We start from the raw sequence: 56,862 nt of genomic DNA, 5'->3' as shown, positions 1-56,862 counted from the left end.
ACCCGTCCGGTGGCTCCGGTGGCGCCGCCGGAGCCACCGGACGCCTTCCGCGCGGGGCCGACCCGGGCGAGCCCGGTGTCCAGCGGCCCGGAGGTGCGACGTGAGGGTCGCCGAGGCGTGGCGGGTGGCACTGGACGCCCTACGGGCCAACCGGCTGCGCAGCGCGCTGACCATGCTCGGGGTGATCATCGGGGTGGCCTCGGTGGTCCTGCTGGTGGCCATCGGCACCGGCACCAAGCAGAAGGTCGAGCAACAGGTCGAGGGCCTCGGCTCCAACCTGCTGCTGGTCGTCCCCGGCCGGATCGAGGTGGGCAACGCGCCGGTGGTCTCGCCGCTGACCCTCAAGGACGTGGACGCCGTCACCAGGGTGGTCGGCGACCCGGACCGGGTGGCGGTCACCGTCGCCTCCGGTGCGACCGCACGAGCCGGCGCCCGCTCGGACTTCACGACAGTGCAGGGGGTGCTGGAAACCACCCCGGCGGTGTTCACCCGGTCGCTGGCCCGGGGCCGCTACCTCACCGGCACCGACGTGGACACCAGTCGGCGGGTGGCGGTGCTCGGCGACTCGGTGGCCCGCGCGCTCTTCCCCGACCGGGACCCGCTCGGCCAGCAGGTGGCGCTGGCCGGGGTGCGGTTCCGGGTGATCGGCGTCTTCGCGCCACTGGGGCAGAGCCTCGGTGTCGACCGGGACGACGAGGTGCACGTACCGGTGACCGCCGCGCAGCGACTGTGGGGCACCCAGCGGGTGGACGGCATCGCGGTGAAGGCACCCGACCGGGAGCGCATCGACGAACTGGGCGAACGGATCGTCGCCGAACTCAACCGCCGCCACCCCGACACCGAGTTCAGCGCGGTCACCCAGCAGCAGATCCTCGGTGTGCTCGGCGACATCCTCGGCGTCCTCACTGGCGTCCTGGCCGCCATCGCCGGCATCTCGTTGCTCGTCGGCGGCGTCGGCGTCTCCAACATCATGCTGGTCAGCGTCCGGGAGCGGACCCGGGAGATCGGGCTCCGCAAGGCCGTCGGCGCGCGCCCGCGCGACATCGGTGTGCAGTTCCTGCTCGAAGCGGTGCTGCTCACCACGATCGGTGGGCTGACCGGGATGGCGCTGGGCGTGGGGACCGCCCTGCTGGTCAACGCGCTGTCGCCGATCCCCGCCGCGATCACCTGGTGGTCGTTGGCGCTCGCATTCGGCGTCTCGGCGGTGGTGGGCATCGTCTTCGGGGTCGTGCCCGCGCAGCGCGCCGGCCGGCTCGACCCGGTGGTCGCGCTGCGCGCCGAATGAGCAGGGTCGGAGCAACCGGACGGCGGTCGCAGGCGGGCAGATACCGGGAGCACGGATCGGGTGAACCAGCGATCGAAGCATGATCAGTTGTACGAAGGGATCGCGCCGGTCACAACCGCCCCGCTACCGTACTGGTAACACGCGCGTCGCCGGCCCGGCCCGGAGCATCCGTCGGGTTGGCACGCGCCGGGCATGGGATGGGTCGGTGAGCCATGGCCGGGTCGCAGTCCGACGGACGGCTGTCGGAGGTCAAGTTCCTGACCGTCGCTGAGGTGGCGACGGTCATGCGGGTGTCGAAGATGACGGTCTATCGACTGGTGCACAGCGGTGAGCTCACCGCCGTCCGGGTCGGCCGCTCATTCCGGGTGCCCGAGCATGCGGTGCACGAATATCTTCGGGGTGCATTTCAGGAAACCGCCTGAGCCACCGTTCCGCCCTCCAGATGCCACGTGACCGGCATCGGTGAGCGCGAGGAGTGAGCTTGCGAGCCCCGCAGTCGCGAGCGAAAGGTGGCCCCGACGGGGGCGCGTTGGTCCGGCTGACGCTCTGCGGCTACCCTGGAGCCCGACCGAGACCCCACCGGTGCGTCCCGCCGCCCAGACTGGTCCGGTCCGTTGTCCGCAAGCGGTCGCCGTCGCCACCTGCGTGGTGTCATCCGGTCCGCCCCGAACGTTGTATCGAAAGGCTGTCGTATGGGCTCGGTGGTCAAGAAGCGCCGTAAGCGCATGGCTAAGAAGAAGCACCGCAAGCTGCTGCGCAAGACCCGCGTCCAGCGTCGCCGTCTCGGCAAGTGATCGCCGCCGGGCTCAGAGCCCGGCGTTCGGCGTCACTTGCCAAACTGTCGACCCCCGGAGGCTCAGGTGATCAGGCCGTGGTCGTCCCGGCTCGGTCCATCCTGCCGGGGTAGGTGCGTCAGATGACCCCCGGTGGCACCTCAGGTGCTCCGGGGGTCGTCGTCGTCACCGGGGTCGGCCGCTATTTGGGTGCCCACGTGGCGGCCCGACTCGCCGCCGACCCGCGGATCGAGCGGGTCATCGGGGTGGACGCACCGGACTCGGGCACCGAGTTCACCGACCTGCTCGACCGGGTCGAACGGATCCGCGTCGACAACGATGCGCTCGGTGGGCTCCTCGCCGACCTGGACGTCGACGCGGTGGTGCACCTCGCGCTGGTCAGCTCTCCCGACCCGCAGCACGGCGGCCGGTCGGCCATGAAGGACCAGAACGTCATCGGCACCATGCACCTGCTGGCCGCGTGCCAACGGGCACCCCGGCTGCGCAAGATCGTGGTCCGCTCGTCCACCGCCGCGTACGGGGTGTCGTTCCGGGACCCGGCGGTCTTCACCGAGGAGACCGAGCCACGCGAGGTCCCGCGCGGCGGTTTCGGCCGCGACATCCTCGACCTTGAAGGCTACGTCCGCGGTTTCCGGCGCCGTCGGTCCGACGTCACCGCGACAGTGCTGCGCTTCGCGCCGTTCATCGGCTCGACCGCCGACACCACGTTGACCCGCTACTTCGCGCAGCCCTTCGTGCCGACCGTCTTCGGCCGTGACCCCCGTCTGCAGTTCCTGCACTTCGACGACGCGTTGGAGGTGCTGCACCGGTCGATCGTGGAAGATCACCCGGGCACGTACAACGTCGCCGGCCCAGGGGTGTTGTCGCTGTCCCAGGCGATCCGGCGAGCCGGACGGGTGGCCGTGCCGGTGTTGGAACCGGGCCTCTCGGGTGCCGCCGCGCTGGCCCGCTCCATGGGCTTCGGCCGTTACGGTCTGGACCAGGTCGACCTCTTCGTGCACGGCCGGGTGGTCGACACCAGCCGGCTTGAGCAGGAGTACGGCTTCACGCCCCGCTCCACCGCCAAGGCGTTCGAGGACTTCATCCGCGCCCACCAGGGTGGGGTGGTGGTCACCCGGGGCCAGTTGGCCGTTGCCGAGCAGCTCGTCCTGGACGGCATCCGGCAGGTCCGCTCCGCGGTTCAGGAGCGGCCATGAGCGCGAGGAGTCAGCCGGTTGTACGAGCCGCGCAGTCGCGAACCGAGGTGGCGTCATGACCGGGTCGGCAGAGGGGCGTGACCCGCAGGGGGTCGGACGCTTCGACGTACCCCAGCAGTCGCCCGCAGCGGACGCGGACCCGGCGCGGCGCAACGGTCATCGGCCGGCGGCGCAGGTCGCCCCGACACCGACGCCCACGCCGGCCGACGAGGTCGACACCGCGGCCACCGACGAGCCCGTCGGCGCGGACGCGGGCGCCCCTGTCGACGCATCGACGCCGGGTGGCACCCCGCCGGCAGTGGCGGACCGGCCGGGGGACCACTGGGACCGCAAGGTCGCCAACGGCCTGGCGTTCCTGCGCCGACGGCTCGCCGGCGACTACGAGGTCGACGAGTTCGGCTTCGACCCGGAGTTGACCGACGCGGTCTTCCACCCGCTGCTGAGGCTGCTCTACCGGGACTGGTTCCGCACCGAGGTCAGTGGGGTGGAGCACGTGCCGGTCGACGGGCCCGCACTGGTGGTCGGCAACCACTCGGGCACGGTGGCGCTGGACGCGTTGATCCTCTCGGCTGCGCTGCACGACAAGCACCCTGCCCACCGCTACCTACGGCTGCTCGGCGCCGACCTGGTCTTCCGGATGCCGGTGGTGTCCGAGCTCGCCCGCAAGACCGGCGGCACGGTGGCCTGCAACCCGGACGCCGAGCGGCTGCTCGGTGGGGGAGACCTGGTCGGTGTGTTCCCCGAGGGCTTCAAGGGGATCGGCAAGCTCTACGCCGACCGGTACAAGCTGCAACGGTTCGGGCGGGGCGGTTTCGTCTCGGCGGCGCTGCGCACGGGCACCCCGATCGTGCCGGTCGCCATCGTCGGTGGCGAGGAGATCTACCCGATGCTCGCCGACATCAAGCCCCTGGCCCGACTGCTCAAGCTGCCCTACTTCCCGGTCACGCCGACCTTCCCGTGGCTCGGCCCGCTGGGCATGGTGCCGCTGCCCAGCAAGTGGCTGATCGAGTTCTGCCCGCCCATCCCGACGGCCCACCTGACCGACTCGGCGGACGACCCGCTGGTGGTGTTCAACCTCGCCGACCAGGTGCGGGAGACCATCCAGCAGACCCTGCACACGTTGCTGGAGCGACGGCCCGACCCGTTCGGCCCCTGAGTCAGTCGGCGCGGCGGCGGCGCTGCAACGCCAGGCCGGCGGTGACCGCGCCGGCGACCAGACCGGCCGCCGCGGTCGACGGCACGGCGATCTTGACCGCGCGCCGGCCGGTGCGGAAGTCCCGTACCTCCCAGCCGTGCTGGCGGGCCTGCCGCAGCAGGCTGCCGTCCGGGTTGACGGCCACCGCCCTGCCCACCGCACGGAGCAGCGGCAGGTCGTTGGCCGAGTCGCTGTAGGCCGCGCAGCGGGTCAGGTCGAGCCCTTCCACAGCGGCGAGCTGGGTGACCGCTTCGGCCTTCGCCGGCCCGTGCATCAGGTCACCCACCAACCTCCCGGTGTACGCCCCGTCGACGATCTCGGCGACCGTGCCGATGGCACCGGTCAGGCCGAGCCGTGCGGCGATCACCCGGCCGATCTCTACCGGGGCCGCGCTGACCAGCCACACCCGCTGGCCGGCGCCCAGGTGACCTCGGGCGAGCTGGTGGGTGCCGGCCCAGATCCGGGGAGCCATCATCTCGTCGAAGATCTCCTCGGCGAGGTGCTCCACCTCGTCGACCCGCCAGCCCTGGACGAAGGCCAGCGCGGCCTCCTTGGCCAGCGACATGTCACCGGCGTGCTCCCGGGCCAGCAGCCGGAACCGGAGCTGCTGCCAGGCGAACCGGGCCAGGTCGGAGGTGGTGACGTAGTTGCGGGAGGCGAGCCCACGGGCGAACCAGTAGATCGAGGCGCCCTGCATCATGGTGTTGTCCACGTCGAAGAACGCCGCGGCCGTCGAATCCGGTGCGGTGGCCGGGGCCAGGTCGGTCTCCGCCCAGCCCGCAGTGTGCCCCTCGGCGTCGGTGCTGACCGTCACCTTACGGCTGCGCGCCACGCGACTCCCTTCCTCACCGGTACGACGGATGCCTTCCAGCGAAGGGTAGCCGCCGGATACGGTCGACCGGCCGAGCACAGAACGAACTGTGGCGCGGCCGGTCGGACCTGCGGTATAGGGGGTGCGGGTCAGCGCGCCCCGGGGCAGGCGCTCGGGTTGGGGCCGAGGGTGTCGCTGGCGGTCGGGGCCGGGAGGCCGCAGGCGATTGCCGCGCGCAGCGCATCCGAACGTTCCCGGATGGTGTCCAGGAGGACCAGCGACCGCTGGGTCCGGGCCCGGTCGGCGCGGGTGCCCCCGTCGAGCAGGCCACTCACCGCCCGGCGTTGCCCCGAGACGAAGGTGTTGAGTGTGTCCAGGCTGCCCGGCTCGGCCCGCTGCACGGCGGCGGCGGTCAGCAGGCGTACGCCCTGCCGGGTGTCGGCGTCCATGTCGTCGAGGACCGCGCTGTAGCCGATCCGGTCGCCGCGCAGCTTGGCTGCCTCACCGACCCGGGTCCGGGCGAAGTCCAGGAAGAGCTGGCCGCGGCTGATGTCCGAGCTGGCCAGGGCGAGTTGGGCGCGTTCGGTCGAGCGCTTCATGCCGTAGAGCGCGTCGCCGGGCACGGCGTTCTCGCTGGCGGCGGAGATGCCGGAGACCGCGATGGCGCCGGCCGCGATGCCGATCAGGATCGCGCCCCGGGCTCGGGCCCGCCGAGCGGTGACCGCCGGCAGCAGCCGCCCGCGGGTCGTCGTGGTGGTTGGTTCGCTGGCCGCCGGTGCGGTGCCCAGTCCTTCGCGTTCGGCGGTCGCGAGCAGCATTGCCCGCAGGCCGGTACGGAAGTCCGGGTTCACCTCGACAGCCGGAGGGTCGACGGTGAGCTGCTGACCCACCGCGACGAGCGGCGCGAGTTGACCGTCCACCCGGGATCGCACGTGGTGTCGTCGAGCGCCGTTGGCCTCATCGAGAAGCTGCGCGAAGCGCTCGGCGCGCCGGCGGGAGAAGAGGATGTTGTCCACCGCAGGCACCTCCCTCTCGCTGGTCACGGCCGGTCGGCCGCGGTCGTTGCCAGCGACCGGGCGGCAGTGTGACACCACGGAGGTGAGGTGCCGCCGGCGTGCCGGTCGGACCTCGGTGTCCCGGGCCTGCCAGGACATCCACCGGTCGCACCCGGAGAAACGCGGCGGACCGGGCACGGGTTACGGGCCTGGCGGGCCGGAAATTACAGAAAGTGATCGTCGTCACCGGGCGGGACCGACTCTGACCTGCAAGGACGTTGATCGGCGTCCATCGGCCCCGCCGAAACAATCTACGGCTGGAAGCCGTCGGGAAGGAGGCGGGCCAGGGCGCGAACCGCCCGGTACTGGAGGGCCTTGATGGCGCCCTCGTTCTTGCCCATCGCACGGGCCGTCTCGGCGACCGAGAAGCCCTGGAGGAAGCGGAGCACGATGCACTCCTGCTGCTCCGGGTTGAGCTGTTTCACGGCGGTGAGCAGCGCGACGTTGGTGATGTGCTCCACCACCGCGGCTTCCGGGCTGCCCTCCGGGCCCCGGTCCTCCCGGTCGGCGTCGAGCACGTCGCCGGTGGTGACCTCCAGTCGGTAACGGCCCGACTTGAAGTGGTCCGCGACCAGGTTGCGGGCGATCGTCACCAGCCAGGCGCCGAGGTCGCGGCCCTGCCAGGTGAAGCTGCCGATCCGCTTGAGCGCGCGCAGGAAGGTGTCCGAGGTGAGGTCCTCGGCGAGTTGCCGGTTGCCGACCCGGAAGTAGACGAACCGGAACACGGTGTCCACGTACCGGTCGTAGATCAGACCGAACGCCTCGGACTCGCCGGCCTGGGCCCGCTCGATCAGCGTCCAGACCTCGGTGGCCGGGTCGGACGGGTCCGGGCGGCTCGGGAAGCCGGTCGGGGTGGTGGCGGTGGTGGCCGGCACTGCCGGGATCACCGCTGTCTCACCCGCCGCCGGGTCGGTGGTCACCGCTGGTGTGTCGCTGACCCGGCGACCCTGCGCTGGCAACGGCCGGGGCGGTACGGCGACGCGACCCCCGGGCGGTCCACCGTTTCCGCCCGGCACCGCGGGCCGTGGCGTCGGTTCGTTGTGGTGTGGCCGGCTGCGTGTCCGATGCGCCGCGCCGTCGCCCCGCACGGCGGTGCCGTGTGATTCGTCCAGCGGGGAACGGGCCATGGGCCGCTCGTTGACGTGGGAGCGGGCCGGCTGACCGGTCAGGCCGAGCGGGCGTTCCGCGTAACCGAAGGTGGTCACCGGGCTGCCCCCGTCCCGTTGGCCACCGGACGGGCCGGTCTGTAGGTCATCGGGACGGGCCGACCGGGATCCCGGTCGGGCAGGACGGTCATGGGAGTTGCCGGCGGGCGGCAATTCCCCTGGAGGTGCTGGTCCAATGCGCTCACAGGCACGGGGGCCTCCTCGGGCTGAGGGGTGTCGACTCACGGCAAATGGGGTGAGCCGACCCGAGTGATGATAGGGCCAACGTCACCCGCGCGTGGCAAGTCCGTTACACAAGGCGGAAGTATTTCCCGCTCCGCCGCACCGGTGGCGGACCGGTTGTCCGTCGTGTGCGTTTGACTTTGCATCGGCGCGGTGTTCCAGGATGGATCACCTGGTCGGGGGCTGATTGCCCGTTCGGCTGGGCCGCCGCGTCGAGTGGCGCGCCTGCTTGGCCGAGGCGTCTGTGGACGGTGCTGCCCGTCCCATCGACAGGACCTGGACGGCCCGCCGGTGGCACACAGGTGAGTCCCGTTCATGGGACTTTCGCAGTGCGGCGCCGGTGGAGCCCGCCGCCGCGGCGGGCCTTGCCGTAGGTCAACGGTCAGCAGGTGCTCACCGGGCACCCCGGGGTGGCCGAGTCGGCGGTACGGGGTGTGCCGCACCCGAGGACCGGCGAGACTGTGCGGGCGTACGTGGTGCCGGCGCCCTGCCGCCGTGCTCGGCAAGGTAAAAAGGTCCAGCTCCGGCCGGCGACGCCAGCCGACCCACCCGCACCCGCCGACACCCGCACGGAGGTAACCGATGGCCACTGACGCCCGGCTCGCCCTGATCACCCGACCCGGCTGCCACCTGTGCGACGACGCCAAGGCCGCACTCGACCGGGTGGTGGCGGTCACCGGCGACAAGTGGGTCGAGTGGGACGTCACCGGCGACGAGGGGCTGGAGCGGGAGTACGGGGACCGGCTGCCCGTGGTGATGCTCGACGGCAAGGAGCACGGCTACTGGCGGGTCGAGGAGGACCGGCTGCTGCGGGACCTGACCACCCCGCAGCTCTGAGCGGTGCCGCCTAAGGTGCTCTGATGACCCCTGCGCACCCCCACCTCGTGTGGGACTGGAACGGGACCCTGCTCAACGACCTCAGCCTGGTGGTGTCCGCCACCAACGTCGTGTTCGCGAGCCTGGGCGGGCCGACGGTCACCCTGGACGAGCACCGGGTGCGGTTCCGCCGACCGATCGCCGAGTACTACGCCGAGGTGCTCGGCCAGGCCGTCGACGACGACGAGTTCGGCCGACTGGACCGGATCTTCCACGACGCGTACCGCATCGGGTTGACCACCTGTGAGCTGGCCGCCGACGCGCGTACCGCGATGGCCGCCTGGCCGGGCGGCCAGAGCCTGCTCTCCATGTGGTTCCACGAGGAGCTGGTGCCGACCGTGCACACGTACGGGCTGACCGGCCACTTCGCCCGGGTCGACGGGCTGCGGGCCACGGTCGGCGGCGGCCGTAAGGCCGAGTCGCTCCAGCTGCACCTCACCGAGCTGGGCGTGGACGGCGCCTCGGTGGTGCTGATCGGTGACTCCATTGACGACGCGGACGCGGCCCTCGCGGTGGGCGGCCGTGCGGTGCTCTACACCGGCGGGTTCACCGACCCGGCACGGCTGCGTGACTCCGGTCACCCGGTGGCCGACACGCTCACCGACGCGGTGACCCTGGCCCGGCAGATCAGTTCCGCAGGTAGGTGAGGACGGCCAGCACCCGCCGGTGCTGCTCAGTGTCGGGCGGCAGCGTGAGCTTGGTGAAGATGTTGCGCACGTGCTTCTCCACCGCGCCGTCGCTGACCACCAGGGAACGGGCGATGGCGGTGTTCGAGCGGCCCTCGGCCATCAGGGCGAGCACCTCGCGCTCGCGGGGAGTCAGCTCGCTCAGCGGGTCGTCGCGGCGGCGTCGGGCGAAGAGCTGACCGACCACCTCCGGGTCGAGCACCGTGCCGCCGGCCGCCACCCTGCGCAGCGCGTCCAGGAACTCGTCGATCGCGGCCACCCGGTCCTTGAGCAGGTAGCCGATCCCGCCGCCGGCACCGCCGGTGGTGGCGAGCAGATCATCGGCATACGAGACCTCGACGTACTGGGAGAGCACCAGGATCGGCGTACGCGGCACCAACCGGCGTGCCTCCACCGCTGCCCGCAGCCCCTCGTCGGTGTGCGACGGCGGCATCCGGACGTCGACGATCGACACGTCCGGGCGGTGCTCCACCACCGCCTCGACCAGCGCGTCGCCGTCGCCGACGGCAGCCACCACCTGGTGGCCGCTCTCGGTGAGCAGCCGGACCAGCCCCTCCCGGAGCAGGACGGCGTCGTCCGCGATCACGATGCGCATGGCTGTGTTGTCTACCACGTCCGGCCCGTAGTGGGGGCGCGGCGCGGGACTGATCACAGCATCGCCTTCGTTCGCGACTGCGGGGCTCGCAAACCCGGCTCACTCCTCGCGCTCACAGGGGAAGCTCAGCGCGGATCTCGGTGGGGCCGCCGGCCGGGCTGACCACCACCAGTTCACCGCCGGCGGCCCGGACCCGGTCGGCGATGCCAGCCAGCCCGTGCCCCTTGGCCAGGTGTGCGCCGCCCTGACCGTCGTCGCCCACCCGCACCTGGAGGTGGGTGCCCTGCCGGGCGACGGCCACCACGGCCTCGGTGGCCCGGGCGTGCTTGGCGACGTTGGTCAGCGCCTCGGACACCACGAAGTACGCGGTGTTCTCCACCGCCGGGTCGAGCCGCCCGCCCGGCGTGCCGAGCTGCGGATCCACCTGGAGCTCGATCGGGATCAGCCCACGCGCGGCGATCGCGGCCAGGGCGCTGGGCAGGCCCCGGTCGACCAGGATCGGCGGGGCGATGCCCCGGGACAGCGCCCGCAGCTCGGCCAGCGTGTCCCGGGTCTGGGTGACCGCCTCGTCGATGGTCCGGCCGGCCGCCTCCGGGTCGGACGCGAGCTGCATCCGGGCCCGGCTGAGGTCCATCGCCAGGCGCACCAGGCGCTGCTGGGGGCCGTCGTGGATGTCGCGTTCCAACCGGCGCAGCGCGGACGCCTCGGCGGACACGGCGGCCCGTTTCTGCTCCTCCAGCACTGTGATCCGGTCGCGCATCTCGGCCACCCCGGTCAGCATGGCCTTGGCGAAGCTGGCCTGGAGAAGCGCGCAACCCCGGATCACGATCGGCAGGGTGATCAGGAAGAACACCCCGATCGCGGTGTTCAAGCCGATTCGGGCGGTGGTCGAGTCGCCCAGGCCGAGCAGTTGGGCCAGGTCCTTGTCACCCTCGCCGTCGGCTCGGGGAAGGGCCCAGTCGTAGGCCCAGTACAGCGAGCCGGCGATCGCTCCGGCCCACCAGACCAGGGCCACCACGAAGGTGCCGGCCGCCGCGATCAGCCGCAGGATGCCGTGCGCCAGGTCGAGCCAGGACTGGGCGTCCCGCATCGGCACGAAGATCCGCCGCCAGGCGTTCGCGCCCGCCTCGGGCAGCCGGTAGTGCGGCCGGATCCGGGGCTGCCGGAGCACCGCGGGCAGCCGCAGCCGCTCGATGTCGGCGAGCCCACGGGCGGCGTACAGGGTGCCGCTGAGGATCGGCAGGCCGACCACCGTCACCACCAGGCCGATGCCGACGGCGGTGCCGACGATGAGGACCACGAAGCTGGCCACCGCCAGGGGCAGGCCGAGCAGCACGTACCCGGAGTCGACGAAGAGTTGGCGGGGGATGCTCGGTGCCAGCGTCGGTTGGTCGCTGGTGGCGGCAACGGCGGTCATGCCCAAAAGGCTAGGCATGCGGGCTTCGGGTCCCCATCCCGAAGCCCTGCCTCTCCCCCGTAGTGCTGCCCCTACCACCTGGCGGGGACGGTCCCTGTGAGGCTCGGCGCGGGATTGGTCAGAGAAGTCGGGATTGAGCAATAATCGCCCGGGTGGCGTGAGCGGACGCCCGTCGGATCGATCTTGCGGAATGGAGGTGCTGGTGAGGTTGCGTGGCGCAGCGGCAAGATCGCGATTTGTGCACGTCTTCACAAGCGCCTACTCTGTGACTCCGACGCGCCCTGCTAGCACAGCCGGCAATCTCGGTCGCCAGCGGGAGTCCATAAGCGGCCGACCAGCGGAGTTGGCCGAGGATCGCACCGCACGGAGTTTCATGAGTCAGCACCGTCACCCAGGCGCGCCCGGCCGCGCCGGTGCCGTACCGGCGCTACCGGATCTGCCCGAGGCGACCGTCGCTCGGCTCCCGGAGTACCTGCGCGCGCTGCACAACCTCGCCGACACCGGGCACGAGACTGTCTCCAGCGAGGGTCTCTCTGCCGCCGCCGGTGTCAACTCCGCCAAGCTCCGCAAGGACCTCTCCCACCTCGGCTCGTACGGCACCCGGGGCGTCGGCTACGACGTCGCGCTGCTGATCGAGCAGATCGAGTTTGTGCTCGGGCTCACTCAACGCCGGGCGGTCGCCCTGGTCGGCGTGGGTAATCTCGGTCACGCCCTGGCCGGCTACGACGGCTTCGCAAGCCGGGGCTTCCGGATCGCCGCACTGCTCGACGCCGATCCCTCCCGGGTCGGTGAGGAGATCAACGGCCTGGTTGTCCGGCATGTCGACGACCTACCGACGGTCGCCGCGGAGGAATCCCTGGCGATCGGCGTGATCGCCACCCCGGCCGCAGCCGCCCAGCAGGTCGCCGACCAACTGGTCGCCGTCGGCGTGACGAGCATCCTCAACTTCGCACCGTGCGTACTCTCGGTTCCGGAGGGGGTCGACCTACGCAAGGTCGACCTCGCCATCGAGCTGCAGATTCTGTCCTTCCACGAGCACCGCAAGGCATCGCTGACCGCGCTGCCCGCCACCGGCGGGTCCGCTCTCACCGCCCTGCCGGGCGGGTTCGCGGCCACCGACACCCAGGAGGCGATCGGCACGTGAAACTGCTCGTCGTCGGCGCGTCCTATCGGACCGCCCCGGTCGCCACGCTGGAGCAGCTGGCTGTGCCCCCCGCCGACCTGACCCGCACCCTGGACCGCCTGATCGCCCAGCCGTACGTGGCGGAGGCGGTGATCGTCTCCACCTGCAACCGGGTGGAGGTCTACGCCGCCGTGTCCGGTTTCCACGGCGGGCTCGGCGACGTCTGCGCCGTCCTGGCCGAGCAGGCCGGCAGCCCGCCGGCGGCGCTCGCCAGCCACCTGTACGTGCACTACGACACCGCCGCCGTCGACCACGTCTTCCGGGTCGCCACCGGCCTGGACTCGATGGTCGTCGGTGAGGCGCAGATCCTCGGGCAGCTGCGCGACGCGTACCACTGGGCCACCGGCGCCGACTCGGCCGGCCGGCTGCTGCACGAGCTGATGCAGCAGGCGTTGCGGGTCGGCAAGCGGGCCCACGCCGAGACCGGCATCGACCGGGCCGGCCAGAGCGTCGTCACCGCAGCGCTGGAGCTGGCCGCCGGGCACCTCGACGGCGACCTCGACGGCCATCCGGCCCTGGTGGTCGGTGCCGGCGCGATGGGCTCGCTCGGGGTGGCCACGCTGTCCCGGCTGGGCGCCGGGCCCCTCACCGTCAGCAACCGGGGCGCCGACCGGGCCGTCCGGCTCGCCGAGTCGTACGGGGCGAGTGCGGCGCCGATGACCGAGCTGGCCAACACCCTCTCCACAGTGGACATCGTAGTGGCCGCCACCGCGTCCACCGAACCGGTCCTCACCCGTCCGGTGGTCAGCGCGGCGCTGGCCGAGCGGGACCCGGCCCGGGGCCCGCTGGTCCTGCTCGACCTGGCCGTCCCGCGCGACGTCGAGGATGGTGTCGCCGAGCTGCCCGGCGTCGAGGTGATCGACATCGACCGGATGGCAGCGCTGCTCGCCGACGGTCCGGCGGCTGCCGACGCCGCCGCCGTCGAACGGATCGTGCTGGCCGAGGTGGAGGGCTTCCTCACCTGGCTGCGCGGCGCCGACGTGGCGCCCACCGTCGCCGCGCTGCGCGGCCGGGCCGACGACGTGGTCACCGCCGAGCTGCGCCGGCTCGCCCAGCGCCGCCCCGACCTCGGCGACGACCTGCGGGCCGAGGTGGCCCGCACCGTGCACCGGGTGGTGCAGCGACTGCTGCACCAGCCCACTGTCAAGGTGCGACAGTTGGCCGCGGAGCCCGGCGGCGACCAGTACGCGGCCCTGCTGCGCGAGCTGTTCGACCTCGAGGTCCCGCAGACCTCTCCGGTGGACACCGTCCCGGACGTGCTGACCCCCGACCTCGGCGCGGCACTGCTCGGCACCGACCCGGTGTCCGGAGCCGACGCCACCGAGCCGACCCCGCCCACCGGAGGTGCGCGATGACCGCCCCCCTGCGCCTCGGCACCCGGGGCAGCGCCCTGGCGATGGCCCAGTCCAGCCAGATCGCCGAGGCGTTGACCGCCGCCACCGGCCGCCCGGTCGAGCTGGTGGAGGTGATCACCGCTGGCGACCGCTCCAACGCGCCGGTGCACCGGCTCGGCGTCGGGGTGTTCGTCTCCGCTCTGCGCGACGCGCTGACCGCCAGGACGATCGACTTCGCGGTGCACTCCTACAAGGATCTGCCCACGGCCGCCGCCGCCGGGCTGCACATCGCGGCGGTGCCGGCCCGACAGGACCCGCGCGACGCGCTGATCGCCCAGGGCGGGCGGACGCTCGCCGAGCTGCCGCCCGGTGCCACAGTGGGCACCGGCGCGCTGCGCCGCATCGCCCAGCTGCACGCCCTCGGGCTGCAACTGGAGGTCACCCCGATCCGCGGCAACATCGACACCCGCCTGGCGCGGGTGCTCGGCCCCGAGGCCGACCTCGACGCGGTCGTGCTGGCCCGGGCCGGGCTGGCCCGGATCGGTCGGACCGACGCGATCACCGAGACCCTCGACCCGATGCTCATGCTGCCCGCACCCGCCCAGGGTGCGCTGGCGGTCGAGTGCCGGGTCGATGACCAGGACCTGGTCGAGCTGCTCGCGCTGCTCGACCACGCACCGTCGCGCGCCGCGGTCACCGCGGAACGCGCGTTGCTGGCGACCCTGGAGGCCGGGTGCAGTGCACCCGTCGCCGCCTACGCCGAACTCGCCGAAGGTGACGACGGCGATGAGATCTACCTGCGCGGGGCGGTGATCAGCCCGGACGGCACTCGTGACCTCCGGCTGTCCCGCACCGGAACGCCCGCCGACGCGGCGGAGATCGGTAAGGCACTCGCCGCCGAACTCCTCGACCTCGGCGCCGACTCGATCCTCGGCCACGAAGGACACACCGGCCCGGGGACCCAGCAATTTGGGAGCACAGAATGACCCGCACCCGTAAGCCCGTCGGCCGTATCGCGTTCGTCGGGGCTGGCCCCGGTGACCCAGGTCTGCTGACCCGTCGGGCACACGACGCCCTGGTCGACGCCGACCAGGTGATCTACGACCGGGGAGTCCCGGAGTCGTTGCTCGCCGTCGTTCGTGCCGATGCCAGGGACGATGCCGAGTTCACGCCTGCCGAGGGCGCGCCCGGGGACGTGGCGAAGGTGCTGATCTCCGCGGCCCGTTCCGGGTTGAACGCGGTGCACCTCGTCGCCGGCGACCCGTTCGGCCACGACTCGGTGGTCAAGGAGGTGCAGGCCGTCGCCCGCACCGCCGCCCACTTCGAGGTGGTGCCCGGCGTCGGCCAGGCCGAGGGTGTGGCCACCTACGCCGGTGTGCCGCTGCCGGGTGTGCGGACGGCTGCCGACGTCGAGGACGTCAGCGCACTGGACTTCGAGGCGCTGGCCACGGCCGTCGGCCGGGGTTCGCTCGCGCTCGCCGTGGACGCCGGTGACCTCGCCGCCGTCCGGGACGGGCTGCTCGCCGCCGGGGTCGACGGCACCACCGGCGTCGGCGTGACCGGCGACGGCACCGGCGAGACCCAGTACACGACCACGTCGACAGTGGACAGCTTCGTGGCCGCCGCGCTCGGCTTCACCGGCCGGGTGGTGCTCACCGTCGGTGTCGGGGTGGGTCAGCGCGACAAGCTGAGCTGGTGGGAGAACCGCCCGCTGTACGGCTGGAAGGTGCTCGTACCCCGGACCAAGGAGCAGGCTGGCGTGATGAGCGCCCGACTGCGCGCGTACGGGGCGATCCCGTGTGAGGTGCCGACCATCGCGGTCGAGCCGCCGCGCACCCCGGCGCAGATGGAGCGTGCGGTCAAGGGCCTGGTCGACGGCCGGTACGCCTGGGTGATCTTCACCTCGGTGAACGCGGTCCGCGCGGTCTGGGAGAAGTTCGCCGAGCACGGTCTGGACGCCCGGCACTTCGGCGGCGTCAAGATCGCCTGCATCGGTGAGGCGACGGCGGACGCGGTCCGCGCGTTCGGCATCCAGCCGGAGCTGATCCCCACCGGGGAGCAGTCCTCTGAAGGGCTGCTGGCCGAGTTCTCCCCGCACGACGAGATCCTCGACCCGGTGGGCCGGGTGCTGCTGCCGCGCGCCGACATCGCCACCGAGACGCTCGCCGCCGGGCTCACCGAGCGCGGCTGGGAGGTCGACGACGTGACCGCGTACCGGACGGTGCGGGCCGCGCCGCCGCCCGCCGAGATCCGGGACGCCATCAAGTCGGGCGGCTTCGACGCGGTGCTCTTCACCTCGTCCTCCACCGTGCGCAACCTGGTCGGCATCGCCGGGAAGCCGCACGCCCGGACCGTTGTTGCCGTCATTGGGCCCAAGACGGCGGAGACCGCGACGGAGTTCGGCCTGCGGGTCGACGTCCAGCCGCCACACGCCTCGGTGCCCGACCTGGTGGAGGCGCTCGCCGCCTACGCCGTCGAGCTGCGCGAGAAGCTGGCCGCCATGCCGGCCAAGCAGCGCCGCGGCTCGAAGGTGCAGGGCCCGACCGCTCTGCGCTTCCGGTAGTCGTTCGAGGAGGCCCTTCCATGTCGTACCCCGAGATCCGGCCCCGCCGGCTGCGCCGCACCCCGGCGATCCGCCGGCTGGTGTCGGAGACCCGAGTCGACCCGGCCGAGCTGGTCGTGCCGATGTTCGTCAAGGAAGGGCTGACCGAGCCGCGGGCCATCGGGTCGCTCCCGGGGGTGCTCCAGCACTCCCGGGACTCGCTGCGCAAGGCGGCGGCCGAGGCGGTCCAGGCCGGCGTCGGCGGGATCATGCTCTTCGGTGTGCCGGAACGGCGCGACCCGACCGGCTCCGGCGGCATCGACCCGAACGGCATCCTCAACGTCGCCATCCGCGACGTGGTGGCCGAGGTGGGTGACGACACCGTGGTGATGAGCGACCTGTGCCTGGACGAGTTCACCTCGCACGGGCACTGCGGCCTGCTCACCCCCGACGGCGAGGTGGACAACGACTCCACCCTGGCCGCGTACGCCGAGATGGCGGTGGCCCAGGCCGCCGCCGGGGCCGGCATGGTCGGGCCGTCCGGGATGATGGACGGCCAGGTCGGCGTGGTGCGCCGGGCGCTCGACGCAGCCGGGCACCAGGATGTCGCCGTGCTGGCGTACGCCGTGAAGTACGCCTCCGCCTTCTACGGCCCGTTCCGGGAGGCGGTGGAGTCGGCGCTGGAGGGCGACCGGCGCACCTACCAGCAGGACCCGGCCAACCTGCGCGAGTCGCTGCGTGAGGTGGCGCTGGACGTCGCCGAGGGCGCCGACCTGGTGATGGTCAAGCCGGCGCTGCCCTACCTCGACGTGGTGTCGGCGGTGCGGGCCGCGGTGGACGTCCCGGTCGCCGCCTACCAGGTCTCCGGTGAGTACGCGATGGTCGAGGCTGCCGCCGCGAACGGCTGGATCGACCGGGAGCGCGTGATGTTGGAGACGCTCACCTCGATCAAGCGGGCCGGCGCGCAGGTCATCCTCACCTACTGGGCGGTCGAGGCCGCCGGGCTGCTGCGCCAGCGCTACTGACCCCAGGTCCAACTCTGACCGCGCTGTCTTCCTAGCGTGCGGGGGCGGGCGCGGCACCGGCTCGCGCACGGCCGGCGCGTCCTGACCGCGTGTCTCGTCGGCGGGCAGCGCGGTCGAGCTTCGCGGCCGTACCGGCCTGCGGACCGACCGGCCTGCGGTCCTGCCGGCGATAACGGCTAGCGCAGCGTAACCATCTGACGAGCCGCCACCACCACCTCCCCTGCCGCCTTTGCTCTGCACCCACGACGGCGACGCTCACCCTCCGCTCTCGGTGCATATTGAACTGCAGAGCAAAGGGGGCGAGCGGGGGGTGGTGTGTCTGCTGGCGAGGTTGGGGATTCCCCTGGTCAGCCCGGTGGCGTGTCTGGCCTGGTCTGCGCTGCTCGACGGAGCAACGTAAAGCCCCGTGACGCGCTGTAGTGGCGGTGCAACTGGTGCCGCGAGCACGGAGAGTGATCCGCCCGGCCGTGGACGATGTCCACAGGTCAGCTGGTTATCCACAGGCCCGCTAAGCGGGATTGCGGCCGGCTCCACCAGGCGGGACGGTGGCGGCATGAGTGATTCGTCAGCCTCAGCCGAGCCGGTCCTGCTCAGCGAGCCTTCCGACGCGCCCTGGCCTGCCGCCGGTATCGTCCGGGCGGTCCGCCGTCGCGCCGACCTGAGCCAGCGCGAGCTGGCCCGGTGGGCGGGTGTGCACCATGCCACCATTGGCCGGATCGAGGCCGGCCGCATGGTGCCGAGCATCGTCCTGCTCCGGCGCATCATCGGTGTGCTGGGCTGCCGGCTGGCCGTGGTGGACGAGTTCGGCCGGGTGCTCAAACCGATGCAGGACTGGCAGGACACGTACAACGGCGCGGAGCGTCGCTACCCGTCGCACCTCGACACCATTCTCGACCCTGAGCCGGGCGAATGGTGGGCGGACATCTACGGGCTGGCCCGCCCGCCCGAGACGTTCTACCGCAACCGGGCAGTTCGGGACGCGATGCGGCGCCGAAGCCAGTGGGAGGTGCGTGTGGCTCAACACCGGCACCTGCCCCGACCGCCGTGGCCCCCGCGCGGGGTGGTCTCACCTTGACACCAGCGAGGCCCGCCGATCCGGAACGGATCTGCGGGCCTCGCCGGGAAAACGCGACGTCAGTCGTCGTTGGTGATCGTGCCGATCGCGAGCGGGTCAGCCAGCCGGAGACCAGGGACCCCGGCCACCAGCAGCGTCAGCTTCTCGTCCGCCTCCCGCTTACGGTCACCGCGCACCGACACCGGGAACGCCACCGACGTCTGCCCGGCCGCCAACACCTTGCAACCGGCGTACGGGTCGAAGTCCGCACCACCCTGCGCCGTGAGGCCGACCGTCGTGGCGCAGAGCAGCACCGGCTGGGACAGCGGCCGGGACACCGTGGCGGTGAAGGTGAGCTGCCTGGTTCCCTGGTTGCCCTCGACCACCGCCGTGTCGGCGACGGTCAACGACGCCCGGGACCGGAACCGGGCCACCTGCGGGTCGTGGTCGCTGGAACCCCGCGACCCGTCGCCGGTGAACTCCGCCGGCCAGTCGGCGTTGATGTGCGCGGCCCGCACCTGCACCAGGTCGCCGTAGAGCGCGTCGTTGACGAACAGGTGGTCGAGCGTCTGCGCCTGCCCCTCGAAGCTGTACGAATACGCCGACGCCGGCACGTCCGCCACCAGGTTGTCCCACAGGTTGTGCAGGCCCGCCTCGTAGAGCGGTGCGAGCTGGTCCGAGGGAGTGGGCTGGCTGCCGGTCGCGATGGGATCGTCCGGGCGGGGGAAGACGTTCAGGTCCCCTCCGTAGACCACCCGGGCGGTCTGGTCGGCCGCCTCGATCGCGGTGACGATCGCCGCGCCGTAGCGCGCCTGCTCCCGCCGCTGCCCGACCCGGCTGTCCGGGCCCGAGGAGTAGTGGTTGCTGAGCGCGTACAGGGTGAACCGCTCCGTCGAGCCGGGTGCGGCGGCCACTGTGAACTTGCCCAACTGGGGAGCGCGGGTGAAGACATTGCTGCCGTCCCGACCGGTCGACGTGTCCACGTCCGACGGCAGCACCGCGTTGAGGGCCTTCGGGTTCTGCACGTCCGTGTTGGCCGGCAACCCCGCAGCTCGGTACTGGACGGTCGGCGCCGAACCCAGCAGCGGGTCGTCCGCCGTCGCGGCCGCCAGCGACAACCGGTCCGTGCGGTACAGGAAGGCGGCGGTGATCCCGCGGGCGTCCGCGCCGGTCCGGTCATAGGCAGCGGCGTACGCCGGCCCACCGGCTGCCGCGACCGCCAGCGCCAACTCCTGGATGCTGTCCGGAGCGCCGTCCGCGTTGTCGGTGTCACCGCAGCTCAACGTGGTGCCGGAGACCGTGCAGATGTCCTGGTCCTCGGCCTCCTGCACCAGGATCAGGTCCGGTGCGTGCAGATCCTTGACGATCTGGTCGGCGAGAGCACCGAGCTGCTGCCGGTAGTCCGCCTCACTGCTCGGCACGTAGTCGAACGGCGGGTTGACGCCCGGGCAGCCGGCATTGCCGGTGAAGTCACAGCCGTCGAACGGGTCGTCCCGGTAGTCGTACAGGTTCTCCACGTTGTAGGTGGCGACGGCCACCTCCTGCGACCGGTCGGCCGGCTTGGGCGGGTTGTTCTTCGACGGGTCGGCCCCGGCGTCGAACTCCGCCCGCTCGACCTGGACGCCGTACTTCTCGAACGAGTAGTAGACCCCACCCACCGCGTCCGCGCGCAGCGTGTCGAAGGTGTGCGCCGGCGGGAGCAGCGCGGCGCTGTCCCCGGCGGTGGCCTTCACACCCATGCTGCCGAGCAGCGTCCGCTGGCCGTTGCCGTCGTCGAAACGGCGGGTCGGGTCGTTGTCCAGCGGGTGCGAATCACGGAAGACCCGCCGGGTGTACGGGTCGGCGCGGTCCAGCAGTGGATCGTCCCGGTCCACCACCCACAGCTCGGCGTCGGCAGTGGACGAGAAGACGTCCCGTCCGCTCACCGCGCCGCTGCCCGCGCGTACCCGCATCCGGGCGCCCTCGTGCCGCTCCCAGAAACGCTGCGCGTCGGTCACCTCGGCCGGTGGCACCGCGTCGGTGACCTCTACCGCGGTGTCCACGGCCAGCCCGCCAGCGATCCGGCGGACCAGTGAGGCGCCGGAGAGCTGGGTGAAGCCGAAGTACTCCGACACTCGGGCCCGCAGCACCACCTCGTCGCCGACCGTCGGGACGTAACCGCCGACCAGTGAGGTGAACGTGCCCATGAACACGAAGATGCCGTCGGAACTGGTCGGGTCTCCGTCGGTGTCGCCCGTGCGGCTCTGGAGGAAGAAGCCGTGCTGCTCCGCCCCCGCCGAGGTCCGCGCCAGGGTCAACTGGGTGATCACGCCGCGGACGTCGTACAGCGTGCTGCTCGTGCCGTTGCCGCTCGCCGGTGCGAGCGGCGACCGGTCGCTCGGACCGGACTCGGCGTCGGTGGTCGAACCCTGCACCTCGCCGACGGTCAGCTCCCGGGTCACCTGCACGACCAGCGCGCAGCTGGCGGTGCCACCGTCCGCGTCGGTCGCGGTCAGGGTGACGGTGTACGCCCCGGCGGTCAGGTCGGCGCTGGTGCCGACCGTCGCACGGGCGGTGCCGCCCAACCCCTCCGCGGGGGTGAACGCGGTGCGGGTGATCGAGCCGGTGGTCGGGGTCGGGCTGACCCCCGTCACCGCCAGATCGACGACCGTGTCATCGGGGTCGGTGGCGGTGACCTCGCGCGTCGCGGCCGTGCCCGCCGCGGTGACCAACGGCCCCCCGCAGGTCAGCGTGGCCGGCACGTCGACCGGGCCCCCGCCGTCAACTGTGTGCGCGCCGAGCCCGTCGAAGGTGTCGACCGGGAAGCCCGCCCACTGCGCGGCCGGGTCGAACGCGTCCGACGGGTCCGTGTCGCCGGCGGCCACGGTCGGCAGCCGGCGCAGGGTGTTGTCGGCGGTGCTGATCGTGCCGGCCCCCCACTCGGTGCCCGGGTCGACCCCGACCTGACCGATCGAGTCAAGCACTGTGGCGCCCCGGCGCAGCACTATCGCGTCGTCACCGTTGAACAGGCTCGCTCCGGTGGTCTGATCGGCCTGGGTGAGGACGGCGGCCCCGGCCGAGGCGCTCGCGAACACGAACGCGTCACCAGCGGCCACGCTCCCGGTCAGCGGGATCGTGGTGGCCGTGGTGGAGCCGTTGAAGTAGAGCTGCAACTGGTAGCCGCCGGCCGTCAGGTCCACGGCGGCGCCGGTGCCGTTGAACAGCTCGATCGCCTTGTTGTTCGACGAGCCTTCGACGTACTCCGAAATGAACAGGTCGGTGGGCGCGGCGCTGGCCGCGGTGGGTGCGACGCCGAGCGCCGTGATGGTCACGGCGGCGGTGGCGGTCGCGAGCGCGGCGATTGAGCGGCGCGGGCGCATAGGGCCTCCACGATGGGTGGATGGGGGTCGAACGCACGTTAAGGTGCGCGGCTGTCCGCCGTCCATCCCCAAGTGGACAGTTTCGTGAATTCCCTCAGCGGGGTGGGTCGAGGCGGTGCACCAGCTCAGCGACGTCGACGCTGTATTCGCACCAGTCCCGGTCGGACCGGTAACCCAACTCCGCGTTGACCTTCAACATCGCCTCGTTGGCCTGCGCGTTCCAGGTCTGCACCTCGATCAGCTCCGGCTCGGCGGAGCGCAGCTCCAGCAGCATCCGAGCCTTGATCGCCCGGTCGATGCCGTAGCCCCGGTGGTCCTGCGCGACGATCGTGTCGTACTGGTCGGCACGGGTGGGGTGCTGCGCCGGGACCACCACCTCGGTAAGGCCGGCCACCTCGCCGCTCTGCTCGTGCCGGGCGAGCACGATGTACGGCTTCATGCCCCGCCGGTGCAGGGTGTCGAGGCTGTCGCGCAGCCGCTCCGGATCGTAGGAGCTGGGGCGCAGCTCACCGTCATCGACGTCGCGCACCTCGGCCTTCGCCCGCGCGTACGCCTCGATCAGGTCATCCGGTGGCCCGCCGGGGAAGAACTCCAGGTGGTAACCCGCCCCGATGCCGGTCGCCATCCCGGCCAGCTCGGCCCAGTCGACAGCGGTCAGGTCGAGCACGCTGCGGGTCTCCACGTATTCCCGGGCGAAGCCGAGCGACTCGTAGAAGGCCACTGCCGGCGTGTCGCCGACCACCTCCACCCCGATCGACTGGAAGCCCTCCTGGTAGACCCGGCGGGCGGCGCGCATCACCAGGTCACGACCGAGACCGCTGCGCCGCACGGACGGGTGCACCAGGACCTCGAGCACGCCGATGTCACCGAGGAGCAGCACGTGCACCTGGCCGAGCACCGCGCCCGGGTCGCCGGGGTCGGTCGGCTCAGCCTGGGCGATCCAGGAGATCCGCCGCTCGCCGGGCATCACCTCGGCGAGGTATTCCCGCAGCGAGGTCTCCCGCCACGGCGGGTCCTGCGGCAGATCGGCCGCCAGGACCGCGTTCAGCGTCGCCAGCAGCGACGCGATCTCGGCGGACGACGCGGTCCTGGGGTCCCACTCGCGCACCATCACCTGTCTAGCTTGCCGCTAACAGAGGCCGGGGGGAAGTGTCCAGTTCTCCAACGTATCGAGACGATCACTTCACTAGCGGCTGGCCCGTCCGTACTGGTTCGCGGTGTCGAAGACGTCCTGGGCGTAGCGCCGCACGTCGTTGTAGGAGAGGATCGCGTTCCACCAGTCGCCCGGAATGCTCAGGTTCCGGCCACCCTTGCAGAGGTAGTTTCCCGCTGCCAGGGCGGCGTCGTCCAGGTCGTGCGGGTCCTTCTTGCCGTCGTTGTCGGCGTCCGCGCCGATCTCCTGCCAGGTGGTCGGGATGAACTGCATCGGCCCGATCGCCTTGTCGAGGTCCGGGTCTCCGTCGAGCGCCCCACGGTCGGTGTCGATGATCCGCATTCGGCCGTCCTTGCCGTCCAGAGGCAGCCCGATGATCTTCGGCAGCGCCATGCCGTCCGGCCCCAACCGCGCGCCGTTGGCCGAGCCGTGCCCCGACTCGACCTTGCCGATCGCGGCCAGCGTGGTCCAGCTCAACGCGCAGCTGCGGTTGGTCTGGGCGAGCACCAGCTCGGCGTACCCGTACGCCTGCATGGCGGTCGCGGGGACACCGACCTTGGCACCGACCTGCTGAGCCCAACCGGCCAGAGCGTCCGAGGGTCGACCCCCGACCACCGGGCCGATGGCGGGCCCGGTCTGCAGCCCACTGCCGGGGAGGCCGCCACCGGGCAGCCCACCGCTGGGCAGCGGGCCGGTCGGCACCGGTCCGGTGGGCAGCGGGCCGGTGGGGAAGCCGGACGGCGCCGCTGGCGGTACGGCCGGCGTGGCGGAGGAGTCGGCCGCGACCGGGCGTGGTGCGCGGATGGTGGCCGGCACGAGCAGCGCACCGGCCGCCGCGGTCGCGGCCACCAGCGCCAGCAGGAACACACCGGGCAGGGTGAGTCGACCGCTCGGCCGACGAGCCCAGGCGCGGGTCGCGTGGGCCGCGGAGGCCGCTGCCCGGCGTGGCCCCAGCCGTATTGCGTGCGCGAACGGCACCCGCCGCCGCCGGGCGGGATCGGACGCCGGTACGACGGGTACGCCGTCCACCATGGTCTTCGCCGGATCCGCGGTGGCCACGGCGGCGGCCTTCGCATCGTCGGCCACGGCGTCCGCCTTCGCGTCCTCCACCATGGCGTCCGCTGTCTTCGGGGTTGCGGTCTTCGGGGTTGCGGTCTTCGGGTCCGCGACCGTGGTGGCCTCGACCTTCGCGGCCGGGTCGGGGGCGGTCGGTGTGGGTGTGGCCGCTGGTGTGGTCGGCCCAGCCCCGGACCGTCCGCTCAGCCATGGCCTGCGGGGACGGGGCACCGCGCGCACCGGATCGGGCGCGGCCCCCGAGCCCTCCAGTGGGCCGTCCAGCGGCGCGGCCGGTCGTAACGGTTGCACACGCGTGTCGTCCTCACCGTCCACCACCCTTCGAGTATCACCCATGCCCCGCCGAATGCCAGATCCACGTACGCTGGGTGCCATGCCACGGTACGAGTTCCGCTGCCGCGCCTGCGGAGACACCTTCGAGGTCAACCGTTCGATGGCTGCGGCCGGTGAGCCGGCCACCTGCCCACAGGGACACGCCGACACGGTCAAGCTGCTTTCCGCCGTCGCGGTCACCGGCCGGGGTGGTTCCGCCGGTGGTGCTCCGGCGCCCGCCGGTGGTGGCTGCTGCGGTGGCGCCTGCGGCTGCTGATCGGGGCAGTTCTCCGCCGCCTGGTGGACAGTCCTTGCCGGGAGCGGGTCCGAGTGGCACCTTGAGGCGGCACCTGCCCGGCCGTTCTCACGATGCGTGATCGCTCGGATTCAGGCAGCATGAATCCGACGTCACGGGCGGAGGTTCCACGCATGTCGCCACGGATCCAGCTCCCGAGCGGTTGGGTGACTTTCGTGTTCACCGATATCGAGGGCTCGACCCGGCTGGCCCAACTGCTCGGTCCGGACTACCGACCGGTGCTCGCTGAGCATCGGCGGTTGCTGCGCCGGACGCTGGCCAGCACGGGTGGCGCGGAGCTGCTGACCGAGGGCGACTCGTTCTTCCTGGCCTTCGAGGACCCGGCGGCGGCGCTGACCGCCTGCCTGACCGCCCAACGGGCATTGTCCAACCACGACTGGCCCACAGCGGAAGCCGCACCCAGGGTGCGGATGGGCCTGCACACCGGTTACGCCGAGCCGCGCGACGGCGAGTACGCCAGCCCCGAGGTGCACCGGGCCGCCCGCGTGGCCGCCGCCGCCCACGGTGGGCAGGTGCTCTGCTCGGCGTCCACCGCCCGTCGGGCCGAGCCGTTGCCGCCCGGTGCGACCCTGCTCGACCTGGGCCTGCACCGGTTGCGCGGCTTCGACGACCGGGAGCGGCTGTTCCAACTCATCGCACCGGGCCTGGAGCGGCAGTTCCCCCGGCCCCGCACCGCCGACACGGTGCCGCACAACCTGCCGACCCAGGTGACCTCGTTCGTCGGTCGGCAGACCGAGCGCGTCGAGCTGGGCCTGTTGGTGCGACAACACCGCCTGGTCACCGTGCTGGGGGCGGGCGGCGCGGGCAAGACCCGCCTCGCTGTGGAGCTGGCCAGCGGCGTCGTCGAGGCGTACCCGGACGGGGTCTGGTTCGTCGACATCGCCGCGGTGACCGACCCGGGGCTGGTGGCGTTCGCGGTCGCCGCGGTGCTCGGCCTGCGACCCGAGCCGGGCCGGCCGATGCTGGACACCTTGGTCGAGTACGCGGCCAACCGCCGCATGCTGGTCGTACTGGACACCTGCGACACCCAACCGGCCGCCTGCGCGGAGGTGATCGCGCGGCTGCTGTCCGGTGGGAGCGGCGTACGGGTGCTGGCCACCAGTCGGGAGTCGTTCAGCCTGCCGGGCGAGGTGGTGTGGCGGATCCCGCCTCTCTCGGTCGACCCACGGCCGGACGGCGCGGAGAGCGACGCGGTGGCGCTCCTGCTGGACCGGACGGCGGCGGCGCGCGGCGGCCGGCAGCCGGATCCGGCCGAGTCGGCCGATCTGCGCCGGGTGGTGCAGCGGCTCGACGGGTTGCCGCTCGCCATCGAGTTGGCCGCAGCCCGACTGCGGGTGCTCTCCGTCGGCCAGCTCGCCGAGCGACTGGACGACGTGCTCGGCACCTTGGACGCCGGCCGGGACGACCCGGAGCCGCCGCCGGTGGAGCGGGGCTGGTCCGGCAACCAGCAGGACACCGTGGACCTGGTCGCGGCGGCGGCCGGCGCGACACCGCCCAGCCCGGCGACCAGGGCGGTGCATCGCTCGGCCACCGAGCGGCACCTGACCATGCAGGCCACCGTCACCTGGTCGTACCGGACGCTGGGGCCCCGGGCCGCCCGCCTGCTGCGCTGGCTGGCGGTCTTCGCCGGGCCCGTTGACCTCGGCACGGTGGAGTGGCTGCTGGGCGACGACCCGCTGGACCCGCTGTCGGTGCTGGTGGACAAATCGATGGTCCTGGCCGAGCCGCGTGCGGCGGGCAGCACCTACCGGATGCTCGACCCCATCCGGGCGTACGCGGCGCGGCGGTTGGCCGAGGCGGGTGAGGAGCAGGCCGCCCGGAACCGGCACGTGGCCTGGTCGGCGCATGCGCTGGGCCAGGCACACCTGGGCCAGGACGGCCGGCCCGTCACGTTGTCGTTGTACGCCCTGGACCCGTTGGCCGGGGAGTTGCGCGCCGCGCTGCGATGGTGCGCCACCGGTGGCAGTGCCCGTGCCGGTCTCGGTCTGGCTGGTGGCCTGGACCAGTGGTGGCTTGAGCGGGGCCTGGCCCGGGAGGGGCGGCTGTGGTTGTTCCGGCTGTACGGGCGGATCGCCGAAACGGGCGAGCGGATCCCGGAGGCGGAGCTGGCGGCGGCGTACCACATGCACTCGCTGCACGCCGGTGCCGACGGCGAGTTCGCGGAGGAGCTGCGCTACTCCCAGCGCGCGGAGGCAGCCGCCCGTCAGGCCGGTGACGCCGGGTTGCTGGCCCGGGTGCTCGCCGGCCGGGCCGCGCCACTGGTGGACATGGGGCAGTTCGTCGAGGCCGAGCGGGTGTGCCGGGAGGTCATCGACTGGGCGCACGGGCAGGACGTGGTCGGCGAAGCACTGTTCGCGGTGTTCAGCCTGGCCGAGCTGCTGTGGCGGCGGGGTGCCCTGGAGGAGGCGGCCGACCTGCTCGGGGCGGTCCGCCCGGTGGAGGCGGCCCGGCCTGTGGAGCGGGGTCGGCGTTCGGTGGACATGCTGCTCGGGATGGTCGCGCTTGCCCGGGGAGACGTCGTCGCCGCACACGAGCACCTGCTGGTGGCGCTGCGTTCCCGGATGGGTCACGGCTACCACGGCCGAGCGTGCGACACGTTGAACGCGGTCGCGGTGCGCTGCGCCATCGGCGGGGACCGGTTGACCGCGGCTCGCCTGTTCGGGGCGGCGCAGGCCACCCGGGCGAGCATGCGGGCGACCCCGGGCATCTACGGCGGCTACTGGGCGGAGCAGCAGGCGCAGCTGCGTACGGTGCTGGGCGACGCGGCCTTCGACGACGCGTACGGCGAGGGTGCCGAGTTGGGGCTGGACGAGGCGGCGGCGCTGGCACTCGACGTGGAACACCCGGACCTGGCGGCCGACTCGACCCGCTTCAGCACCGGCCTGTCCCAGCCAACCCCCCGTCGACCCGCCGACCCGGACCGCCACCCGGCAACCCGAACCGAACGCGCCTAACCCCACCCGGCCCTACTCACCCCCACCCCTCAGCTTTGTTGATCAAGAGATTTGCGTCAGGAAACAGGCTCCCGGTGACCGAAACCTCTTGATCAACGCCGCCAAGGGGGTGGGGGTTGGGGGGGTTGGGGGGTTAGGCGCGGGCGGCGGCTGCGGCTTCGGCCTTGGCCTTCATTCGGGCGGCGCGGTCGATGTCGGCCTGCTGTACGGCCGCCACGGAACCGAAGACGCTGACCGCCTGGTAGTAGGTCCAGGCCAGGCTGTAGCAGGCCGGTCGGACGACTGCGTTGTACGTGGTGCAGACGCGCTTCAGGTCCTCGTAGAAGGCGCTGTCCAGTCGGGACTTGTTGGCGGGGAACTGGCCGAGCGCCTTGTAGTTGCGGTAGCCGAAGTCGTGCCGGTAGCAGCCCAGGTTGAAGGTGAACCCGAGCGGGTTGTCCGGGCTGGACGAGCAGTAGTCGGTGGACCAGTTGAAGTTGTACTCGGCCCAGGGGGCCCGGTTGACCCGGGCGCTGTTCCAGGCGTTGTAGCTGGAGGCGCTGGTCTGCGTCCAACTGGACAGCACGGACAGCTTCTCTGCGGGGGTGACGGCGGCGGCGGGGGAGGCGATGGCGAGGGTGGCGAGCAGCGCGAGCGCGCCCGAGGCGAACAGGGTGGCGAGACGTCGGGGCACGGGTTACCTCCGCGGGGGTGGGCGGGTGGGACGGAAGTTACCGGCGGGTCACCGGATGTCGATCAGTTTCGATCAACTGATCAACTGGCCGGTATGTGCCTCGCCAACTATTGGTGACATGCGTTCAAACAGACGAATGCCCCGGCGCACGAGGCGCCCGGGGCATTCGGCGGAACCGGGTCAGCGCAGGACGAATGCCGGCGGGCTGGCCGGGCTCTCGTTGGCCGACCGGTCCAGCGCGGTCACCTGGTAGGTGTAGCGCTTACCGGGCACGGCCGAGGTGTCCACCCAGGACTGTGCCCCGCCGGGCGTGGCCCGGACGGTGTCGACCAGGTGCGCGGCGTCCGCCGTGCCACACCGGCCGGGCACTGTGGTGCCGTCGAAACGGTAGATCGCGTACGAGGTGGCGGTGCCGAATGGCCCGGCGCCGTCCGCCGGCTGGCGCCAGGTCAGCCGTACTCCGTCTGCCTGTCGGGCCGCCTTGGTGACCACCGGGAAGAGCAGTGGCTTGGCCGGCAGGTGCGTCATGGCCGGCACCAGCGCGGGCCGGGAGTAGTGCTCGGCCGCGTAGATGTCGGTGGCGCCGAGGCGGTTGGCCCGCACCTGGACGGCGGAGAAGTGCACGTTGCCCTGCACCTCCGGGGACGACCGGTTGAGCGTCAGGTGGTCGGACAGCTCGCGCGGGTTCTGCCAGAACGGCCCGTACGCCGGGTCGCCGCTCTTGTAGTCGGCCTGACCGATGTAGAGCTGCACGCGGGTGCCGCGCACCGTCTCGGCCCACCACGGGACGAGTCGAGCGTAGTCGGCGGCCGGGTACTGGCCGATGTACCAGTAGAGCTGCGGCACCACGTAGTCGATCCACTCCTGCTTGACCCACTTGCGGGTGTCGGCGGAGATGATGTCGTACGACTGGCTGCCGGTGGTGTCCGAGCCGAGCGGGTCGGCGGTCTGGTTGCGCCAGATGCCGAACGGGCTGACCCCGAACTTCACCCACGGCTTCGCCGCCTTGATCTTGCCGTTCATCTCCTGGATCAGCAGGTTGATGTTGTCCCGCCGCCAGTCCGCCCGGTCGGTGAAGCCCCGGTTGTGTGCGGCGAAGGCGGCGTCGTCGGGCACCTGGTAGCTGCCACTGGGGTAGGGGTAGAAGTAGTCGTCGAAGTGCACGCCGTCGACGTCGTACCGGCTGACCGCGTCCATCATCGCGGTCTGCACGAACTCACGTACCTCGGGAATTCCGGGGTTGTAGTAGAGCCGGCTGCCGGCCACGCCGGCCGGCGGGTAGGCGAAGGTCCAGTCGGGGTGCTGCCGGGCCGGGTGGCCGGGGGCGAGCAGGTTGAGGTCCGCGCCGGCGCCGCCGGGGGCCGGCATGGAGACGCGGTACGGGTTGAACCACGCGTGGAATTCCAGGTTGCGCTTGTGCGACTCGTCGACCAGGAACGCCAGCGGGTCCCAGCCCGGGTCCTGTCCACGGGTGCCGGTCAGGTATTCCGACCAGGGCTCGTACGGCGACGGCCAGAGCGCGTCGGCGGTCGGTCGGACCTGCACCACGACGGCGTTGTGGTTCAGCCGCTCGGCGAGGTCGAGCAGTTCCCGATATTCGGCCTGCTGGGCGGCGACCCGGTCCGGGCTGGTCTGGGACGCCTTGCTGGGCCAGTCGATGTTGACCACCGAGGAGATCCACATGGCCCGGAACTGCCGCTTCGGTGTGGCGGGGTCGGTGGTGCAACTGATGCTGGAGGTGCTGGTGGCGCTGGCCGTGTCGGGCGCCGCGTTCGCGGGGGCGGCGGCGACGAGGCTGCCGAGCAGGGTGGTGATCAGCCCGGCGGCTGCGAGGCGAGTTGGCTTCATGCGGTGTGTCCCTCCGTTGGGGCTCCCGTGTGATGAGCGCGGCACCCTCGGCAAGATTCGCCGACGGCTATCTACCGCTGGTAGGAAATTTTCACAGTCGGGCCGTTACCGCAAGGGCTCGTGGTTGACCATTCCCGTCGCTGGGTAGCAACGCCGGTCACCGGCCGCCACGGGGGTGGTCGCACGGTGGTGGGAGGGGTGAGCGCATGTCCGTGCTGCGCACAAAACCGATCAAGGACGTGATAGCTCAAGGTGAGGCGGACGGCAGCGACGGCCAGCTGGGGCTGAAGAGGCGGCTCGGTGCGATCGACCTCACCGGCTTCGGCATCGGCATCGTGATCGGCACCGGCATCTTCACCCTCACCGGAATCGAGGCCCGCGACAGCGCCGGTCCGGGCGTGGTGATCTCCTTCGCCATCGCCGGCATGGTCGCCCTGCTGGCCGCACTCTGCTACGCCGAGCTGGCCTCCAGCGTGCCGACCGCCGGCAGCGCCTACACCTACGCGTACGCCACGATGGGCGAGATCGTCGCCTGGATCATCGGCTGGGACCTGCTGCTGGAGTTCGCGCTCGGCGCCGCCGTGGTGGCCCGCGGCTGGTCCGGCTACCTGGCCGAACTGCTCGACCTGCCGACCCGCTGGTTCGGCGAGGAGGGCAGCACTGTCAACATCGGCGCCATCGCCATCGTGCTGATCCTCGGCATCGTCGCGATCGTCGGCATCCGGGAATCCGCCCGGATCACCAACCTGCTGGTGCTGGTCAAGGTGGCCATCTGCGTCTTCGTGGTGGTCGCCGGCCTCTTCTTCGTCAAGGCCGCGAACCTCACCCCGTTCATCCCACCGGCCGAGCCCGCCGGCAGCGGCGACGACGGCATCAAGCAGCCGGTCACGCAGGCGCTCTTCGGGCTGGAGCCGTCGGTCTTCGGCTTCGTCGGGGTGCTCAGCGCCGCCGCGGTGGTCTTCTTCGCGTACACCGGCTTCGAGGCCGTGGCCAACCTGGGTGAGGAGACCCGGAAGCCCAAGCGGGACCTCACCCTGGGTCTGCTCGGCACGCTGCTGATCTCCACAGTGCTCTACATCGGTGTCTCGCTCGTGGTGGTCGGGATGGTGCCGTACACCGAGATCGACCGCGGTGCCCCTATCGCGTCGGCGTTCGAGTCGGTCGGCGCTGGCTGGGCGGCGGTGCTGGTCTCCATCGCCGCGGTCGCCGGCCTGACCAGCGTCATCCTCGTCGACCTGGTGGCGATGGGCCGGATCGGGTTCGCCATCGCCCGGGACGGGCTGATCCCGCCCTCGATCGCGAAGGTGCACCCGCGCTGGGGCACCCCGTACCGGATCTCCGCGATCATGACGGTGGCGGTCGCGTTGCTGGCCGGTTTCCTGCCGCTGTCCGCGTTGGCCGACCTGGTCAGCATCGGCGCGCTCTGCGCGTTCGTGCTCGTGTCGGTCGCGGTGCCGATCCTGCGTCGCAAGCGCCCCGACCTGGAGCGGCCGTTCCGGGTGCCGTTCTCCCCGGTGCTGCCGGTCGTCTCCGCGCTGGCCTGCTTCTACCTGATGCTCAACCTGTCGGTGGAGACCTGGCTGCGGTTCCTGGCCTGGATGCTGCTCGGCGCTGTCATCTACTTCGGCTACGGCCACCGCCGCAACCGGCTGGCCCAGCACGAACCGGCGGTTGCCCCGGCCCCCCGCGAACCGACCGCCTGACCGACACGTGCGGAAGGGCCCCAGCTTCGGGACCCTTCCGCACGGCCAGCTCAGGGGCGGGGCTGCGGCGTGGCCGTCGGGCCCTTGACGACCGGCTTGCCGTCGGCCCAGGTCACCTCGTCGAGCCACACCTGCCGACCCGGGTCGGTGCTGCCCTCCTGGCCCGGCGGCCAGGCGTGGTACAGCAGCCAGGTTCGCCCATCCTTGACCACCATCGACGCGTGGCCGGGGCCCGAGGCCGCCTCGTTGCTCTTCAGGATCGGGTTCTCGCCTGCCTTCACGCACGGGCCGGCCGGGCCCTCGCAGACCGCGTAGCCCTCGGCGTACTCCGCACGGTCGTACGCGTTGGCGGCGAAGAAGAGCAGCAGCCGACCGTCCTGACGGTGGAAGAACGGCCCCTCGATCAGAGTGCCCTCCCACGGCTCGGTCTGCTTCAGCAGCTTCGTCGGCTCACCGACCAGGGTCAGGCCGTCGTCGGCGAGGCGCTGCGACCAGAGCCAGGTGTCCACCCCGATGGCGTTGCCGTCGTTCTTCCACAACAGCCACAGGCTGCCGTCGGTGTCCCGGTACGGGCTGGCGTCGATCGCCCCGCCCAGGTCGGCCTGGCAGATCAGCGGGCCGGCCGCGTCGTCGGAGTACGGCCCCTGCGGCGCGCTCGCCACCGCCCGCCCGACGCACTGCCGGCCGGACTCCCGGCCGGCGACCGTGTAGTAGAGCAGGAACACCTCCGGTGCGAGCTGGATCGCCTCAGGTGCCCAGGTCTTCCCGGCGTCCGCCCAGTCCGGCAGCGTCGGCAGGGCATCCCCGGCCTCGGTCCAGTCGACCAGATCGGTCGAGGTGAGCACCGGGACGTTGCGGCCGCCGGAGTTGGTGTGGAACAGGTACCAGGTGTCGCCCACCTGGATCGCCTGCGGGTCCGGGGCGTCGGTCTTCACGACCGGGTTGGTGAACACGCTGGAGTCGCTCCCGCTGCTCGTGGGGGTGGGTTCGGTGCCGTCGGAGCAGCCCGCGACGAGCAACGCGGCGGCGAGAACGCTCGCCGCCGCGCCACGTCGCCGGGCGGTCGTACGCGTCATCCCTTCAGACCGCTGCGGGAGACACCCTGGATGATGTGCCGCTGGGCCAGCACGAAGAGGATCAGCACCGGCACGCTGGCCAGCACCGCGCCCGCCATGATCACCGGGTAGTCGGTGACGTACGAGCCCTGGAGCAGGCCCAGGCCCGGCGGCAGGGTGAGATTCTCCGGGCTGAACAGCACGAAGATCGGCCAGAGGAAGTCGTTCCAGTTGGTGAGGAACGACAGCACGGCCAGGGTGGCCAGCGCCGGCCTGGACAGCGGCAGCACCACCTTGTAGAAGATCTGCCACTGGTTGGCGCCGTCCAGCGTGGCGGCCTCCTCCAGCTCGTTCGGCAGGGAGAGGAAGAACTGCCGCAGGAAGAACACCCCGAACGCGCTGGCCGCGCCGGGCACCACGACCACGGCGAGGGTGTCGATCCAGTTGAGCTGGTCGACGATCAGGAAGTTCGGGATGATCAGCGAGGTCGGCGGGATGAACAGCGTCCCGACGATCAGTGCGAAGGTCACCCCGCGACCCCGGAACTTCAGCCGGGCCAGGGAGTACGCGGCCATCGAGGCGGTCACCAGCACCAACGCCGAGTGCAGCGTGGCGGCCACCATGCTGTTGAGGAACCAGCGCAGCACCGGGTTCGCCGAGTTGTTGAGGATCTGCTCGTAGCCGTAACCGGCGAGCGGGTTCGGCAGCCAGCTCGGTGGGATCTGCTGGGCGGCCGTGTAGGTCTTCAGTGAGGTGATGACCATCCACACCAGCGGGACCAGGAAGATCAGGGCCAGGGCGACCAGGGTGGCGTAGAGCCCGACCCGGCGCAGCCCCGGTGCGGAGCCGTCGGTGGTCGGCGCGGGCGTCGTCATGGCGGTCCCCTCAGTCTTCCTTGTAGCGGAAGAGGCGGAAGTTGGCGATGCTCACGACCGCCAGCAGCAGGGCGAACACGATGCTCATCGCGGCGGCCCGACCGGCGTTGTTGTTGCGCAGGCCCTCCTCGACGATGAACCACACCACAGTGCGGGTCTCCGTGCCGGGCGTCCCCTGGGTGATCAGGAACGACTGGCCGAACATGTTCGCCGAGGCGAGCACGGTCGTCGTGATCACGAAGAGCAGCACCGGCCGCAGCCCGGGCAGCGTGACGTTGCGGAACCGCTGCCACGCGTTCGCGCCGTCCATCCGGGCCGCCTCGTACAGCTCCGGCGAGATGTCCTGGAGGCCGGCCAGGTAGATCACCGCGTTGAAGCCGGAGGTCCACCAGACGGTCACCCCGACCAGCGAGATCCACGCCCACGGCATGTTGGTCACCCAGGGGGTGTCCGACGGCAACCCGACCACGCCGAGGAGCCGGTTGACCAGGCCCAGGTTGGCGTCGAGCAGGAACCGCCAGAGCAGGCCGATCACCGCGACACCCAGCACGTACGGAGCGAAGTAGATCGCCCGGAAGAACGTCCGGCCCGGGAAGGACCGGTTGAGCAGCAGTGCCAACCCCAGCGGTACGACCACCAGCAGCGGCACCGACAGCACAGTGAAGATCGCGGTGGCCCGGATGCTCTGCCACCAGTCGCCGTAGACGGCGGAGTCGCTGGAGAAGAGCTGCTTGTAGTTGTCCAACCCGACGAACGGCCGGTTGGGCAGCTGGAAGTCCCACTGATGCACGCTCAGCCAGAGGCCGAGGATGATCGGCAGCAGGCCGAACACCCCGAACAGGACCAGGTAGGGGGCGAGGAACAGATATGGCGTCGCCCGTCCGGTCCGACCCGCCGAGGCGGCCCGGCGGGCTGCCCTGGCCGCCGGGGGCGGCGCGTCACCGCGCGCCGCCCCGACCTCGATCACGTCCGCCACGGGGTATCAGCTCCCGTACTTCTTGCGGTTGTCCTCGAGCTGCTTGTTGGCCTTCGCCACACCGTCGTCCAGCGCCTGCTTGGGCGACTTCTTGCCCAGCGCGGCCTCGTTGAAGGAGTTGTAGAAGGTGGTCATGACCTCGCCGAGACCCGGGGCCGCCGGCGGGAACGCCGCGTACTCCAGCTCGGGGGCGAGCGACGAGATCTCCGGCAATGCCTTGAACTCGGCGCCCTCGCGGACGGCCTTACGGGCCGGGATCTGGCCGCCCTTCGCCCAATCCAGCGAGTGCTCGCTGAGCCAGTTGATGAAGACCTTGGCACCGGAGACCTTGTTGGCGTCGTTGGCCCGCTGCTTCACGATGGTGAAGTTGTGCGAGTTGGCCCAGGCCGCCGGCTTGCTGCCGATCTGGGGGAGCGGAGCGACGCCCCACTGCACCTCGGGGCTCTTCTTCAGATCGTTGATCTGCCAGATGCCGTTCCAGGTGAAGGCGTTCTTGCCGCTCTTGAACGACAGGTAGTCGGCGTCCTGACCGACGTTGGCCGGCGAGAAGCCCTGCTTGATCATGTCGACCAGCCAGGTGCACGCCTCGACCGCCGGGTCCGAGTTGAAGGTGGCCTTGGCGACCTCGGCGTCGAACAGGGTGGCGCCCCACTGGTTGAGCAGCGAGTAGAAGGTCATGCCGCCGGTGAACTGGAACGGGCTGACCCAGAAGCCCTGGATGCCGGCCTTCTTCAGCTCGGTCAGCGCGGCGACGTAGTCGTCCTTCGTCGTCGGCGGCTTGTTCGGGTCCAGGCCGGCCTTCTGCATGACGGACTTGTTGTAGTAGAAGCCCAGCGGGTGCATGTCCAGCGGGATGCCGTACCGCTTGTTGTTGTAGAGCCCGCCCTTCCACACGGTGGGGGCGAAGTCGCCCTCGGCGAGCTCCAGGTTCTTGGCGACGTCGTCCAGCTCGGTGATCACGCCGCGGGCGGCGAAGGTGGCGAGCTGGTCCATGTGCATGACCGCGATGTCCGGGCCGTTGCCGCTGGAGGCCGCGCCGGGGAGCTTGTTGTAGTAGTCCTCCCACTGGTACGTGGCCACCGACACGGCGATGTTCTTGTGCTCGGTGTTGAACTGGTTGACCAGCGCCTTGAAGATCTCGCCGTCACCGCCGGTGAAGCCGTTCCACAGCTTCAGGTCCACCTTGGGGCCGGTGTACTCCTTGCCCCCGTTGCCCGCGGCCGGGCCGGAGGCGCTGTCGTCGCCGCCACCGCAGCCCGCGAGGGTCAGCGAGGCCGCGGCGCCGAGTCCGAGACCGAGGCCGAGCAGGCGACGCCGGCTCATGTCGTTCTGGATCATGCTTTATCTCTCCTTGTGGGGGACGGATGAATTGTGCCTGCTCAGAACCGGTGTGACACCTACGCGTTGGCCGGGCCGAAGCGGAGCACGCTCCAGGACACGGCGGGCAGGCGCACTGTGCACCGGCCGCCGTCGGGGGTGGGGGTGGGAAGGTCCCGAGGCGTCACCCGGTCGGGGTCGGCCTCGGTGTTCGTCGCCGACGGGTCAGACCCGGCAGCGATGTTCTGGAAGGACAGGCCGGACATACCCGGCAGCCCGCGCAGATCGATCTCCATCGGGAGATCGGTGGAGCCCCGGTTGACCGCGAAGACGGTCAACTCGCCGGTCTCCTCGTCGTGCACGGCGACGGTGTCGAGCACCGGCACGTCCCCGTACTTCTTCGTGTCGTAGCGCGGCGACACCGGGTCGGTGCGCAGCACGGTGCCCCGGGCGTACCGGGCGGTCAGCGCGAACGGGTGGAAGATGCTCTGCCGCCAGGCCGGGCCGCCGTTGCGGGTGCGGATCGGCGCGATCACGTTGGCGAGCTGGGCCTGCGCGGCCACCCCGACCCGGTCCGCGTGGCGCAGCAGGGTGATCAGCAGGTCGCCGACGACCACCGCGTCGACCGCTGTGAAGTCGTCCTCGATCAGCGCCGGAGCCTCGACCCAGCCGCGCCGGTCCAGGTCGGCCTGGAGGCGAGACTCGTACCAGACGTTCCACTCGTCGAAGGAGATCTTCAGCTTGCGCTTGTGCCGCTGCTTGGCGGCCACGTGGTCGGCGGTCGCGACGACCTCGGTGATGAAGTTGTCCATGTCGACGGCCGAGGCCAGGATGCTGGCCTGGTCGCCGTCGGACGGGTCGTAGTAGGTGTGCGCCGAGATGTAGTCGACGTGCTCGTAGGTGTGCTCCAGCACCGTCGCCTCCCAGGAGGCGAAGGTGGGCATCCGCCGGTTGGAGCTGCCGCAGGCGATCAGGCTGATCGACGGGTCGATCATCTTCATCGCGCGGGCGGCCTCGGCGGCGACGCGGCCGTACTCGTCGGCGGTCTTGTGGCCGACCTGCCACGGGCCGTCCATCTCGTTGCCCAGGCACCACAGCCGCACCCCGTACGGGTCCTCGGCGCCGTGCTTGCGCCGCAGGTCGGAGAGCTCCGTGCCGCCCGGGTGGTTGGCGTACTCCAGCAGGTCCAGTGCCTCCTGGACCCCGCGCGTGCCGAGGTTGACCGCCATCATCGGTTCGACGCCGGCCTCGGCGGCCCAGGTCATGAACTCGTCCAGCCCGAACGCGTTGGTCTCGATCGTCTTCCAGGCCAGGTCGAGTCGGCGGGGCCGGTTGCCGACGGGGCCGACCCCGTCCTCCCAGCGGTAGCCGGAGACGAAGTTGCCGCCCGGGTAGCGGACCACCGAGACGCCCAGCTCACGGGTCAGGTCCAGCACGTCGCGGCGCAGGCCCCGGGAGTCGGCGCTGGGGTGGCCGGGCTCGTAGATGCCGCCGTAGACGCACCGCCCCATGTGCTCGACGAATGAGCCGAAGAGGCGTCGGTCGGCCGGGCCGATGGAGAAGGCGGGGTCGATCGTCAGCTGCGCGGTCCGCAAGGGGTTGCCACCTTTCCTCGTGCCGATGCCGGGTGAGCGCGGTCACCGTTCACCCGGTGTCCATCGTTTCTACAACGTTGTAGGCAACGTTGTAAAGAGCTGATGACGAGGTATGGTGCGCTGGGTTACATCGGGGAGGTTGCGGAGTGCGACACAGGCTCAAGGACGTGGCTGAACGGGCCGGGGTGTCGGTGAAGACCGTCTCCAACGTCGTCAACGGCTACGTGCACGTTCGGCCGGACACCCGTGCCCGCGTCGAGGAGGCGATCGCCGAACTCAACTACCGGCCCAACCTCTCGGCCCGCCACCTTCGCAAGGGCCGCACCGGCGTGATCGCGCTGGCCGTTCCGGAACTGGACATCCCGTACTTCGCCGAGCTGGCCCGCTACGTGGTCAACGCCGCCGCCGCCTACGGCTGGACGGTGCTGATCGACCAGACCGGCGGTCGGCGCGAGCAGGAACGGGTGGTCGCCTCCGGCATCACCGACCACCTGATCGACGGGCTCATCTTCAGCCCGTTGGCGCTGACCGCCGAGGACCTGACCGGCCTGGACGGCACACCCATGGTGCTGCTCGGCGAGCGGGTCGAACACGGCCCCGCCGACCGAGTGGTGATCGACAACGTGACCGCGGCCCGGGAGATCACCGCTCACCTGATCCAGCTCGGCCACCGCCGGATCGCTGCCATCGGCTCCCAGCGCACCGACGAGGGCGCCAGCGCCCGGCTGCGCCTGGCCGGCTACGCCGACGCGCTGCGCGCCGCCGGGCTCGACTACGACGAAGCGCTGGTGGCGCCCGCGTCGGCCTGGCACCGCGCCGACGGTGCGGCCGCCATGCAGGGCCTGCTCACCTCCGGCGTACGCCCCGACGCCGTCTTCTGCTTCAACGACACGCTCGCCCTGGGTGCCCTACGCGCCCTGCACGAGGCGGGTCTGCGGGTGCCCGAGGACGTGGCGGTGGTCGGCTTCGACGACATCGAGGACGGCCGGTTCTCCATCCCCACCCTGAGCACCGTCGCCCCGGACAAGGAGAAGATCGCCCAACTGGCGGTCGAACTCCTCGCCAACCGCCTGGACGGCGACCGCACCGCCCCGGCGAAGGAGGTCTCCGCCCCCTACCGCCTGGAAATCCGCGAATCCACCCGGACCCAGTAAGCCGGTCGCCCGGCCGGTCAGTCGAAGAAGCGGGCCAGGTGGGACTTCGGGGCGGTGTCGGCGTCCGGTGGGAGCGGAGTCAGGTCGGCGAAGATCGAGGCGCCGTCGCAGCCGGCGTGCAGGGGATACCACCGTGGGGTGCCCGGTGGGCGGCCCTGGCAGATCCCCTTGAACGTCTGCACGTCCATCAGCCGGACGTGGGTCGGGTCGGCCACCGCGTTCACGTGCCCCCACCAGGGACTCATCACGTGCAGCACGCCACCCGGCCGCAGCACCCGGTGACACTCGTCCACCAGCGGCAGGAAGTCGATCAGGTGCTCCAGGATGTGCACCGCGAACAGGACGTCCACCGAGTTGTCCGCGAGTGGCAGCGAGCCGGACAGGTCCGCGACCGCGTTCACCCCCGGCGCCGGATAGATGTCCAGCCCCAGGTTGCTCGACCACTGCTTGGTCGGCCCGCAACCGAGGTCCACGACCACCGGCGCCCGCCCACCGATGCCGACCCGGCACCAGATGCCGTAGACGCCGGCCAGCCGGCCCACCAGGTCCCGTACCAGCCGTAACTGGCTCGGTTCGGCGACGTCTCCGCTGAGATGGGCCACCCCCCGGTCGAACCGCACCTCCACGGCGAGGCCCCGCAGCCGGTCGTCGTGTCGAGCCTGGTCCGCCCATGCCTGGGCGAGGGAATCGTCGATCGCCCGCAGCCGGTCGGCCGAGGGCGGAGTCAGTGCCAAAGCGACCATTCGGGCCACCTCCCGCCGCGCGATACCCGCAATCGCGCCCGGTATGCCCCACTCGTCCGCGTCGTCGCCTGCCCCGGCGCGGCGGGCCATGGGCGTGTCGCAGGACGCGGGGCAGGACGGCAACCGTCGTGATGCCACACAGGCATCAAGATGACTGTGTGGCATCACGCTCAAAGGAGCCACCGCCGGCACGGGCCGAGCCGGCCAGCCGGCTCGGGTCAGCCCGAGAGGGTACGGCGACCGCCGCGCATCCGTTGGCGGGGTGGCGGCTCGGCCGGCTTCGGCCGCTTGAGGTGATAGCGGTGCAGCTCGTTGTTGCCGGGCAGGGACGGGTCCTCGCTCATCGCGACCAACTCCCAGCCCTGGTCACCGGCCCGGTTCAGGTGGGCCAGGGCAGTGTCGCCGTACGGCGTCACGTCGACCATCGAGCCGTCCGGGCCGTACCAGACGAAGACGACCTCCCAGCCGAGGTCGTTGGTCGCGGCCTGGCGGCGGCGGACCAGCAGGGCGTACTCCCACTTGAGCATGGCGTCATTCTCACCCCGCGCTGGCCCGCCGGCACGGATCAATCCTCGGCGATCCGCCCGCCGTCGACGCGGAGCCGCCGGTTCGTCTCGATCGCGGCCAGCATCCGCCGGTCGTGGGTGACCAGCAGCAGCGTTCCGGGGTAGCTGGCCAGCGCCGACTCAAGCTGCTCGATGGCGGGCAGATCCAGGTGGTTGGTGGGCTCGTCCAGCACCAGCAGGTTGACCCCCCGACCCTGGAGCAGGGCCAGCGCCGCCCGGGTCCGCTCGCCGGGGGAGAGGGTGGCCGCCGGTCGCGGCACGTGCGCCGAACGCAGCCCGAACTTGGCCAGCAGGGTCCGCGCGTCCGCCGGCGACATGTGGGGTACGGCAGCGTGGAACGCGTCGATCAGCGGCGCGTCGCCGAGGAACAACCCTCGGGCCTGGTCCACCTCGCCGATCACGACGCCAGGCCCGAGTGTGGCGGTGCCCGCGTCCAGCGGCAGCCGCCCCAGCAGCGCGGCCAGCAGGGTGGACTTGCCCGAGCCGTTCGCCCCGGTCACCGCCACCCGGTCCGCCCAGTCGATCTGGAGGTCGACCGGGCCGAGGGTGAACCCGCCTCGGCGTACCACCGCACCTCGCAGCGTGGCCACGACGGCGCCGGCGCGGGGGGCGGCGGCGATCTCCATCCGCAGCTCCCACTCCTTGCGCGGCTCCTCGACCACGTCGAGCCGTTCGATCAGCCGCTCGGTCTGCTTGGCCTTGGCGGCCTGCTTCTCGCTCGACTCACTGCGGAACTTGCGGCCGATCTTGTCGTTGTCGGTGGCCTTGCGGCGGGCGTTCTTCACGCCCTTCTCCATCCACCCACGCTGGGTGCGGGCCCGCGCCTCCAGGCCGGACTTGGTGTCGGCGTACTCCTCGAAGTCCGCGCGGGCGTGTCGGCGCGCCACCTCGCGCTCCTCCAGGTAGGCCGCGTAGCCACCGCCGTAGTGGTGCACCTGCTGCTGGGGCAGGTCCAACTCCAGGATCCGGGTCACCGTGCGGGTGAGGAACTCGCGGTCGTGGCTGACCAGCACCGTGCCGGCGCGCAGCCCCGTGACGAACTCCTCCAGGCGCTCCAACCCGGCCAGGTCCAGGTCGTTGGTCGGCTCGTCAAGCAGGAACACGTCGTAGCGGCTGAGCAGCAGCGACGCCAGCCCCGCCCGGGCCGCCTGACCGCCGGACAACCCGGTCGTCGGGTGGTCCAGGTCGACCGCGAGCCCCAGGTCGGCGCTCACCTGCTCGGCGCGCTCGTCCAGGTCCGCGCCGCCGAGGGCGAGCCAGCGCTCCAGCGCGTCGGCGTACGCGTCGTCAGCACCCGCCGCCCCGGCGGTCAACGCCTCGGTCGCCGCGTCCAACGCCGCCTGCGCGGCGGTCACCCCGGTCCGTCGGGCGAGGAAGTCCCGTACCGTCTCGCCCGGCCGCCGGTCCGGCTCCTGCGGCAGGTGCCCGACGCTCGCGGAGGGCGGGCTGAGTCGCACGGTGCCGGCCTCGACCGGCAGCAACCCGGCGAGGGTACGCAGCAGCGTCGACTTGCCGGCCCCGTTCGGCCCGACCAGGCCGATCACGTCACCGGGGGCGACCACCAGGTCCAATCCGGCGAAAAGCGGGCGGTCGCCGTGCCCGGCTGCCAGGTCCTTGACGATCATCGTGGCGCTCATCAGGACGGCAGCCTATCCGGCCCCGCGCATACGAGCGGCCGGCAGCGGGCAGACTCAACGACGTGGTGACCACACTCGCGATCGACTGCGGCGGCGGAGGCATCAAGGCCTCCGTGCTCGACGAGGCGGGAACGATGCGGGCCCGGCCGTTGCGGGTGCCCACGCCGTACCCGTTGCCGCCTGAGCTCTTCGTCCGGACCCTGCTCGATCTGGGCGGGCGCCTGCCAACGGCGGACCGCCTGACCGTCGGCGTACCCGGAATGATCCGGCACGGGGTGGTGGTCGCCACGCCGCACTACGTGACCCGCAGCGGCCCCCGCAGTCGCGTCGACCCGGATCTGCTCGCCGAGTGGTCCGGCTGGGACGCGCGGGGCGCGCTGGCCGACGCGTTCGGGGTGCCGGCGCTGGTGCTCAACGACGCCGAGGTGCACGGCGCCGGGGTGGTCGCCGGCACCGGCTGCGAGCTGGTGCTGACCTTGGGCACCGGGCTGGGCAGCGCGCTCTTCGACGGCGGGGTGCTCGCACCGCACCTGGAGCTGTCGCACGCGCCGGTGCGGTGGGGCACCACCTACGACACGTACGTGGGTGAGCCGGAACGCCGGCGGCTCGGCGACGCCTTCTGGTCCCGGCGGATCCGGCAGGTGGTCGACGGGCTCCGCCCGGTGTTCCGCTGGGACCGGCTCTACCTGGGCGGGGGCAACTCCCGCCTGATCCGACCCGAGCAGCTGGCCCGGATGGGCGACGACGTGGTGGTGGTGCCGAACACCGCCGGGATCGTCGGCGGTGTCCGCGCGTGGGAGCTGTCCGTCGGTCGCCGGGACGCCCGCACCTGACCTTGTCGGTGCCGCAACTGACCCGATCGCGACTGCCGGGAACAGTCGCCAAACGCCCGGTGTTGTGCCAGCGTCGGAACAGGTGACGGTGCGACCCGAGGGGGTGGGGCAGATGGATCTTCTGGCGGACTACCGGCGGGCGACCATGTTCTTCGAAACCGGTGACCCGAGCGGAGCGGCCCGACTGCTGGAGCCGATCATCGACGCCGAACCCGGCAACACGGCCGTACGGCAGTTGCTGGCCCGGGCGTACTTCCAGTCGGCGCAGCTCAACCGCGCCGAGGAGCACCTGCGGGAGCTGGTCGACCGGGACCCGAGCGACCACTACTCGCACCACGTGCTCGGTCGGACGCTGGAGCGGCTCAACCGGCACAACGACGCGCTGCGGCACCTGCGGATCGCCGCGGCGATGTACGCGACCAACGACGACTACCGGATCGCGCTGGAGCGGGTGGAGACCCGGGTGGGCGGCACACGCTGAGCGTGGAACGGTGACGTGGCAGGGGCGGTCCTCCGGGGCCGCCCCTCCGTCGTTCCGGGCCCGCCGCGGGCCGGCCGGTCCTCGTGAAACGGGCCCTAGGATGGCGGACATGGGACCTGACCGGCCGGGGACTGCGGCATGAAGCTCAAGCTGGACCTGCACGAGATCTTCAACAAGGGCCAGGACATCGACCGTGCGCTGCGCGGGATCATGGACGAGGCGGTGGCGAAGAAGGCCACCCTCGTCGAGATCATCCCCGGCAAGGGGTCCGGTCAGCTCAAGAAACGAGTGCTGCGGTTCCTCGACCAGAAGGACGTCAAGCAGCTCTACCACCGCGTGGAGAAGGACTCGAAGAACTTCGGCAGGCTCTTCGTGCACTTCCGCTGGAAGTAGCGACGGCATTAGCGGCCTGTGCTTTAGATAGACCGCTCCCGAAGCTAGATTCAATCTAGCTTCGGGAGAGTCGATGTTCATCGGCCGGCGCACGGAACTGGACCTGCTGACCAAGCAGCCCGGGCTGTTCGACGCGCCATTTCCAGTCCTGGCGATCATGACCGGGACGCCTGAGTGGCCGCGTCGGTCCTAGGATCGGGATGATGCAGGAGTCACCGCTGACGGTTCGGCCGGCGCGCTTGGCGGACGTTGCTTCGCTGGTGGAGTTGCGCCTGTCCAACGCTCAAGCGCACCTTGCCCTCGACGCCGCCACTTACCGCGTTCCGCAGCGTGACGCGGTAGTGCGCCACTTCACCGCGGTGCTGGCCGACGAGGCCGGACAAGATGGCGTCCTCGTTGCTGAGGCTCGTGACGGCCAGGTCGTCGGGATGGTCGAGGTGCTGCGGCATTCCGACCCGCCCGAGCATCAGATCCTGCGCCCCGAGCCGTCGGCCCAGGTGCACGCGGTTGTGCTGCCCGATGCCAGAGGACTTGGCATCGGATCAGCGTTGCTGGCGGCGGCCGAGCGGTGGGCAAGCGGCCGGGGGATCACGTATTTGTCGGCCGGCATTCACCACCGCAACGTCGATGCCGTGCGCTTCTACAGTCGGCACGGCTACACCGACGCCGGTCTTTCCCTCGGCAAGAGAGTGGATTAGCGACTGCGGTCTCGGTCATCCGAGCGAGATGATGGCGGCGACGAGCAGTAACGAGGGCAGGGATCCGCGTGGCTACCAGGTTTCGGGGCACGTCAAGTGGACCGGCGCGCCGCCGGCCCGGATTTGGGTGGCTGGCCCGCAGGCTGCCGACCCGTGCGGTTGAGGCGGCGTCCCACCTCCAGGCGTTCGTGCTCTCCGGCGTGGTCACCGTGCTGGCCTTGCGGGCGTACCTGGAGGCCACCAACTATCCGCAGCTCGGCGGCGGTGGGCTGCACATCGCGCACGTGCTCTGGGGCGGCCTGCTGCTCGCGGTCGGCCTGGGGATCCCGCTGGTCTTCCTCGGCGAATGGCCGCGTACCGCCGGGGCGGTGGTCGGTGGCATCGGGTTCGGGCTGTTTATCGACGAGGTGGGCAAGTTCGTCACCACCGGCACCGACTACTTCTACGCCCCGGCTGCCGCCATCATCTACGTCGCGTTCGCCCTGCTCGTCCTGCTCACCCAGGCGGTACGCGGGCGTACCGGCCGGTCCCGGCTGACTTCGGCCGAGCGCACCGCCAACGCGCTGGACATGGTGCTCAGCGGTCTGCCCGCCGGGCTGACCGACCGGCGCCGGGCGGACGTACGGCGTCTCGTGCGGGGCGCCGGGCCGGCCACCGAGGCGGCCATGGAGCAGTTGCTGGACACGGTGCCTCGGCGGGAACCGTCCCCGGTCCGGTTCTGGCAGCGCGCGGCGGACCGATTCCGGCATCTCGCCGTCTGGGCGACCAGGCAGCGCTGGCTGGTCTGGCTGGTGGTGGCCTACCTGGTGGTGGAGCCGGTGCTGATCATGGTGGCGGTGCTGCTGGACGGTGTGACCGGAGAGCTGGACCAGGAGCGCGAGTGGGGTGCGGTGGTCGGTGTCACCGCCACTGCGCTGGTCACGGCGGTACTCAGCCTGCGGGCGGCGTGGCTGCTGCGCCCGAACCGGCCCGAGGCGTTCCGCTTCTTCAAGCTCGCGCTGCTGGTCAATCTGCTGTTCGGGCAGGTTTTCAACTTCACTGTCAACCAGTTCGGTGCGGTTGCCGTGGTCGCGCTCGACCTGGCCCTGCTGGGGGTGGTGACCGCCGAACACCGCCGGCTGCGGCGCGCCGCCGACCGCGGTGACCATCCACCGCGCTGACGTGGGCGGACCCCGCCACTGTCGCAGAGGGCATCGGCGAAGGATGGCCGGCGAAGCTCCATAGGATGGCTCACCGACGACGGTCGTAGTGAAGGGCGTTTCCCATGGTGAACAGAAGCGACGTCGAGGCGGCGGCCGCGTTGGTGCAGGGGCGGGTGCGGGAAACCCCGGTCATCGCTGTCGACGGCGCCGACCTGGGCGTGCCCGGGCAGCTCAGCCTCAAGCTGGAGTTGCACCAGCACACCGGCTCGTTCAAGCCGCGCGGCGCGTTCAACCGGATGCTCCAGGGGCCGCTGCCGCCGACGGGGGTGATCGCCGCTTCGGGCGGAAACCATGGCCTCGCGGTCGCGTACGCGGCCCGGTCGCTGGGCGTGCCGGCGGAGGTGTTCGTGCCGGTGACCTCCTCGCCGGTCAAGGTGCAGCGGTTGGCCGGGCTGGGCGCCCAGGTGCGCCAGGTGGGCCAGCACTACGCCGAGGCGTTGGCCGCGAGCACCCAGCGGGCCGACGAGACCGGCGCGTTGGTCGTGCACGCGTACGACCAGCCGGAGGTGGTGGCCGGTCAGGGCACCGTCGGCCGGGAGCTGGAACGGCAGGTGGACGGGATCGACACCGTGCTGGTGGCGGTCGGCGGCGGCGGGTTGGTGTCCGGCATCGCCAGTTGGTTTGACGGGTCGGTACGTGTCGTCGCCGTCGAGCCCGAGCAGATCCCCACCCTGCACTCCGCGCTGAAGGCGGGTGGACCGGTCGACATCGAGGTGGGCGGCGTCGCCACGGACTCGCTGGGCGCACGCCGGATCGGCGACATCGCGTTCGACACGGCCAGCCGGACCGGCGTGGTGTCCGTGCTGGTCAGCGACGAGGATCTGGTGCGGGCGCGTCGGCTGCTCTGGTCGGAGCTGAGGGTCGCCGCCGAGTTCGGTGGCGCCACCGCGCTGGCCGCGCTGGTCGGCGGCGCGTACGTGCCGCAGGCGGGGGAGCGGGTGGCAGTGATCGTCTGCGGCGGCAACACCGACCCCAGCGACCTGGGCCCGGCCGCGCCGCACTGACGCCGAAGAGCGACGGCCCGGCGGAGGAGGAACTCCGCCGGGCCGCTTCGGGTCAGATCGGATAGGTGCGGGCGACCGCCAGCATCTCGGAGCTGTGCGACCCGACGACGCCGACGGCCGGCGGCCGGGCGCGGAAGCCGGGCAGCGCGTCCAACCCGTCACTGGCGTCCATGGCCCGCAATGCCACCTGCCCGGCGATGGGCCGCACTGTCAATGTGACCTCGATGCCCTCGGTGGGCGGGGCGTGGAACACCAGCCCGAAGCCCCACTTGCCCTCGCGGGGCTCCACCGGCACCGGCCGCCCGGCGACCTCGGCCCGCAGCACGGTGGCGGTCGACGTGTCGACGTGCAGGGTGGCGAGCCGGGCGGCCCGCTGCGGGGTGAGCCGCAGACGCAGCGTGCGTTCTCCACCAGCCGTGGCGTCGGCCACCACGTCCAGCTTCGGGGCCGGCAGGTTCGCCGGCTGCGCCGGCCCGGCCCGCAGCTCACCGTCGCCGAGCCCGGGGAAGTCGTCCCCGACGTCGGCCGTCCCGTCCACGTAGCCGTCCGTCCACGACTGCGGGTCACTCTCGTGGCTGAGCCAGCGGGCCTGGCCGGTGCCGGTGTCCATCGCGTACATCAGGTGGGTGGGCGCGGGATGGTCGGCGTCGAAGCGGTCGACGCCCAGCCCGACCCCGGCGAGCACCACCGCCGCCACGGCCGTGGCGGCGGCCGGGAGCGCGCCGAGCCGTCGGGCCCGCAGTGCCAGCAGGCCGCGCTGGCCGCCGGCCTGCGGGTGCAGCAGGTCGACCACCGGCAGGGCGGTCAGGCCGAGCAGCACCGCGACCAGCGCGGCAACCCCGCCCATGCCCATCCCCAGCGCGGGGAAGAGCAGCACCACGGTGGGCAGCAGGATGACCACACCGACGGCCGCGGCGGCGGTCACGGCCACCACCGGCCACGGCCCGGTCTGCCGGGTACGCAGCGCGACCAGCCCACCGAGGGCGCCGGCCAGCGCCGGCACTGTGGTGAGGTACGCCCCGCCGGGCACCGCCACGGCGAGCAGCACTCCGAGCAGCGCCAGCCAGGCCAGCCCGCCGACCGCGAGTGCGGCCGGGCCGATCCGGCGGCGGGTCAGCGCGTACCAGGCGAACAGGATGGCGGCGGCGAGCGCCACGACGGCCAGGCGGTACCAGATCGGCCGGTACGGGTCGAGCAGCTCCGCGTACCCCGGTCGGATCGCGGTGATCGCCAGCCAGAGCAGTTGGGCGGCGACCGGCGCGACCACGATCGGCACCAGGGTCAGCCCGAAGCCGGCGGCGAGCCGGCCGACGCTGGCCCGGCCCTGCCGACGGGTCAGCCAGCCCAGCGCGGCGACCGCGGCCACCGCGAGCAGGGCCAGCGGCAGGGTGAGCGTGCCCGGGTAGCGGACGAGGCCGCCGGGGACCGGAAAGTAGGTCGCGTCGTGCCCGGAGCGCAGCGCGGTCAGGTCGGTGCGGCCGAACTCCCGGGCCAGGCCCAGCGCGTTGTCCCCGTGCTGCTGGAGGCTGCCCCGGTCCATGGCCTCCGGCGTGTCCAACGGTGTGTGGTAGATCGCGCCACCGTCGATGTACGCCGAGTTCAGCCCGATGAACTTCTGGTCCAGGAACGCGGTGAAGTCGGTGTCGTTGGGCAGCGCCCGGTAGATCTCCACCGCGAACGAGGTGCCGACCGGGTGCGGTGCGGCCCGGCCGAAGATGTCCACCAGTTTCGCGTTGTTCCGGGACGTCTCGAACATGATCACCGGCCCGGTGGAGCCCCGAGCCTCCAGGTTGAGCACGACCCCGCCGTCGGCGGCCAGCGGGTGACTGGTGGCGAACGCCGCCGCGCCGCACAGGCACGCCTCCTCGGCGTCGGTGAGCACGAAGACGATGTCGTTGCGCGGCCGAGGGCCGGTGGTCAGCGCGCGGGCCACCTCCAGGATGGCCGACGTGCCGGCGGCGTCGTCGTTGCCACCCGGCCCGGTCTGCACCGAGTCGTAGTGGGCGGCCAGGAAGACCCGACCGGTCGAGTCGGTGCCGGGCAGCCGGGCCACCACGTTGCGTACGCGGGCCACTGTCGCCCCGCCCGCCGCCCCGCTGAGCTGGCCGGCCTCCGGTGCCACAGTGTCCTGCACCTCGGTTTCCAGGCCCAGGCCGCGCAACTGCTGCTCAAGGTGCGCGCGGACCTGGTCGTTGGCCGGGCTGCCGGCGACGTGCGTCCGGGCGGCGATCACCTGGACGTCCTCGTACGCCCGGCTGGCGCTGAACTCACCCGCCGGCGCATCCGCCGGCTTCGGCGTCGGGGTGCGCAGGTCGAGCAGGCTGCCGGCGCCGACGGCGGCCAGCGCGACCAGAGCCGCAGCGGCGGCCAGGAGCCGCCGGCGAGGTCGCGTCAGGGCCCGGTCGGCAGGGGGTACGCCTGGAGCCGGACGGGCCGGCGTGCCCGTCGTGGCCGGGGTGGTGGGTGCGCCCACGGGAACTCCTCGGGGGGTGGTGGGGCCTGGGGTGGCACCATCCTGCCCGTCAGCGGTCACCGATGGGACGGCCGGTAGGGCCCCCATCGACCGCCCGCCCGGTTTGTCATCCGACGGGCAGTGATCCGCACCGCCCCCGCCCGCGCCGGAGCCATCGTGTTGTGTGCGACCGTTGTCTAATACAGGATCAGCAGGGCACTCGGAAGGAGCCCGACATCACCAGCGAACTCCCGCGCCTCGCGGCGGTGACCCGGCCGACCCGGGGAGCCGGTCTGACCGGTTCCCCAGTAGTGCCGTACCCGCACGGCGGTCTGGCACGGCATGCCAACCTGCCACCTGGCGAGCGGTTGCGGGTGCTGCTGGTGGAGGACGACGAGGGCGACGCCTTCCTGGTCGGCGAGCTGCTCGCCGAGACGAACTCGATGATCGATCTGACGGTCGCCACCAGCCTCCGGGAGGCGCGACAGCGGATCGTCGACGTCGACTGCGTCCTGCTCGACCTGGGCCTACCCGACGCGCAGGGGTTGGACGGGCTGCGCCAGGTGCTGGAGATGTCCAGCGGCGCCGCGGTCTGCGTGCTGACCGGCCGCTCGGATGAGCACCTGGGCGTCGTGGCGGTCGCCGAGGGCGCACAGGACTACCTGGTCAAGGGTCAGGTCGACGGTGTGCTGCTGACCCGGGCGCTGCGCTACGCCGTTGAGCGTAAGCGCGCCGACGAGAACGCCCGACGGCTGCGCGAGGTCGAGTTGCGTCAGGCCGAGTCGGCGCGACTCGAACGCGGCCTGCTGCCCCAGCCGCTGATGACGACCGACCAGGTGGCGGTGCACACCTTCTACCGGCCCGGCCGGCACGCCGCGTTGATCGGCGGGGACTTCTTCGACGTGGTGCAGACCCGCCCGGATCGCATCGACCTGATCGTCGGTGACGTCTGCGGGCACGGGGTGGACGAGGCCGCTCTCGGCGTCGAGTTGCGGGTGGCCTGGCGTGCCCTGGTGCTCGCCGGAGTGCCGGACGACGAGGTGCTGCCCGCGCTGGAGCAGGTGCTGATGAGTGAGCGCCGCCTCCAGGAGATCTTCGCGACGGTGGCCACCACCCGACTGGACCTGGACGCCAACCGGGCTACCGTCCGACTCGCCGGGCACCCGCCGCCGCTGCTGCTCTCCGGCGGCCGGGTCGCCCCGGTGCCCGCGCCCGGCGGCCGACTGCTGGGCGTACGACCCCGCCGGCCGATCGCCTACGACCTGGAGTTCGACACCGATGACTGGTCCCTGCTGATGTACACCGACGGCCTCATCGAGGGGCGGGTGGGATCGGGCAACGAACGCCTCGACGTGCCGGGGCTGACCGGGCTGCTCGACGAGCCGGCCAACCGGTCGGTGTCGCTGCCCGAGCTGCCGGCCTGGCTGGTCGGCCGGGCCGAGCGGCTCAACGGTGGCGCGCTCGCCGACGACGTGGCCATGCTGCTGGTCAGCCGGGGTGGTGGCCGGTGAAGCCGGTGGTCGGCGGCTGGAGTCTGCGCCGCCGGGTCATCAGCCTGCTCACCGTGGTGGGCTTCCTGCTGATCGCCCTGGCCGGCGCGGAGGCGGCGATGGCCGCCCGCAACCGCACCCAGATCGACGCCGTCCTGAACGAGACCGGCCCGTTGCGGGTGCAGTCCCAGGAGCTGCTCAACGCGTTGCTCGACCAGGAGACGGCGATCCGCGGCTACGCGGTCAGCGGTGACCAGGACGACCTGATCCCCTATCGGGAGGGGCTCGACCAGGAAAAGAGCGTCACCGCCTCGATGCGAGGGCTGCTCGACAACTATCCGCAGATCAGCCAGGAGCTGCGGACCGTCGAGGACCGCATCGCGCAGTGGCGGCAGTCGGTCGCCGAGCCGGTGATCACCACCACCGAGCGCAGCGGCACCAGCGCGGGCCAGGCACTGGTCACCGAGCAGGCCCGGCAGCAGTTCGACGACGTGCGCACGGCGGTCAACGACCTCCAGGAGGAGGTCCTGGCCGCCCGGGAACAGACGGCCAGGAACGTACGCACCAGCAGCAACGTGCTGGTCGTCCTGCTGATCGTCGCCGCCCTGGTGGTGGTCGTGGCCGGTGCGGTCCTGCTGCTCTCGCTGGACCGGATGGTGGTCCGGCCACTGACCGCCCTGGCCATCCAGGTCCGCGAGGTCGCCGAGGGCGACTACCAGCACCGCATCGCCACCGTCGGCCCGCCGGAGTTCATCCAGCTCGGCGAGGACGTGGACGCGATGCGTCAGAAGATCGCCGCCGACCTGGCCGAGGTGCGGGCTGCTCGCGAGCGCATCGAGTGGGTCAACAGCCAGCTCCAGAAGCAGGCCGAGGAGCTGACCCGGTCCAACCGTGACCTGGAGCAGTTCGCGTACGTGGCCTCGCACGACCTCCAGGAGCCGCTGCGCAAGGTGGCCAGCTTCTGCCAGTTGCTCCAGCGCCGCTATGCCGGGCAGCTCGACGAGCGGGCCGACCAGTACATCGCCTTCGCGGTGGACGGCGCGCAACGCATGCAGCGCCTGATCAACGACCTGCTCGCGTTCTCCCGGATTGGCCGGCTCACCACCGGTTTCGTCGAGGTCGACCTCAACAAGGTGATGGGCGACGTGGCCGGCCAGACCGAGGCCGCGCGGCAGTACGCCGACGCCGAGCTGACCTGGACGGACCTGCCGGTGATCTCGGGTGAGGAACCCCTGCTCACCAACCTGCTGGCCAACCTGGTCAGCAACTCGATCAAGTTCCGGCGCGCGGACGTCCCGCCCAAGGTGCACATCTCGGCCCGGTTGGTGGGCGCCGAGTGGGAGATCACCTGTCAGGACAACGGCATCGGGATCGAGCCGGAGTTCGCCGACAAGATCTTCGTGATCTTCCAGCGGCTGCACTCGAAGGACGCGTACCCGGGCACCGGGATCGGGCTGGCCATCGTCAAGAAGATCGTCGAATACCACGGTGGCCGGGTGTGGGTGGACACCGACGTACCGGAGGGCACCGCGATCCGCTTCACCCTGCCGGCGCTCCCGGCGGACGTGGAGGCGGCTGCCGCTGTCGACTCGGCCGAGGCGCCGCCGGCCCTGGCGGCGGGCGACACGACGGCCTCGAACGAGGATCCGGCAGACTCGGCGGAGCAGTCCGGAGGGTCGGACCAGCCGGACCGGGCCGACGGGGCGCCGGAAAGCGGTAGAACGGGTGACATGAGGGAGACGGTGGGATGACCGCGCCGGCGGATGGCAAGAGCCCGATCGAGGTCCTGCTCGTGGAGGACGACCCGGGTGACGTGTTGATGACCCAGGAGGCGTTCGAGGAGCACAAGCTGCGTAACCGGCTGACCGTCGTCTCCGACGGCGCCGAGGCGCTCGCCTACCTGCGGCGGGAGGGCCAGTACGCCGACGCGGTGGCCCCCGACCTGATCCTGCTCGACCTCAACCTGCCCCGCCGCGACGGCCGGGAGGTGCTGGAAGAGATCAAGAAGGACGAGGAACTGCGCCGGATCCCGGTCGTGGTGCTCACCACCTCGCAAGCCGACGAGGACATCCTGCGCAGCTACCAGCTGCACGCCAACGCCTACGTGACCAAGCCGGTGGACTTCGAGCGCTTCATCTCGGTGGTCCGCCAGATCGACGAGTTCTTCGTCAGCGTGGTCAAGTTGCCGCCGCGTGGCTGACACCCTGCTCGACGACGTTGGCGACCTGCTCCGGGAGGCCGCCGACCAGGTCGTGCTGCCGCTGTTCCGCAAGCTCGACGACGCGGACGTTTCGGAGAAGGCGCACGGTGAGGTGGTCACCGTCGCCGACCAGCGGGCCGAGGAGCTGCTGTCGGCGGGGTTGCGCCGACTGCGTCCGGGCTCGATGGTGGTCGGCGAGGAGGGCGTCGCCGACGACCCGGCGCTGCTGCGCCACCTGGGCGACGGCGGGGACGTCTGGTTGGTCGACCCGGTCGACGGCACCGCCAACTTCGCCGCTGGTCGCCGGCCGTTCGCCCTGATGGTGTCGCTGCTGACCGACGGACGGCCGAACGCCGGCTGGATCCTCGACCCGCTCGCCGACACCCTCGCCGTGGGCTCGGCGGACGACGGCACCCTGCTCAACGGCCGACCGGTCGACACCACCGCCTCGCTGCCTCCGCTCGGCGAGCTGCGGGGCGCGGCGATGACCAAGTTCCTGCCGCCGGAGATCCGGGACCGGGTCCGCGCTGGCGGTCGACACCTCGGTGAGCTGCTGCCCGGCCAGCACTGTGCCGGCCGCGAATACCTGGACATCCTCACCGGTGAGCAGCAGTTCGTCCTCTTCTGGCGCACCCTGCCGTGGGACCACGCCCCGGGCACCCTGTTGGTCCGCGCGGCCGGTGGTGTCGCCCGCAGGTTCGACGGCGCCGACTACCACCCCTCCGACGACGGCCGCGGGCTGCTCGTCGCGGCCAACGAGCAGATCTGGGACGAGGTACGCGACGCCCTGCTCAGCCCCTGATCCGGGCGCTGCGCGGGCTCCCGGACGCTCTGCGCGAGGCTCTTGGACGCTCTGTGCGATGGCGCTGGGACGCTCTGTCGACATCTGGGCGGCCCGGAGGTCAGGGGGATGGTCAGCAGCCCACAGTCCGGTATCGTGACCGGCGGTCTCCGCCAGCAGGCCGCCGACCGGCGCCGGCGGGGACGCCGCCGCGCAGTGGTTCACCGGGGGCCGGCGGTCGACGGAAGGACGCTTTCGTGCCCAGGACCATGCTCCGCCCGCGGCTCGGTCGCCGCACTCTGTTCGCTCTGCTCGCCGCCGTCGCGCTCGTGCTCGGCGGTGCCGCCGTGCCCGCGTACGCGGAGCCCGGCGAGGGGGGCAGCAAGAAGCTGCAGGACGCGTTGGAGTTGACCGCCAAGGGGCACATCGAGGCGAAGGCCAAACTGGACAACTCCAAGCGTCGCCAGACGGCGCTGACCGGTGAGTTGGCGGCGGTCGAGGGTCGACTGGTCGGGTTGAGCGCCCAGGTTGGCGAGGTGGCCGCCCAGTCGTACCGGGTCGGCCGGCTCACCCCGGCGACCATGCTGCTCAACACCAGCACGCCGCAGGCGTTCCTGGAACGCGTCAGCGACCTCGACATGATGGCCCAGCGCGACAGCAAGCGGCTGCGTGACCTCGTCGAGACTCGGGAGCAGGCGCAGCAAGCCAAGATCGCCATCGACGCCGAGGTCCGTGAGCAGCAGAAGCAGCTCGCCGTGATGGCGAAGAAGAAGAAGGAGGCCGAGGCGGCGCTCGCCGAGGTCAGCTCGGGCAGCAGCAACGGGTTCAGCGGCGGCAGTTCCACCTCGGCGAAGCCGGCCCCGCGCAACTCGGACGGGTCCTGGCCGTCGGAGTCGTGCTCGGTGAAGGACCCGACCACCTCCGGCTGCATCACCCCGCGCACCCTGAACGCGCTCAAGCAGACCCAGGCGGCCGGCTACAAGCGGCACGTCTCCTGTAAGCGTGAGGGCGGCGGCGGCGAGCACCCGAAGGGGCGTGCCTGCGACTTCGCGGCCGCCACGAACGGCTTCGAGGATCGCAACGCGACCGGTGGCGACAAGGCGTACGGCGACAGCCTCGCCGCCTGGCACGTGCGAAACGCCGACCGTCTCGGCGTGCTCTACGTGATCTGGTACAGGCAGATCTGGCACCCCGGCACCGGGTGGCGTTCGTACAGCGGCAGCGGCAGCCCCGCCGCATCCCACACGAACCATGTTCATCTCTCGATGTACTGACCCGGAGCACCAGCTTCGCTGCGTACCATCGCGACGATGAGCACCCCACCGTCCGACGTAGCGGCCCCGCCGGCGTCCTCGGCCCCGCCCGTTGCGGTCACCGGCCGGGCGCTGCCCAACGGCCTGGCCGCCTTCCTGGTCTTCTTCTCCAGCGGCGCCGTACTGGTGCTGGAAACCGTCGCGTTGCGCCTGGTCGGCCCCTACGTCGGGGTGACCCTCCAGGTGACCAGCTCGGTGATCGGCATCGCGTTGGCCGCTATCGCGTACGGGGCCTGGTCCGGTGGTTGGCTGGCCGACCGGCGCAACCCGCGTGGCCTGCTGGCACCGGCGCTGGTGCTGGCCGGCATCGCCACCGCCATCACCCTGCCCGTCGTCCGGTACGCCGGTGAGGTGCTGCGGGGCGGCGCGGCCAGCGCGATCCTGCTGCTGGTGGCGCTGGCCGTGTTCGTGCCGGCCGCGTTGCTGGCGGCCGTCACCCCGCTGGTCGTGAAGCTCCAGCTCGCCGACCTGCGCCGCACCGGCCAGGTGGTCGGTCGACTCTCCGGGATCGGCACGCTGGGCGGCATCACCGCTACCCTGCTCACCGGCTTCGTGCTGGTCGCCGCGCTGCGCAGCACCGTCATCCTGCTGACCCTCGCGGTCGCGCTCGGGCTGGTCGGCCTCGGCCTCGGCTGGTACCTGCGCCGGCAGGAGCCCACCGAGCTGCCCGGTCCGGCTCGGACCCGGGCCGCGCTGGCCGTGCTCGGCCTGGTCGGGGCAGGGCTGACCACCGTGGCGCCCAACCCGTGCGACATCGAGACGGCCTACCACTGCGCCCGGGTCACCGCCGACCCGGACCGGCCCACCGGACGGACGCTGCTGCTCAACTCGGCCCACCACTCGTACGTGGACCTCGCCGACCCGAAGCACCTGGAGTACGCGTACACGAAGTGGATCGGCGCCGTCGCCGACGTCGCCGCGCCGGCCGGTCAGCGGCTGGACGCGCTGCACCTGGGCGGCGGCGGTTTCACCGTGCCGACCTACCTGACCGCGACCCGGCCGGGCACCGAGAACGTCGTGTTCGAGATCGACGGCGGGCTGGTCGAGCTGGGCGAGTGGGAGCTGGGCGTACGCCCGGGGCCGCAGCTGCGGACGGTGGTGGGCGACGCCCGCATGCTGGTCGTCGGCGAGCCGACGGACAGCCGCGACCTGGTGGTCGGTGACGCGTTCGGTCACCTGGTGGTGCCCTGGCACCTGGCCACCCGGGAGATGGCCGCCGAGGTCCGGCGGGTCACCCGCCCCGGCGGCGTGTACGTGCAGAACGTCATCGACTACCCGCCGCTGCGGTTCATCCGTGCCGAGCTGGCCACCGTGGCGGCCGAGTTCCGGCACGTCGCGTTGATCGCGCCGCCGGAGGCGCTCGCCGAGGAGCAGGGTTCCAACTTCCTCATCGTCGGCTCCGACGCGCCGCTGCCGCTGGACGCCGTCCGCACCCGACTGAGCGAGGTGGACCCCAAGGTCAGCCTGCTGTCCGGCGCGGAGCTGACGGATTTCGTCGGTGGGGCGATGGTGTTGACCGACGACTACGCCCCGGTGGACCAACTGCTGGCGACCGCCTGAACGAGTGACAATCCTGACCGATTCCGATCCTCCGGGTGTAGGTCGGTTCCTTGTGGGCAACAACGCACACCATGGGTGGTGGGGACCGAAAGGGCGCGCAACTGCTCGATCAGCGGTACCGGCTGATCGAGCAGCTCGGCGCGGGTGGCATGTCGGTGGTCTGGCGTGGGTACGACGAGGTGCTCGGTCGCCAGGTCGCGGTGAAGGTGCTGGCCTCCCGGCTGGCCAGCGACCGGGCCTTCCGCCACCGGATCCGGATCGAGGCGCAGGCCGCCGCGCGGCTCTGCCACCCCAACATCACCAACGTGTACGACTACGGCGAGTCCGAGCAGGTCGGGCTGACCGTGCCGTACGTGGTGATGGAACTGATCGACGGCACCTCCCTGGCCAGCCGGCTGGGCCGGGAGAGCCAGCTTCCCTGGCGGGAGGCCATGACCATCGGCGCGGAGGTCAGCTCGGCGCTGGCCACCGCGCACGCCCGCGGTGTGGTGCACCGTGACGTGACACCGGGCAACGTGATGCTCACCTCGACCGGGGTCAAGGTTGTCGACTTCGGCATCTCCGCGCTGGTGGGGGAGAGCGAGAAGGGGCCGGACGGCACGCTGCTGGGCACCCCCGCGTACCTCGCCCCGGAACGGCTGGACAACGGTCAGGTCTCCCCGGCCACCGACGTGTACGCCGTCGGGCTGCTGCTCTACCGGATGCTCAC

Annotated in this window: 51 protein-coding genes (2 of these 51 running past the window's edge); 32 read left to right on the top strand and 19 right to left on the bottom strand. The window is 71.6% G+C overall.

All coding sequences use genetic code 11. The features are described 5' to 3' along the window. The 6 genes from KBX34_RS05940 to KBX34_RS05915 all read left to right on the top strand — a co-directional run. On the top strand, nt 1-104 hold the final stretch of the coding sequence (locus KBX34_RS05940) for an ABC transporter ATP-binding protein (RefSeq protein ID WP_210923638.1). 850 nt of this gene lie to the left of the window's left edge; only the last 104 of its 954 coding nucleotides appear in the window; its start codon lies beyond the left edge, outside the window; it ends in the stop codon at nt 102-104. Then, complete coding sequence (locus KBX34_RS05935) at nt 101-1,285, top strand: ABC transporter permease (protein WP_088950342.1); 1,185 nt, start codon at nt 101-103, stop codon at nt 1,283-1,285. The genes KBX34_RS05940 and KBX34_RS05935 overlap by 4 nt, the downstream gene beginning before the upstream one ends. 212 nt (nt 1,286-1,497) lie before the next feature. After that, nucleotides 1,498-1,707 carry a helix-turn-helix domain-containing protein gene (locus KBX34_RS05930; protein ID WP_007465625.1) on the top strand — a complete coding sequence of 70 codons (210 nt, stop codon included), beginning with the start codon at nt 1,498-1,500 and terminating at the stop codon, nt 1,705-1,707. A 270-nt stretch (nt 1,708-1,977) separates the two neighbouring features. After that, nucleotides 1,978-2,079, top strand: coding sequence for a 30S ribosomal protein bS22 (locus KBX34_RS05925; protein ID WP_007465623.1), 102 nt, complete (start codon nt 1,978-1,980; stop codon nt 2,077-2,079). Between the two features lie 122 nt (nt 2,080-2,201). Further along, the gene (locus tag KBX34_RS05920) at nt 2,202-3,275 is read left to right on the top strand and encodes an NAD-dependent epimerase/dehydratase family protein (protein ID WP_088952039.1); all 1,074 of its coding nucleotides are present in this window, start codon (nt 2,202-2,204) and stop codon (nt 3,273-3,275) included. A 298-nt stretch (nt 3,276-3,573) separates the two neighbouring features. After that, nucleotides 3,574-4,431 carry a lysophospholipid acyltransferase family protein gene (locus KBX34_RS05915; RefSeq protein WP_088952038.1) on the top strand — a complete coding sequence of 286 codons (858 nt, stop codon included), beginning with the start codon at nt 3,574-3,576 and terminating at the stop codon, nt 4,429-4,431. Between the two features lies 1 nt (nt 4,432). On the opposite strand, the gene KBX34_RS05910 is transcribed toward KBX34_RS05915, so the two are convergent. The 3 genes from KBX34_RS05910 to KBX34_RS05900 form a co-directional block, all read right to left on the bottom strand. Beyond that, nucleotides 4,433-5,302: an HAD family phosphatase gene (locus KBX34_RS05910; protein WP_088950341.1), complete on the bottom strand. Its 870-nt coding sequence runs from the start codon at nt 5,300-5,302 to the stop codon at nt 4,433-4,435. Nucleotides 5,303-5,430: 128 nt separating this feature from the next. After that, entirely contained in the window at nt 5,431-6,306 is an 876-nt protein-coding gene (locus KBX34_RS05905) for a DUF5667 domain-containing protein (protein ID WP_374223659.1), read from the bottom strand. 281 nt (nt 6,307-6,587) lie between these two features. Further along, nucleotides 6,588-7,541, bottom strand: a complete 954-nt coding sequence (locus KBX34_RS05900; protein WP_088950340.1) for an ECF subfamily RNA polymerase sigma factor, BldN family — start codon at nt 7,539-7,541, stop codon at nt 6,588-6,590. 572 nt (nt 7,542-8,113) lie between these two features. On the opposite strand from KBX34_RS05900, the gene KBX34_RS05895 reads away from it, so the two are divergent. From KBX34_RS05895 to KBX34_RS05885, 3 genes are read left to right on the top strand one after another with little or no spacing between them, the layout of a single operon-like run. Further along, nucleotides 8,114-8,317: a hypothetical protein gene (locus KBX34_RS05895; RefSeq protein WP_088950339.1), complete on the top strand. Its 204-nt coding sequence runs from the start codon at nt 8,114-8,116 to the stop codon at nt 8,315-8,317. Then, complete coding sequence (locus KBX34_RS05890) at nt 8,307-8,561, top strand: glutaredoxin family protein (protein ID WP_030329740.1); 255 nt, start codon at nt 8,307-8,309, stop codon at nt 8,559-8,561. Before KBX34_RS05895 ends, KBX34_RS05890 begins: the two co-directional genes overlap by 11 nt. Before the next feature lie 23 nt (nt 8,562-8,584). Beyond that, entirely contained in the window at nt 8,585-9,247 is a 663-nt protein-coding gene (locus KBX34_RS05885) for an HAD family hydrolase (protein ID WP_210923635.1), read from the top strand. Here KBX34_RS05885 and KBX34_RS05880 read toward each other — a convergent pair. Then, nucleotides 9,228-9,881: a response regulator transcription factor gene (locus KBX34_RS05880; protein WP_088950337.1), complete on the bottom strand. Its 654-nt coding sequence runs from the start codon at nt 9,879-9,881 to the stop codon at nt 9,228-9,230. The two genes, KBX34_RS05885 and KBX34_RS05880, sit on opposite strands and share 20 nt — an antisense overlap. Before the next feature lie 112 nt (nt 9,882-9,993). Then, nucleotides 9,994-11,298: a sensor histidine kinase gene (locus KBX34_RS05875; protein ID WP_088950336.1), complete on the bottom strand. Its 1,305-nt coding sequence runs from the start codon at nt 11,296-11,298 to the stop codon at nt 9,994-9,996. A 373-nt stretch (nt 11,299-11,671) separates the two neighbouring features. Between KBX34_RS05875 and KBX34_RS05870 the strand changes: the two genes are divergently transcribed. The 6 genes from KBX34_RS05870 to KBX34_RS05845 all read left to right on the top strand — a co-directional run bounded on the left by KBX34_RS05870 (nt 11,672) and on the right by KBX34_RS05845 (nt 18,457). After that, complete coding sequence (locus tag KBX34_RS05870) at nt 11,672-12,442, top strand: redox-sensing transcriptional repressor Rex (RefSeq protein ID WP_088950335.1); 771 nt, start codon at nt 11,672-11,674, stop codon at nt 12,440-12,442. Then, nucleotides 12,439-13,836, top strand: a complete 1,398-nt coding sequence (locus KBX34_RS05865; RefSeq protein ID WP_099848822.1) for a glutamyl-tRNA reductase — start codon at nt 12,439-12,441, stop codon at nt 13,834-13,836. The genes KBX34_RS05870 and KBX34_RS05865 overlap by 4 nt, the downstream gene beginning before the upstream one ends. Continuing rightward, a complete protein-coding gene (gene hemC, locus KBX34_RS05860) occupies nt 13,833-14,801 on the top strand; it encodes a hydroxymethylbilane synthase (protein ID WP_210791023.1) in 969 nt (322 codons plus the stop codon). Before KBX34_RS05865 ends, hemC begins: the two co-directional genes overlap by 4 nt. Next, on the top strand, nt 14,798-16,378 hold the full coding sequence (locus KBX34_RS05855; RefSeq protein WP_141911299.1) for a uroporphyrinogen-III synthase: 1,581 nt from the start codon (nt 14,798-14,800) through the stop codon (nt 16,376-16,378). Before hemC ends, KBX34_RS05855 begins: the two co-directional genes overlap by 4 nt. Before the next feature lie 20 nt (nt 16,379-16,398). Further along, the gene (hemB, locus tag KBX34_RS05850; RefSeq protein ID WP_088950331.1) at nt 16,399-17,382 is read left to right on the top strand and encodes a porphobilinogen synthase; all 984 of its coding nucleotides are present in this window, start codon (nt 16,399-16,401) and stop codon (nt 17,380-17,382) included. 553 nt (nt 17,383-17,935) lie between these two features. Then, a complete protein-coding gene (locus tag KBX34_RS05845) occupies nt 17,936-18,457 on the top strand; it encodes a helix-turn-helix transcriptional regulator (RefSeq protein WP_141911296.1) in 522 nt (173 codons plus the stop codon). A gap of 59 nt (nt 18,458-18,516) precedes the next feature. Here KBX34_RS05845 and KBX34_RS05840 read toward each other — a convergent pair whose 3' ends face one another. The 3 genes from KBX34_RS05840 to KBX34_RS05830 form a co-directional block, all read right to left on the bottom strand. Next, a complete protein-coding gene (locus KBX34_RS05840) occupies nt 18,517-21,795 on the bottom strand; it encodes a lamin tail domain-containing protein (RefSeq protein ID WP_210923633.1) in 3,279 nt (1,092 codons plus the stop codon). Between the two features lie 94 nt (nt 21,796-21,889). Further along, on the bottom strand, nt 21,890-22,906 hold the full coding sequence (locus tag KBX34_RS05835; RefSeq protein WP_210791434.1) for a GNAT family N-acetyltransferase: 1,017 nt from the start codon (nt 22,904-22,906) through the stop codon (nt 21,890-21,892). A 75-nt stretch (nt 22,907-22,981) separates the two neighbouring features. Then, nucleotides 22,982-24,340, bottom strand: a complete 1,359-nt coding sequence (locus KBX34_RS05830) for a lytic transglycosylase domain-containing protein (protein ID WP_210923631.1) — start codon at nt 24,338-24,340, stop codon at nt 22,982-22,984. A 55-nt stretch (nt 24,341-24,395) separates the two neighbouring features. On the opposite strand from KBX34_RS05830, the gene KBX34_RS05825 reads away from it, so the two are divergent. Together KBX34_RS05825 and KBX34_RS05820 are read left to right on the top strand one after the other, a co-directional pair. Continuing rightward, nucleotides 24,396-24,611, top strand: coding sequence for a zinc ribbon domain-containing protein (locus tag KBX34_RS05825; protein WP_088950326.1), 216 nt, complete (start codon nt 24,396-24,398; stop codon nt 24,609-24,611). 152 nt (nt 24,612-24,763) lie between these two features. Beyond that, entirely contained in the window at nt 24,764-27,604 is a 2,841-nt protein-coding gene (locus KBX34_RS05820; RefSeq protein ID WP_210923630.1) for an adenylate/guanylate cyclase domain-containing protein, read from the top strand. A 133-nt stretch (nt 27,605-27,737) separates the two neighbouring features. Here KBX34_RS05820 and KBX34_RS05815 read toward each other — a convergent pair whose 3' ends face one another. Both KBX34_RS05815 and KBX34_RS05810 read right to left on the bottom strand, forming a co-directional pair. Then, complete coding sequence (locus KBX34_RS05815) at nt 27,738-28,277, bottom strand: phospholipase (protein ID WP_210923628.1); 540 nt, start codon at nt 28,275-28,277, stop codon at nt 27,738-27,740. 180 nt (nt 28,278-28,457) lie between these two features. Continuing rightward, nucleotides 28,458-30,125, bottom strand: a complete 1,668-nt coding sequence (locus KBX34_RS05810; protein WP_210923626.1) for a glycoside hydrolase family 10 protein — start codon at nt 30,123-30,125, stop codon at nt 28,458-28,460. Nucleotides 30,126-30,331: 206 nt separating this feature from the next. Between KBX34_RS05810 and KBX34_RS05805 the strand changes: the two genes are divergently transcribed. Beyond that, nucleotides 30,332-31,828 carry an amino acid permease gene (locus tag KBX34_RS05805; protein ID WP_210923624.1) on the top strand — a complete coding sequence of 499 codons (1,497 nt, stop codon included), beginning with the start codon at nt 30,332-30,334 and terminating at the stop codon, nt 31,826-31,828. A 50-nt stretch (nt 31,829-31,878) separates the two neighbouring features. Here the strand turns inward: KBX34_RS05805 and KBX34_RS05800 are convergent, their stop codons facing one another. From KBX34_RS05800 to KBX34_RS05780, 5 genes are read right to left on the bottom strand one after another with little or no spacing between them, the layout of a single operon-like run. After that, on the bottom strand, nt 31,879-32,904 hold the full coding sequence (locus tag KBX34_RS05800; protein WP_210923622.1) for a glycoside hydrolase family 43 protein: 1,026 nt from the start codon (nt 32,902-32,904) through the stop codon (nt 31,879-31,881). Next, on the bottom strand, nt 32,901-33,758 hold the full coding sequence (locus tag KBX34_RS05795) for a carbohydrate ABC transporter permease (protein WP_210923620.1): 858 nt from the start codon (nt 33,756-33,758) through the stop codon (nt 32,901-32,903). Before KBX34_RS05795 ends, KBX34_RS05800 begins: the two co-directional genes overlap by 4 nt. Nucleotides 33,759-33,768: 10 nt before the next feature. Further along, a complete protein-coding gene (locus KBX34_RS34185) occupies nt 33,769-34,734 on the bottom strand; it encodes a carbohydrate ABC transporter permease (RefSeq protein ID WP_210791005.1) in 966 nt (321 codons plus the stop codon). Between the two features lie 6 nt (nt 34,735-34,740). Further along, complete coding sequence (locus KBX34_RS05785; protein ID WP_210791003.1) at nt 34,741-36,072, bottom strand: ABC transporter substrate-binding protein; 1,332 nt, start codon at nt 36,070-36,072, stop codon at nt 34,741-34,743. A 59-nt stretch (nt 36,073-36,131) separates the two neighbouring features. Further along, nucleotides 36,132-37,646, bottom strand: coding sequence for an alpha-N-arabinofuranosidase (locus KBX34_RS05780; protein ID WP_210923619.1), 1,515 nt, complete (start codon nt 37,644-37,646; stop codon nt 36,132-36,134). A gap of 146 nt (nt 37,647-37,792) precedes the next feature. Here KBX34_RS05780 and KBX34_RS05775 point away from each other — a divergent pair, with 146 nt between their 5' ends. Then, the gene (locus KBX34_RS05775; RefSeq protein WP_210923618.1) at nt 37,793-38,800 is read left to right on the top strand and encodes a LacI family DNA-binding transcriptional regulator; all 1,008 of its coding nucleotides are present in this window, start codon (nt 37,793-37,795) and stop codon (nt 38,798-38,800) included. A 17-nt stretch (nt 38,801-38,817) separates the two neighbouring features. Here KBX34_RS05775 and KBX34_RS05770 read toward each other — a convergent pair whose 3' ends face one another. From KBX34_RS05770 to KBX34_RS05760, 3 genes are all read right to left on the bottom strand, one after another. Next, on the bottom strand, nt 38,818-39,543 hold the full coding sequence (locus KBX34_RS05770; protein WP_088950316.1) for a methyltransferase domain-containing protein: 726 nt from the start codon (nt 39,541-39,543) through the stop codon (nt 38,818-38,820). 218 nt (nt 39,544-39,761) lie between these two features. After that, nucleotides 39,762-40,070: a hypothetical protein gene (locus KBX34_RS05765; protein ID WP_088950315.1), complete on the bottom strand. Its 309-nt coding sequence runs from the start codon at nt 40,068-40,070 to the stop codon at nt 39,762-39,764. A gap of 38 nt (nt 40,071-40,108) precedes the next feature. Then, nucleotides 40,109-41,746 (bottom strand): ABC-F family ATP-binding cassette domain-containing protein, encoded by a 1,638-nt coding sequence (locus tag KBX34_RS05760; protein WP_210923617.1) that lies wholly within the window; start codon nt 41,744-41,746, stop codon nt 40,109-40,111. A 62-nt stretch (nt 41,747-41,808) separates the two neighbouring features. Here KBX34_RS05760 and KBX34_RS05755 point away from each other — a divergent pair, with 62 nt between their 5' ends. From KBX34_RS05755 to KBX34_RS05730, 6 genes are all read left to right on the top strand, one after another. Continuing rightward, nucleotides 41,809-42,579: an ROK family protein gene (locus KBX34_RS05755; protein WP_088950313.1), complete on the top strand. Its 771-nt coding sequence runs from the start codon at nt 41,809-41,811 to the stop codon at nt 42,577-42,579. A 112-nt stretch (nt 42,580-42,691) separates the two neighbouring features. After that, a complete protein-coding gene (locus KBX34_RS05750; protein ID WP_099848795.1) occupies nt 42,692-43,060 on the top strand; it encodes a M48 family metallopeptidase in 369 nt (122 codons plus the stop codon). 138 nt (nt 43,061-43,198) lie between these two features. Then, on the top strand, nt 43,199-43,453 hold the full coding sequence (locus tag KBX34_RS05745) for a Smr/MutS family protein (protein WP_007465523.1): 255 nt from the start codon (nt 43,199-43,201) through the stop codon (nt 43,451-43,453). Nucleotides 43,454-43,656: 203 nt separating this feature from the next. After that, entirely contained in the window at nt 43,657-44,151 is a 495-nt protein-coding gene (locus KBX34_RS05740; RefSeq protein WP_210923616.1) for a GNAT family N-acetyltransferase, read from the top strand. Nucleotides 44,152-44,294: 143 nt separating this feature from the next. Continuing rightward, nucleotides 44,295-45,311, top strand: a complete 1,017-nt coding sequence (locus KBX34_RS05735) for a hypothetical protein (RefSeq protein ID WP_210923652.1) — start codon at nt 44,295-44,297, stop codon at nt 45,309-45,311. A 104-nt stretch (nt 45,312-45,415) separates the two neighbouring features. Continuing rightward, the gene (locus tag KBX34_RS05730; RefSeq protein WP_210923615.1) at nt 45,416-46,357 is read left to right on the top strand and encodes a threonine/serine dehydratase; all 942 of its coding nucleotides are present in this window, start codon (nt 45,416-45,418) and stop codon (nt 46,355-46,357) included. Between the two features lie 52 nt (nt 46,358-46,409). On the opposite strand, the gene KBX34_RS05725 is transcribed toward KBX34_RS05730, so the two are convergent. Further along, nucleotides 46,410-48,830: a M28 family peptidase gene (locus KBX34_RS05725; protein ID WP_374223656.1), complete on the bottom strand. Its 2,421-nt coding sequence runs from the start codon at nt 48,828-48,830 to the stop codon at nt 46,410-46,412. A gap of 245 nt (nt 48,831-49,075) precedes the next feature. On the opposite strand from KBX34_RS05725, the gene KBX34_RS05720 reads away from it, so the two are divergent. The 7 genes from KBX34_RS05720 to KBX34_RS05690 form a co-directional block, all read left to right on the top strand. Further along, nucleotides 49,076-50,320 (top strand): fused response regulator/phosphatase, encoded by a 1,245-nt coding sequence (locus tag KBX34_RS05720; protein WP_307871334.1) that lies wholly within the window; start codon nt 49,076-49,078, stop codon nt 50,318-50,320. After that, the gene (locus tag KBX34_RS05715; RefSeq protein ID WP_307871333.1) at nt 50,317-52,050 is read left to right on the top strand and encodes an ATP-binding protein; all 1,734 of its coding nucleotides are present in this window, start codon (nt 50,317-50,319) and stop codon (nt 52,048-52,050) included. The genes KBX34_RS05720 and KBX34_RS05715 overlap by 4 nt, the downstream gene beginning before the upstream one ends. Further along, nucleotides 52,047-52,499, top strand: coding sequence for a response regulator (locus KBX34_RS05710; RefSeq protein ID WP_088950306.1), 453 nt, complete (start codon nt 52,047-52,049; stop codon nt 52,497-52,499). Before KBX34_RS05715 ends, KBX34_RS05710 begins: the two co-directional genes overlap by 4 nt. Continuing rightward, nucleotides 52,492-53,301, top strand: a complete 810-nt coding sequence (locus KBX34_RS05705) for an inositol monophosphatase (protein WP_210790993.1) — start codon at nt 52,492-52,494, stop codon at nt 53,299-53,301. The genes KBX34_RS05710 and KBX34_RS05705 overlap by 8 nt, the downstream gene beginning before the upstream one ends. A 248-nt stretch (nt 53,302-53,549) precedes the next feature. Beyond that, on the top strand, nt 53,550-54,554 hold the full coding sequence (locus KBX34_RS05700; protein WP_088950304.1) for a hypothetical protein: 1,005 nt from the start codon (nt 53,550-53,552) through the stop codon (nt 54,552-54,554). Between the two features lie 36 nt (nt 54,555-54,590). Next, nucleotides 54,591-56,153 (top strand): fused MFS/spermidine synthase, encoded by a 1,563-nt coding sequence (locus KBX34_RS05695; RefSeq protein WP_210923614.1) that lies wholly within the window; start codon nt 54,591-54,593, stop codon nt 56,151-56,153. Nucleotides 56,154-56,224: 71 nt separating this feature from the next. After that, nucleotides 56,225-56,862 carry the 5' end (the start) of a serine/threonine-protein kinase gene (locus KBX34_RS05690; RefSeq protein ID WP_210923613.1) on the top strand. 1,012 nt of this gene lie beyond the right edge of the window, so the window shows 638 of its 1,650 coding nt (coding positions 1-638); the start codon lies at nt 56,225-56,227; the stop codon falls past the right edge of the window.

The organism is Micromonospora sp. M61 (assembly GCF_018070245.1).
Classification (GTDB): domain Bacteria; phylum Actinomycetota; class Actinomycetes; order Mycobacteriales; family Micromonosporaceae; genus Micromonospora; species Micromonospora zamorensis.
The sequence above is the reverse complement of the archived record's forward strand: the minus strand, read 5'-3'. Positions and strand labels throughout refer to the sequence as shown.

What these genes read in the sequence shown, in the direction of transcription:
- KBX34_RS05930 (WP_007465625.1), top strand. Translation starts at nt 1,498, where the DNA reads ATGGCCGGGTCGCAGTCCGACGGACGGCTGTCGGAGGTCAAGTTCCTG.
- KBX34_RS05925 (WP_007465623.1), top strand. Translation starts at nt 1,978, where the DNA reads ATGGGCTCGGTGGTCAAGAAGCGCCGTAAGCGCATGGCTAAGAAGAAG.
- KBX34_RS05920 (WP_088952039.1), top strand. Translation starts at nt 2,202, where the DNA reads ATGACCCCCGGTGGCACCTCAGGTGCTCCGGGGGTCGTCGTCGTCACC.
- KBX34_RS05890 (WP_030329740.1), top strand. Translation starts at nt 8,307, where the DNA reads ATGGCCACTGACGCCCGGCTCGCCCTGATCACCCGACCCGGCTGCCAC.
- KBX34_RS05885 (WP_210923635.1), top strand. Translation starts at nt 8,585, where the DNA reads ATGACCCCTGCGCACCCCCACCTCGTGTGGGACTGGAACGGGACCCTG.
- KBX34_RS05880 (WP_088950337.1), bottom strand. Translation starts at nt 9,881, where the DNA reads ATGCGCATCGTGATCGCGGACGACGCCGTCCTGCTCCGGGAGGGGCTG.
- KBX34_RS05875 (WP_088950336.1), bottom strand. Translation starts at nt 11,298, where the DNA reads ATGACCGCCGTTGCCGCCACCAGCGACCAACCGACGCTGGCACCGAGC.
- KBX34_RS05870 (WP_088950335.1), top strand. Translation starts at nt 11,672, where the DNA reads ATGAGTCAGCACCGTCACCCAGGCGCGCCCGGCCGCGCCGGTGCCGTA.
- hemC (WP_210791023.1), top strand. Translation starts at nt 13,833, where the DNA reads ATGACCGCCCCCCTGCGCCTCGGCACCCGGGGCAGCGCCCTGGCGATG.
- KBX34_RS05855 (WP_141911299.1), top strand. Translation starts at nt 14,798, where the DNA reads ATGACCCGCACCCGTAAGCCCGTCGGCCGTATCGCGTTCGTCGGGGCT.
- hemB (WP_088950331.1), top strand. Translation starts at nt 16,399, where the DNA reads ATGTCGTACCCCGAGATCCGGCCCCGCCGGCTGCGCCGCACCCCGGCG.
- KBX34_RS05845 (WP_141911296.1), top strand. Translation starts at nt 17,936, where the DNA reads ATGAGTGATTCGTCAGCCTCAGCCGAGCCGGTCCTGCTCAGCGAGCCT.
- KBX34_RS05840 (WP_210923633.1), bottom strand. Translation starts at nt 21,795, where the DNA reads ATGCGCCCGCGCCGCTCAATCGCCGCGCTCGCGACCGCCACCGCCGCC.
- KBX34_RS05835 (WP_210791434.1), bottom strand. Translation starts at nt 22,906, where the DNA reads ATGGTGCGCGAGTGGGACCCCAGGACCGCGTCGTCCGCCGAGATCGCG.
- KBX34_RS05825 (WP_088950326.1), top strand. Translation starts at nt 24,396, where the DNA reads ATGCCACGGTACGAGTTCCGCTGCCGCGCCTGCGGAGACACCTTCGAG.
- KBX34_RS05820 (WP_210923630.1), top strand. Translation starts at nt 24,764, where the DNA reads ATGTCGCCACGGATCCAGCTCCCGAGCGGTTGGGTGACTTTCGTGTTC.
- KBX34_RS05810 (WP_210923626.1), bottom strand. Translation starts at nt 30,125, where the DNA reads ATGAAGCCAACTCGCCTCGCAGCCGCCGGGCTGATCACCACCCTGCTC.
- KBX34_RS05805 (WP_210923624.1), top strand. Translation starts at nt 30,332, where the DNA reads ATGTCCGTGCTGCGCACAAAACCGATCAAGGACGTGATAGCTCAAGGT.
- KBX34_RS05800 (WP_210923622.1), bottom strand. Translation starts at nt 32,904, where the DNA reads ATGACGCGTACGACCGCCCGGCGACGTGGCGCGGCGGCGAGCGTTCTC.
- KBX34_RS05795 (WP_210923620.1), bottom strand. Translation starts at nt 33,758, where the DNA reads ATGACGACGCCCGCGCCGACCACCGACGGCTCCGCACCGGGGCTGCGC.
- KBX34_RS05785 (WP_210791003.1), bottom strand. Translation starts at nt 36,072, where the DNA reads ATGATCCAGAACGACATGAGCCGGCGTCGCCTGCTCGGCCTCGGTCTC.
- KBX34_RS05770 (WP_088950316.1), bottom strand. Translation starts at nt 39,543, where the DNA reads ATGGTCGCTTTGGCACTGACTCCGCCCTCGGCCGACCGGCTGCGGGCG.
- KBX34_RS05765 (WP_088950315.1), bottom strand. Translation starts at nt 40,070, where the DNA reads ATGCTCAAGTGGGAGTACGCCCTGCTGGTCCGCCGCCGCCAGGCCGCG.
- KBX34_RS05760 (WP_210923617.1), bottom strand. Translation starts at nt 41,746, where the DNA reads ATGAGCGCCACGATGATCGTCAAGGACCTGGCAGCCGGGCACGGCGAC.
- KBX34_RS05750 (WP_099848795.1), top strand. Translation starts at nt 42,692, where the DNA reads ATGGATCTTCTGGCGGACTACCGGCGGGCGACCATGTTCTTCGAAACC.
- KBX34_RS05745 (WP_007465523.1), top strand. Translation starts at nt 43,199, where the DNA reads ATGAAGCTCAAGCTGGACCTGCACGAGATCTTCAACAAGGGCCAGGAC.
- KBX34_RS05740 (WP_210923616.1), top strand. Translation starts at nt 43,657, where the DNA reads ATGCAGGAGTCACCGCTGACGGTTCGGCCGGCGCGCTTGGCGGACGTT.
- KBX34_RS05730 (WP_210923615.1), top strand. Translation starts at nt 45,416, where the DNA reads ATGGTGAACAGAAGCGACGTCGAGGCGGCGGCCGCGTTGGTGCAGGGG.
- KBX34_RS05710 (WP_088950306.1), top strand. Translation starts at nt 52,047, where the DNA reads ATGACCGCGCCGGCGGATGGCAAGAGCCCGATCGAGGTCCTGCTCGTG.
- KBX34_RS05700 (WP_088950304.1), top strand. Translation starts at nt 53,550, where the DNA reads ATGCTCCGCCCGCGGCTCGGTCGCCGCACTCTGTTCGCTCTGCTCGCC.
- KBX34_RS05695 (WP_210923614.1), top strand. Translation starts at nt 54,591, where the DNA reads ATGAGCACCCCACCGTCCGACGTAGCGGCCCCGCCGGCGTCCTCGGCC.